At 40.2% G+C, this 56,822-nt stretch carries 60 protein-coding genes and 5 tRNA genes (1 of these 65 cut by a window edge); 34 read left to right on the top strand and 31 right to left on the bottom strand.

Annotated features, from left to right (window positions below; genetic code table 11):
* The first annotated feature begins 27 nt into the window (after positions 1-27).
* From glpE to kdsB, 4 genes are all read left to right on the top strand, one after another.
* Complete coding sequence (gene glpE, locus ICJ55_RS10495; protein ID WP_188156753.1) at positions 28-354, top strand: thiosulfate sulfurtransferase GlpE; 327 nt, start codon at positions 28-30, stop codon at positions 352-354.
* A gap of 44 nt (positions 355-398) precedes the next feature.
* Positions 399-1,244, top strand: a complete 846-nt coding sequence (locus ICJ55_RS10490; RefSeq protein ID WP_188156752.1) for a co-chaperone YbbN — start codon at positions 399-401, stop codon at positions 1,242-1,244.
* Between the two features lie 65 nt (positions 1,245-1,309).
* Entirely contained in the window at positions 1,310-2,263 is a 954-nt protein-coding gene (trxB, locus tag ICJ55_RS10485) for a thioredoxin-disulfide reductase (protein ID WP_188157731.1), read from the top strand.
* 9 nt (positions 2,264-2,272) lie between these two features.
* Positions 2,273-3,028 (top strand): 3-deoxy-manno-octulosonate cytidylyltransferase, encoded by a 756-nt coding sequence (kdsB, locus tag ICJ55_RS10480; RefSeq protein WP_188156751.1) that lies wholly within the window; start codon positions 2,273-2,275, stop codon positions 3,026-3,028.
* Positions 3,029-3,105: 77 nt separating this feature from the next.
* Here the strand turns inward: kdsB and ICJ55_RS10475 are convergent, their stop codons facing one another.
* From ICJ55_RS10475 to clpP, 4 genes are read right to left on the bottom strand one after another with little or no spacing between them, the layout of a single operon-like run.
* Complete coding sequence (locus ICJ55_RS10475) at positions 3,106-3,267, bottom strand: Trm112 family protein (protein WP_188156750.1); 162 nt, start codon at positions 3,265-3,267, stop codon at positions 3,106-3,108.
* Between the two features lies 1 nt (position 3,268).
* Positions 3,269-4,246 (bottom strand): tetraacyldisaccharide 4'-kinase, encoded by a 978-nt coding sequence (gene lpxK / locus ICJ55_RS10470; RefSeq protein WP_188156749.1) that lies wholly within the window; start codon positions 4,244-4,246, stop codon positions 3,269-3,271.
* 57 nt (positions 4,247-4,303) lie between these two features.
* Positions 4,304-5,551: an ATP-dependent protease ATP-binding subunit ClpX gene (gene clpX / locus ICJ55_RS10465; protein ID WP_188156748.1), complete on the bottom strand. Its 1,248-nt coding sequence runs from the start codon at positions 5,549-5,551 to the stop codon at positions 4,304-4,306.
* Positions 5,551-6,144: an ATP-dependent Clp endopeptidase proteolytic subunit ClpP gene (clpP, locus tag ICJ55_RS10460; protein WP_188156747.1), complete on the bottom strand. Its 594-nt coding sequence runs from the start codon at positions 6,142-6,144 to the stop codon at positions 5,551-5,553. Before clpP ends, clpX begins: the two co-directional genes overlap by 1 nt.
* Before the next feature lie 114 nt (positions 6,145-6,258).
* On the opposite strand from clpP, the gene ICJ55_RS10455 reads away from it, so the two are divergent.
* Positions 6,259-6,636, top strand: coding sequence for a SufE family protein (locus tag ICJ55_RS10455; RefSeq protein WP_188156746.1), 378 nt, complete (start codon positions 6,259-6,261; stop codon positions 6,634-6,636).
* A 43-nt stretch (positions 6,637-6,679) separates the two neighbouring features.
* Here ICJ55_RS10455 and ICJ55_RS10450 read toward each other — a convergent pair.
* The 7 genes from ICJ55_RS10450 to trpE all read right to left on the bottom strand — a co-directional run bounded on the left by ICJ55_RS10450 (position 6,680) and on the right by trpE (position 11,878).
* A tRNA-Asp gene (locus ICJ55_RS10450) sits at positions 6,680-6,756 on the bottom strand.
* A gap of 107 nt (positions 6,757-6,863) precedes the next feature.
* A complete protein-coding gene (locus ICJ55_RS10445) occupies positions 6,864-7,619 on the bottom strand; it encodes a class I SAM-dependent DNA methyltransferase (protein ID WP_188156745.1) in 756 nt (251 codons plus the stop codon).
* The gene (locus ICJ55_RS10440) at positions 7,616-8,227 is read right to left on the bottom strand and encodes a glutathione S-transferase (protein ID WP_188156744.1); all 612 of its coding nucleotides are present in this window, start codon (positions 8,225-8,227) and stop codon (positions 7,616-7,618) included. The genes ICJ55_RS10445 and ICJ55_RS10440 overlap by 4 nt, the downstream gene beginning before the upstream one ends.
* 68 nt (positions 8,228-8,295) lie before the next feature.
* A complete protein-coding gene (gene trpD / locus ICJ55_RS10435; RefSeq protein ID WP_188156743.1) occupies positions 8,296-9,297 on the bottom strand; it encodes an anthranilate phosphoribosyltransferase in 1,002 nt (333 codons plus the stop codon).
* A gap of 37 nt (positions 9,298-9,334) precedes the next feature.
* Positions 9,335-9,721, bottom strand: a complete 387-nt coding sequence (locus tag ICJ55_RS10430) for a tautomerase family protein (RefSeq protein WP_188156742.1) — start codon at positions 9,719-9,721, stop codon at positions 9,335-9,337.
* Positions 9,718-10,305, bottom strand: coding sequence for an aminodeoxychorismate/anthranilate synthase component II (locus ICJ55_RS10425; RefSeq protein WP_188156741.1), 588 nt, complete (start codon positions 10,303-10,305; stop codon positions 9,718-9,720). Before ICJ55_RS10425 ends, ICJ55_RS10430 begins: the two co-directional genes overlap by 4 nt.
* A gap of 10 nt (positions 10,306-10,315) precedes the next feature.
* A complete protein-coding gene (gene trpE, locus ICJ55_RS10420; RefSeq protein ID WP_188156740.1) occupies positions 10,316-11,878 on the bottom strand; it encodes an anthranilate synthase component I in 1,563 nt (520 codons plus the stop codon).
* 144 nt (positions 11,879-12,022) lie between these two features.
* Here trpE and ICJ55_RS10415 point away from each other — a divergent pair, with 144 nt between their 5' ends.
* The 3 genes from ICJ55_RS10415 (at position 12,023) to ICJ55_RS10405 (ending at position 15,700) form a co-directional block, all read left to right on the top strand.
* Positions 12,023-12,640, top strand: coding sequence for an L-threonylcarbamoyladenylate synthase (locus tag ICJ55_RS10415; protein ID WP_188156739.1), 618 nt, complete (start codon positions 12,023-12,025; stop codon positions 12,638-12,640).
* A gap of 71 nt (positions 12,641-12,711) precedes the next feature.
* Positions 12,712-13,791, top strand: a complete 1,080-nt coding sequence (gene rluB, locus ICJ55_RS10410) for a 23S rRNA pseudouridine(2605) synthase RluB (RefSeq protein ID WP_188156738.1) — start codon at positions 12,712-12,714, stop codon at positions 13,789-13,791.
* A gap of 139 nt (positions 13,792-13,930) precedes the next feature.
* Positions 13,931-15,700, top strand: a complete 1,770-nt coding sequence (locus tag ICJ55_RS10405) for an SLC13 family permease (RefSeq protein WP_188156737.1) — start codon at positions 13,931-13,933, stop codon at positions 15,698-15,700.
* Positions 15,701-15,747: 47 nt separating this feature from the next.
* Here ICJ55_RS10405 and lolE read toward each other — a convergent pair whose 3' ends face one another.
* From lolE to ICJ55_RS10350, 11 genes are all read right to left on the bottom strand, one after another.
* The gene (lolE, locus tag ICJ55_RS10400; RefSeq protein ID WP_188156736.1) at positions 15,748-17,013 is read right to left on the bottom strand and encodes a lipoprotein-releasing ABC transporter permease subunit LolE; all 1,266 of its coding nucleotides are present in this window, start codon (positions 17,011-17,013) and stop codon (positions 15,748-15,750) included.
* The gene (gene lolD / locus ICJ55_RS10395) at positions 17,010-17,693 is read right to left on the bottom strand and encodes a lipoprotein-releasing ABC transporter ATP-binding protein LolD (protein ID WP_188156735.1); all 684 of its coding nucleotides are present in this window, start codon (positions 17,691-17,693) and stop codon (positions 17,010-17,012) included. The genes lolE and lolD overlap by 4 nt, the downstream gene beginning before the upstream one ends.
* Positions 17,694-17,707: 14 nt before the next feature.
* Positions 17,708-18,880 carry a lipoprotein-releasing ABC transporter permease subunit gene (locus ICJ55_RS10390; RefSeq protein WP_188156734.1) on the bottom strand — a complete coding sequence of 391 codons (1,173 nt, stop codon included), beginning with the start codon at positions 18,878-18,880 and terminating at the stop codon, positions 17,708-17,710.
* Between the two features lie 38 nt (positions 18,881-18,918).
* Positions 18,919-19,875, bottom strand: a complete 957-nt coding sequence (locus ICJ55_RS10385; protein ID WP_188156733.1) for a 2-hydroxyacid dehydrogenase — start codon at positions 19,873-19,875, stop codon at positions 18,919-18,921.
* A 60-nt stretch (positions 19,876-19,935) separates the two neighbouring features.
* Positions 19,936-20,790 carry a 3-deoxy-8-phosphooctulonate synthase gene (gene kdsA / locus ICJ55_RS10380; protein ID WP_188156732.1) on the bottom strand — a complete coding sequence of 285 codons (855 nt, stop codon included), beginning with the start codon at positions 20,788-20,790 and terminating at the stop codon, positions 19,936-19,938.
* 30 nt (positions 20,791-20,820) lie between these two features.
* A complete protein-coding gene (locus tag ICJ55_RS10375) occupies positions 20,821-21,687 on the bottom strand; it encodes a SirB1 family protein (protein ID WP_188156731.1) in 867 nt (288 codons plus the stop codon).
* 9 nt (positions 21,688-21,696) lie between these two features.
* The gene (gene prmC, locus ICJ55_RS10370; protein ID WP_188156730.1) at positions 21,697-22,944 is read right to left on the bottom strand and encodes a peptide chain release factor N(5)-glutamine methyltransferase; all 1,248 of its coding nucleotides are present in this window, start codon (positions 22,942-22,944) and stop codon (positions 21,697-21,699) included.
* A 48-nt stretch (positions 22,945-22,992) separates the two neighbouring features.
* Complete coding sequence (locus ICJ55_RS10365; RefSeq protein ID WP_188156729.1) at positions 22,993-23,526, bottom strand: hypothetical protein; 534 nt, start codon at positions 23,524-23,526, stop codon at positions 22,993-22,995.
* Between the two features lie 72 nt (positions 23,527-23,598).
* Positions 23,599-24,681 (bottom strand): peptide chain release factor 1, encoded by a 1,083-nt coding sequence (gene prfA, locus ICJ55_RS10360; protein WP_188156728.1) that lies wholly within the window; start codon positions 24,679-24,681, stop codon positions 23,599-23,601.
* 63 nt (positions 24,682-24,744) lie between these two features.
* Positions 24,745-25,329: an anthranilate synthase component II gene (locus tag ICJ55_RS10355; RefSeq protein ID WP_188156727.1), complete on the bottom strand. Its 585-nt coding sequence runs from the start codon at positions 25,327-25,329 to the stop codon at positions 24,745-24,747.
* A gap of 13 nt (positions 25,330-25,342) precedes the next feature.
* The gene (locus ICJ55_RS10350; RefSeq protein WP_188156726.1) at positions 25,343-26,962 is read right to left on the bottom strand and encodes a DNA recombination protein RmuC; all 1,620 of its coding nucleotides are present in this window, start codon (positions 26,960-26,962) and stop codon (positions 25,343-25,345) included.
* Positions 26,963-27,060: 98 nt separating this feature from the next.
* Between ICJ55_RS10350 and ICJ55_RS10345 the strand changes: the two genes are divergently transcribed.
* From ICJ55_RS10345 to ICJ55_RS10265, 17 genes are all read left to right on the top strand, one after another.
* Positions 27,061-28,035, top strand: a complete 975-nt coding sequence (locus ICJ55_RS10345; RefSeq protein WP_188156725.1) for an aminodeoxychorismate synthase component I — start codon at positions 27,061-27,063, stop codon at positions 28,033-28,035.
* Positions 28,013-28,633 (top strand): aminotransferase class IV family protein, encoded by a 621-nt coding sequence (locus ICJ55_RS10340; RefSeq protein WP_188156724.1) that lies wholly within the window; start codon positions 28,013-28,015, stop codon positions 28,631-28,633. Before ICJ55_RS10345 ends, ICJ55_RS10340 begins: the two co-directional genes overlap by 23 nt.
* Before the next feature lie 90 nt (positions 28,634-28,723).
* Positions 28,724-29,830, top strand: a complete 1,107-nt coding sequence (gene recA, locus ICJ55_RS10335) for a recombinase RecA (protein WP_188156723.1) — start codon at positions 28,724-28,726, stop codon at positions 29,828-29,830.
* 56 nt (positions 29,831-29,886) lie between these two features.
* Complete coding sequence (gene recX, locus ICJ55_RS10330; protein WP_188156722.1) at positions 29,887-30,366, top strand: recombination regulator RecX; 480 nt, start codon at positions 29,887-29,889, stop codon at positions 30,364-30,366.
* Complete coding sequence (gene yqfB, locus ICJ55_RS10325) at positions 30,359-30,670, top strand: N(4)-acetylcytidine aminohydrolase (protein ID WP_188156721.1); 312 nt, start codon at positions 30,359-30,361, stop codon at positions 30,668-30,670. Before recX ends, yqfB begins: the two co-directional genes overlap by 8 nt.
* 9 nt (positions 30,671-30,679) lie before the next feature.
* Positions 30,680-31,213: a DNA topoisomerase family protein gene (locus ICJ55_RS10320; protein ID WP_188156720.1), complete on the top strand. Its 534-nt coding sequence runs from the start codon at positions 30,680-30,682 to the stop codon at positions 31,211-31,213.
* Positions 31,206-31,760 carry an L-threonylcarbamoyladenylate synthase type 1 TsaC gene (gene tsaC / locus ICJ55_RS10315; protein WP_188156719.1) on the top strand — a complete coding sequence of 185 codons (555 nt, stop codon included), beginning with the start codon at positions 31,206-31,208 and terminating at the stop codon, positions 31,758-31,760. The genes ICJ55_RS10320 and tsaC overlap by 8 nt, the downstream gene beginning before the upstream one ends.
* A gap of 3 nt (positions 31,761-31,763) precedes the next feature.
* Positions 31,764-32,588: a shikimate dehydrogenase gene (aroE, locus tag ICJ55_RS10310; RefSeq protein ID WP_188156718.1), complete on the top strand. Its 825-nt coding sequence runs from the start codon at positions 31,764-31,766 to the stop codon at positions 32,586-32,588.
* A gap of 166 nt (positions 32,589-32,754) precedes the next feature.
* Positions 32,755-32,831 (top strand) — tRNA-Met (locus tag ICJ55_RS10305).
* A gap of 2 nt (positions 32,832-32,833) precedes the next feature.
* Positions 32,834-32,918 (top strand) — tRNA-Leu (locus tag ICJ55_RS10300).
* A 25-nt stretch (positions 32,919-32,943) separates the two neighbouring features.
* Positions 32,944-33,018: transfer RNA gene (locus ICJ55_RS10295), tRNA-Gln, on the top strand.
* A gap of 54 nt (positions 33,019-33,072) precedes the next feature.
* A tRNA-Gln gene (locus ICJ55_RS10290) sits at positions 33,073-33,147 on the top strand.
* A gap of 112 nt (positions 33,148-33,259) precedes the next feature.
* A complete protein-coding gene (gene rep, locus ICJ55_RS10285; protein WP_188156717.1) occupies positions 33,260-35,278 on the top strand; it encodes a DNA helicase Rep in 2,019 nt (672 codons plus the stop codon).
* A 182-nt stretch (positions 35,279-35,460) separates the two neighbouring features.
* Positions 35,461-36,099, top strand: coding sequence for a nitroreductase family protein (locus ICJ55_RS10280; RefSeq protein WP_188156716.1), 639 nt, complete (start codon positions 35,461-35,463; stop codon positions 36,097-36,099).
* 104 nt (positions 36,100-36,203) lie between these two features.
* Entirely contained in the window at positions 36,204-36,728 is a 525-nt protein-coding gene (locus ICJ55_RS10275; RefSeq protein WP_025235561.1) for a TIGR00645 family protein, read from the top strand.
* An 81-nt stretch (positions 36,729-36,809) separates the two neighbouring features.
* Positions 36,810-38,180: a glutathione-disulfide reductase gene (gene gorA / locus ICJ55_RS10270; protein ID WP_188156715.1), complete on the top strand. Its 1,371-nt coding sequence runs from the start codon at positions 36,810-36,812 to the stop codon at positions 38,178-38,180.
* Between the two features lie 58 nt (positions 38,181-38,238).
* A complete protein-coding gene (locus ICJ55_RS10265; RefSeq protein ID WP_188156714.1) occupies positions 38,239-38,568 on the top strand; it encodes a hypothetical protein in 330 nt (109 codons plus the stop codon).
* Between the two features lie 27 nt (positions 38,569-38,595).
* On the opposite strand, the gene fdhE is transcribed toward ICJ55_RS10265, so the two are convergent.
* From fdhE to fdnG, 4 genes are read right to left on the bottom strand one after another with little or no spacing between them, the layout of a single operon-like run.
* On the bottom strand, positions 38,596-39,513 hold the full coding sequence (fdhE, locus tag ICJ55_RS10260; protein ID WP_188156713.1) for a formate dehydrogenase accessory protein FdhE: 918 nt from the start codon (positions 39,511-39,513) through the stop codon (positions 38,596-38,598).
* A 52-nt stretch (positions 39,514-39,565) separates the two neighbouring features.
* Positions 39,566-40,246, bottom strand: coding sequence for a formate dehydrogenase subunit gamma (locus ICJ55_RS10255; protein WP_188156712.1), 681 nt, complete (start codon positions 40,244-40,246; stop codon positions 39,566-39,568).
* The gene (gene fdxH, locus ICJ55_RS10250) at positions 40,239-41,150 is read right to left on the bottom strand and encodes a formate dehydrogenase subunit beta (protein ID WP_188156711.1); all 912 of its coding nucleotides are present in this window, start codon (positions 41,148-41,150) and stop codon (positions 40,239-40,241) included. The genes ICJ55_RS10255 and fdxH overlap by 8 nt, the downstream gene beginning before the upstream one ends.
* A 3-nt stretch (positions 41,151-41,153) precedes the next feature.
* A complete protein-coding gene (gene fdnG, locus ICJ55_RS10245) occupies positions 41,154-44,222 on the bottom strand; it encodes a formate dehydrogenase-N subunit alpha (RefSeq protein WP_188156710.1) in 3,069 nt (1,022 codons plus the stop codon).
* 238 nt (positions 44,223-44,460) lie between these two features.
* Between fdnG and fdhD the strand changes: the two genes are divergently transcribed.
* Positions 44,461-45,273 carry a formate dehydrogenase accessory sulfurtransferase FdhD gene (gene fdhD, locus ICJ55_RS10240; protein WP_188156709.1) on the top strand — a complete coding sequence of 271 codons (813 nt, stop codon included), beginning with the start codon at positions 44,461-44,463 and terminating at the stop codon, positions 45,271-45,273.
* Between the two features lie 2 nt (positions 45,274-45,275).
* A complete protein-coding gene (locus tag ICJ55_RS10235) occupies positions 45,276-46,205 on the top strand; it encodes an AEC family transporter (RefSeq protein ID WP_188156708.1) in 930 nt (309 codons plus the stop codon).
* Between the two features lie 83 nt (positions 46,206-46,288).
* On the opposite strand, the gene ICJ55_RS10230 is transcribed toward ICJ55_RS10235, so the two are convergent.
* On the bottom strand, positions 46,289-46,798 hold the full coding sequence (locus ICJ55_RS10230; protein ID WP_188156707.1) for a peptidylprolyl isomerase: 510 nt from the start codon (positions 46,796-46,798) through the stop codon (positions 46,289-46,291).
* 113 nt (positions 46,799-46,911) lie between these two features.
* On the opposite strand from ICJ55_RS10230, the gene ICJ55_RS10225 reads away from it, so the two are divergent.
* The gene (locus tag ICJ55_RS10225; RefSeq protein ID WP_208455129.1) at positions 46,912-48,054 is read left to right on the top strand and encodes an HNH endonuclease; all 1,143 of its coding nucleotides are present in this window, start codon (positions 46,912-46,914) and stop codon (positions 48,052-48,054) included.
* Positions 48,055-48,138: 84 nt separating this feature from the next.
* On the top strand, positions 48,139-49,518 hold the full coding sequence (gene cysS / locus ICJ55_RS10220; RefSeq protein ID WP_188156706.1) for a cysteine--tRNA ligase: 1,380 nt from the start codon (positions 48,139-48,141) through the stop codon (positions 49,516-49,518).
* Positions 49,519-49,594: 76 nt separating this feature from the next.
* On the opposite strand, the gene ICJ55_RS10215 is transcribed toward cysS, so the two are convergent.
* Positions 49,595-50,284 carry a glutathione S-transferase family protein gene (locus tag ICJ55_RS10215; RefSeq protein ID WP_188156705.1) on the bottom strand — a complete coding sequence of 230 codons (690 nt, stop codon included), beginning with the start codon at positions 50,282-50,284 and terminating at the stop codon, positions 49,595-49,597.
* 281 nt (positions 50,285-50,565) lie between these two features.
* Between ICJ55_RS10215 and metN the strand changes: the two genes are divergently transcribed.
* The 5 genes from metN (at position 50,566) to metQ (ending at position 54,913) form a co-directional block, all read left to right on the top strand.
* On the top strand, positions 50,566-51,600 hold the full coding sequence (gene metN, locus ICJ55_RS10210) for a methionine ABC transporter ATP-binding protein MetN (RefSeq protein ID WP_188156704.1): 1,035 nt from the start codon (positions 50,566-50,568) through the stop codon (positions 51,598-51,600).
* Positions 51,590-52,267 carry a methionine ABC transporter permease gene (locus ICJ55_RS10205; RefSeq protein WP_188156703.1) on the top strand — a complete coding sequence of 226 codons (678 nt, stop codon included), beginning with the start codon at positions 51,590-51,592 and terminating at the stop codon, positions 52,265-52,267. Before metN ends, ICJ55_RS10205 begins: the two co-directional genes overlap by 11 nt.
* A gap of 22 nt (positions 52,268-52,289) precedes the next feature.
* Positions 52,290-53,117, top strand: a complete 828-nt coding sequence (locus ICJ55_RS10200) for a MetQ/NlpA family lipoprotein (RefSeq protein WP_188156702.1) — start codon at positions 52,290-52,292, stop codon at positions 53,115-53,117.
* A 95-nt stretch (positions 53,118-53,212) separates the two neighbouring features.
* Positions 53,213-54,043: a MetQ/NlpA family ABC transporter substrate-binding protein gene (locus tag ICJ55_RS10195; RefSeq protein WP_188156701.1), complete on the top strand. Its 831-nt coding sequence runs from the start codon at positions 53,213-53,215 to the stop codon at positions 54,041-54,043.
* Between the two features lie 78 nt (positions 54,044-54,121).
* On the top strand, positions 54,122-54,913 hold the full coding sequence (gene metQ, locus ICJ55_RS10190; RefSeq protein WP_188156700.1) for a methionine ABC transporter substrate-binding lipoprotein MetQ: 792 nt from the start codon (positions 54,122-54,124) through the stop codon (positions 54,911-54,913).
* A gap of 51 nt (positions 54,914-54,964) precedes the next feature.
* Here the strand turns inward: metQ and ICJ55_RS10185 are convergent, their stop codons facing one another.
* From ICJ55_RS10185 to ICJ55_RS10175, 3 genes are all read right to left on the bottom strand, one after another.
* On the bottom strand, positions 54,965-55,603 hold the full coding sequence (locus tag ICJ55_RS10185) for a lipoprotein Hlp (protein ID WP_188156699.1): 639 nt from the start codon (positions 55,601-55,603) through the stop codon (positions 54,965-54,967).
* Positions 55,604-55,666: 63 nt separating this feature from the next.
* Positions 55,667-56,248 carry a lipoprotein HlpB gene (locus ICJ55_RS10180; RefSeq protein WP_188156698.1) on the bottom strand — a complete coding sequence of 194 codons (582 nt, stop codon included), beginning with the start codon at positions 56,246-56,248 and terminating at the stop codon, positions 55,667-55,669.
* A 138-nt stretch (positions 56,249-56,386) separates the two neighbouring features.
* On the bottom strand, positions 56,387-56,822 hold the 3' portion of the coding sequence (locus ICJ55_RS10175; protein WP_188156697.1) for an FAD-dependent monooxygenase. Its footprint extends 749 nt past the window's final position; 436 of the gene's 1,185 nt are visible here — the last part of the coding sequence; its start codon lies off the right edge, out of view; its stop codon occupies positions 56,387-56,389.

Here is a 56,822-nt window from a genome sequence, read left to right as displayed (position 1 = left end):
CCTATTTATTTGAGGAATAAATCAATTATGGAAGTCACTTTTAAAGAAATTACCCCCCAGCAAGCGTGGGAATTAATGGAAAACGAAGGAGCAGTGCTTGCCGATATTCGTGATGCTCGCCGTTATGTTTATAGCCACCCACAAGATGCGTTTCATTTAACTAACCAAAGTTACGGTAAGTTTTTAGATGAAGTAGATTATGATGAGCCTGTTGTCATCATTTGTTATCACGGGGTGAGTAGCCAAAGTACGGCTCAATTTTTGATTGAACAAGGATTTGAAAACGTTTACAGCGTAAAAGGTGGTTTTGAAGCGTGGGAAAGAAATGGGCTACCTATTGAAACTTCTTATTAATGCTACAATATAAAAGGTAATTTTTTAGCTCAAGAAGGTTTTTTATGGACTATTTGGTAAATGTAAACGAACAAAATTTTAGTGAAGTGTGGAGTGCTGCAGGGCAAATGCCAACAGTGTTCCATTTTATTTCTCCTCGTGAGGTTGCCTCGCTAGAAATGGATGCTTTACTCCGCCGTATTGCAGATGAAAATCCACAACAATTTTTGTTGGCAACCATTAACTGCGATGAACAGCAGGCATTAGCGGCACAGTTTCGCATTCAACAAATTCCAACTCTTTACCTCTTCTCAAACGGTCAGCCGATTGATGCTATTCAAGGTGCGGTAAGTGAGCAAGAATTGCGAATTCGGCTTGCTAACATATTACCGAAAGAGGAAGAACTTAAATTTAACCAAGCCTTAGAATTTCTACAAGATCAACGCTACGATGAAGCATTGCCTCTACTAAAAGCAGCTTGGGAAATGACGGACAAGAAAAACAGCGACTTTGCTTTGCTCTATGCTGAAACGTATATTGCAATGAAAAATGTTGAGCCGGCTCGTGAAATCTTAAGAGCTATTCCAATTCAAGACAGAGACAGCCGCTGGCACGGTTTGCAGGCTCAAATTGAATTGTTAGAGCAGGCGAGTGAATCTCCTGAATTGCAACAGTTGCAAGCTGATTACGCTCAAAACAAAATTCCTGAAATTGCGATTAAACTTGCCAACCAATTACACCAAGCTCACAAGAATGACGAAGCATTAAGCCTATTGTTTGATTGGTTAAAATCAGACTTAAATATCGCAAATGGCGAGGTAAAAACACAATTTTTAGCGATATTGTCGGCACTTGGAACAGATCCTATTGTGCCAAAATTCAGAAGACAGCTTTATTCACTTTTATATTAATTTGCAAAATTTTTGTAAAAAATGACCGCTTACAATGATAAAAGCGGTAAAAATAAGGATTTATGATGACAACAAAACACGTAAAACTATTAATTTTAGGTTCAGGTCCTGCAGGCTATACCGCAGCGGTTTATGCCGCTCGTGCTAACTTAAACCCTGTATTAGTTACCGGTATGCAACAAGGCGGACAATTAACCACCACCGATGAAATTGAAAACTGGCCTGGCGAATTTGAGCAAATTACCGGTACAGAATTGATGAACAAAATGCTCAAACACGCCGAAAAATTTGAAACCGAAATTGTGTTTGACCATATTCATAGTGTCGATCTCTCTAAACGCCCTTTCACGCTAAAAGGTGATTTAAACACCTTTACTTGTGATGCATTAATTATTGCCACAGGGGCTTCAGCCAAATATTTAGGCTTACCGTCTGAAGAACAATTTAAAGGCAGAGGCGTATCTGCTTGTGCAACTTGCGACGGCTTTTTCTATCGTAATAAACCTGTCGCCGTTGTGGGTGGCGGTAATACTGCGGTTGAAGAGGCGTTATATTTAGCGAACTTAGCGAGCGAAGTGCATTTGGTTCACCGCCGTGACAGTTTCCGTGCTGAGAAAATTTTACTGGGTCGTTTACAAAAACGTATCGAAGAAGGCAAAATTATTTTACATACCGATCGCACTGTAGAAGAAGTGTTAGGCGATAATATGGGCGTAACCGGTTTACGTTTAAAATCGACCAAAGAAGAACTGACTGAAGAAATCAAAGTAGACGGTTTCTTTGTGGCGATTGGGCACGCACCGAATACTGCGATGTTTGATGGACAATTAGAACTGGAAAATGGTTACATTAAAGTAAAATCGGGCTTAGAAGGCAATGCCACTGCTACTTCGGTAGAAGGGGTATTTGCGGCAGGTGATGTAATGGATCACAACTATCGCCAAGCGATTACCTCTGCAGGCACAGGTTGTATGGCAGCCCTTGATGCGGAACGTTTTTTAGATGCTCAAGAAGCATAAGGACATTTTATGAACTTCACCGTTATTATCCCTGCTCGCTATGCTTCAAGCCGTTTGCCTCGTAAACCGTTATTGGATATTGCAGGTAAACCGATGATTCAACACGTTTGGGAAAAAGCCCAACAAGCGGGTGCAACACGTGTGATTATTGCCACCGATCACCCAGAAATTGAAGCGACCGCAAAAACCTTTGGGGCGGAAGTATGTATGACTTCGGACAAACACAATTCAGGCACAGAACGCTTGGCGGAAGTAATCGAAAAAATGCAAATTGCGGATAGCGAAATCATCGTTAATATTCAAGGCGATGAGCCGTTAATTCCGCCAGTGATTGTGGAACAGGTCGCTCGCAATTTAGATACTTATCAAATCAATATGGCAACACTTGGCGTGAAGTTAGAAACTCGAGAAGAATTATTTAACCCAAATGCAGTGAAAGCGGTGGCAGATAAAAACGGTATGGCATTATATTTCTCTCGTGCCTCAATTCCGTTTGCCAGAGACAGTTTCCCGGATTGCGATGATAATTTTGTTGCCTCACAAGGTTACTTACGCCATATCGGCATTTATGCTTACCGTGCCGGCTTTGTGAAACAGTATGTGGCTTGGCAGCCAACGGCATTGGAGCAGCTGGAGTCGCTTGAGCAACTCCGAGCCTTATGGTATGGTGAAAAAATTCATATCGACCTGGCAAAAGAAGCCCCGCAAGTTGGAGTAGATACGCCGGAAGATTTGGAGAGAGTGCGAGCAATTTTAGCTCGTTAAGATAACAAGCGGTTAAATTTTATGCTTGTTTTGTAAAATGTTGAAAAATAGGGCTGGATTTATATCAGCCCTATTTTTTATAAAGATTTCCCGGATTCAGGCAGCAATTCAGGAATGCCGTTTTTAATTGGATAAGCAATATTGAGCTTGCGATTGATTAATTGATTGTTCTCTTTATCCCACTCTAATTTTTCATTAGAGACAGGGCAGACAAGGTTATTAAGTACTTTTTCGTTCATTTTATTTTCCTAGCTTTTGTAAAATTGGAGTTAATAAACAAGCGGTTGATTTTTCTGAAAATTTTGCAGAAACCGGCACATACCACCAATTTTCTTGGGCGAATGCTTGGCATTTTACTGCGTCTTTTTCCGTCATCAATAATGGTGTTTGGTTATTGGCTAATTCAGTAAGTTGGGTTTTATCAAAGGCTTGATGATCGGCAAATCCCTGTGTTTTGGCAAGTGTAATGCCTAAGTTTTCCAGCATTGTGAAAAAGCGTGGCGGATGCCCTATCCCTGCAATTGCCACACAAGGTTGCGTAAATTCACTTAACGGCTTATGTTCATTGGTGAGAAGATTAATCGCCTCAGAAGGTTCAAGCATCATTAAATGTTCATTCGGCTCGGCATTTCCACCGTTGCAAATAATAGCATCTACCGAATTTAAACGGCTCGGCAGCTCACGTAATCCTCCTGCAGGTAATACAAAACCGTTACCAAAACGCCTAACGCCATCAATCACTACCCATTCCATATCACGCTGTAAGGCATAATGCTGTAAACCATCATCAGTAATAATGATGTCTAACTCAAACTGACTTAGCAATAATTCAATGCTTTGTTGGCGATTAGGAGAAATTGCCAAAGGCACATTCGTTCGTTGTACAATCAATACAGGCTCATCGCCCACCATTTCAGCAGAGCTTTCGAGTGTAACTAATTGCGGAAAGGTTTTAACCTTACCACCATACCCACGAGAAATTACCCCCACTTTTACACCACGTTGCTGAAGTTGTTCCACCAACCAAACTACCACAGGGGTTTTACCGTTACCGCCCACAGAAATATTTCCCACCACCAACACTGGCACAGGTGAGCGGTACGATTGCAAAATATTCAGAGAATATAACCGCTTGCGAATTTGGCTAATCAACCAAAACAGTAGCGAAAGTGGCGAAAGTAGCCAAGTAATAACGGATTTTGTTTGCCAGATTTTCATAATTCAAATAAGTGATTAAAAATAAAGCACATCATCAAAATGTGCTTTATTGAATTTTTATTCCACCTTCGGTTTGTCGCCGTTTTCCACACAACCTTTGCCGATAGTTACCTTTTTCGCATTTAAGGTTGGGAGATCGTACATTGTATCAAGCAATAAGTTCTCTACAATTGAACGTAAGCCACGAGCCCCTGTTTTGCGGGCAATAGCCTTGCTTGCAATGGCGATTAAGGCTTCTTTGGTGAAGTGCAATTCTACGCCTTCCATTTCGAATAAGGCTTGGTATTGCTTGATAATCGCATTTTTCGGCTCAGTTAAGATCTGAATCAAGGCTTCTTCATCCAACTCCTGTAATGGCGTAACGACCGGTAAACGACCGATTAATTCAGGGATTAAGCCGAATTTGACTAAATCTTCCGGCTCAACTTGTTTGAATAATTCTGTTAAATCTTGGCGATCTTTATCTTTTCTCAATGCCGCACCAAAGCCAATACCGCCCTGCGTATTTGTGCGAGATTCTACAATTTTATCTAAACCTGCAAACGCCCCACCACAAATAAATAGGATTTTGGAAGTATCCACCGGAATAGTTTCGCCTTTCGGGTGTTTACGACCACCTTGCGGATTGATATTAGCCACCGTACCTTCAAGCAGTTTTAATAAGGCTTGTTGCACGCCTTCACCCGAAACATCACGGGTAATAGAGGCACTTTCTGATTTACGGGTGATTTTGTCGATTTCATCAATAAAGACGATGCCACGTTCCGCTTGTTCTGCTTCAAAATCACATTTCATCAATAGTTTTTGAATGACGTTTTCAACGTCCTCACCTACGTATCCCGCTTGGGTAAGCGTTGTGGCATCGGCAACCGCAAACGGCACATTTAAACGGCGTGCAAGTGTTTCTGCCAGTAAAGTTTTACCGCTCCCTGTTGGTCCGATTAATAAGATATTACTTTTACCTAATTCCACGCCGTTTGTGGCATCAAAATTTGATAACGCACTTCTTAAACGTTTGTAGTGATTGTAAACTGCCACAGAAAGTACTTTTTTGGCGTGTTCTTGCCCGATGACATAATCATCTAAATGTTGATGTAACTCGTGCGGCGTTGGGACATTTGTGAAGAAACTCGCTTCATCTTCTTGGTTTTCATCAATTAGCGGCTCTTCTTCGCCGTGTAGCAGAGCGTAAGATTCTTCAATACATTCGTTACAAATATAGCCTTCAGTACCTTCTACTAATTGATCGACTTCGGTGCGTTTTTTACCGCAAAAACTGCAATGTGGTTCTTTTTCAAACGCCATTATGCCACCTCACTGCGAGAGGTTAAAACTTTGTCGATTAAGCCATATTCAGCCGCTTCTTTGGCAGACATAAAATTATCACGCTCGGTGTCCGCTGCTACTTTCTCAAAAGGCTGATCACTATGCTCAGCCATTCTGCGAGTAAGCATCTCTTTCAAACGTAAAATTTCTTCCGCTTGAATTTGAATATCGGTTGCTTGACCTCTCGCTCCACCCAAAGGTTGGTGGATCATAATGCGAGCGTGCGGCAGAGCAAAGCGTTTGCCTTTCGCTCCGGCAGATAATAAAAATGCTCCCATCGAAGCGGCTTGCCCGGTGCAAAGTGTTGCTACATCAGGCTTAATAAAATTCATTGTATCGTAAATTGCAAGCCCTGCCGTTACTACGCCGCCCGGTGAGTTAATGTATAAGTAAATGTCTTTTTCAGGATCTTCCGCTTCTAAAAAGAGCAATTGTGCCACAATCAAATTTGCCATTTGGTCTTCAACTTGACCATTTAAAAAAATAATACGCTCTTTTAATAAGCGTGAATAAATGTCGTAAGAACGTTCGCCTTTCGAGGTTTGTTCTACCACCATTGGGACTAATGCCATTATTATTTCCTCTATCGTAATACGAAAATCGGTCTATTCTAGCAAATTTTCAGAAAATCATTAACAACAAGCGGTCAGATTGTTAAAATCTTTTGCAAATTTATTGAGGATACTATGACATTAGCAGAGATTTACCAAAAATTTGAAGATTGCAAATCGTGGGAAGAAAGATACCGCTTGTTAATTCAATTTAGTCGCCAGCTACCGAAACAAACAGCAGACGAGCTTGCCGACTTACCTGAAATTGAAGGCTGCGAAAGTCGATTATGGTTTCAGTTCCAACTTGAACCAAGAAAAATACAGACCTACAGTGATGCCCGTTTAATGCAGGGGATTTTATTTATTGTGGTAACGGCACTTACTGAAAAATCAGCAGAAGAGCTTGAGCATTTTAATTTACGAGAAATGTTTGATGAGCTAAAAATTTCCCCAAATTTAACCAGCACAAGGTTGAATGGCATAAGTCAGTTACAGAAGTTGATTACCGTTTGATAGAAACAAAAAAGCCTCTGATTTCTCAGAGGCTTAAATTTAGTGGCGGAACGGACGGGACTCGAACCCGCGACCCCCTGCGTGACAGGCAGGTATTCTAACCAGCTGAACTACCGCTCCGTACTGGTAGTGCAAATAATAGTGCGTTCACGAAAATTGAGCAATCAAATTTTAAAAAATAATGTTTAATTGATTGTAAAATAACCACATAGAAAACCTACCTTTTGCTATTTTCGCTTTTGTACCTTTATAAATAGCAGTGGCGGACGATGTTGTAAATCTTTAAATTCATTATGCCATTCGGGCTGTTCGGCAAGCATTGGCTCTTCCACTTGCATAATTTCAAAATCTGCTTGGATTAAGCTATTTAGAATGGTTGCCGTCGTTCGGTGGTAGGTTTTAAACGGTTGTTGAAACCAGCTTCGATCTCGTTCACCCTCATCTCGATAATAATTTAGTCGATAAGCCACTTGCTGTTTTGCTTCGTTCTTTTCCCAGCGGTAGCCCTCTTTATAGCAAGTCACAATCGGGTGTTCTTGTGAAAAAATCAGCGTGCCGCAAGCGGTCATTTTTGCTGAAATGTTTGCAAGTAGCTCAGAAAAATCCTCAATATAGTGAAAAGCAAAAGAGCTGGTCACAATATCAAAATCTGTTTCCTTAATTTCATTTAGCCTTTCCATCGGTAAGCAGTAGAGCGAGAAATCTTTGCCTGTTTGATATTGTGCGGAAAGTTCCGTTTCAGCTTGCTGTAGCATTAATTCGGATAAATCCAACCCGACCACTTTTTCTGCCCCTAAGCTCAAATAATGGGCGAGATGAACCCCTGTACCGCAGCCTAAATCCAGCACTTTTTTGCTTTTGAGAGAGGGCAGAAGTGAAAACATTGTTGGCTTTTCAACCACCTCATTCATACTAATCGGATTTTGGCGGAGCTGTTGGTAGCGTTCAAAGAAAATTGGGGTGTCGTAAATGCTTTTTTTCATTTGTGTTTTAACCATTCATTTAATTCCGGCAAGGAGAGTAAACGGCGTTGGTAAGCAAGAGCTTGTTCACTGAAATAACGATGTAAGCCATAAGTTTCAATGCGTAATGCGATTGGTGCGAAAAACGCATCAACAGCGGTAAATTCATTACCGGCTAAAAAATTGCCAGAGAAACGGTTTAATCCTTCTTGCCACAGTTCATCAATGCGGGTTAATTCTGCCACTAATTCGGGTGGAGTTTGAGCTAATTCGAGCCGTTCAAGCGGTCGAAAATCACAAATTTCTCGCAAAACGGTAAAACCTGAGTGCATTTCAGCACAAGCACTGCGGCTCCACGCTCGAGCGATTTTATCTGAAGCCCACACTTGGGGGTAACTTTCGGCAACATACTCCACAATAGCCAAGCTGTCCCAAACAGTATGATTGTGATCAACCAGTACAGGAATTTTGGCGGTGGGGGAAAATTGTTGGAATTGTTGGCGTTGTTGATTTATATCTGCCAAATAGCGAACAATTTTTGTGTTAAATGGAATATCGAGCATTTTAAGCAAAAGCCATACTCTGAGTGACCAAGAGGATTTTGGAGGATTAATATAAAGTTCAAACATCGGTTTCCCCATTGTTGTAATGAAAAGAGCTGCAAGGAAAAGATAAAGCCCACATTGTGGGCTTAGATTTAATCGTTATATTGCGATAATTTGGATAATGTTTCAAATACTTTTCCGCTGGCAAGAGTGTTTTTAACCTCTGCGACATTTGCTTTAAGATCAGCTTTTCCAAACAGTTTCATTAACAATGCCACATTCACTGCCACCGCATCAATATGAGCAGGTTCACCTTTGCCTTGTAAGATAGCGGTAACTTTTTCGGCATTTTCTGCAGGCTCTCCGCCTTTGAGATCTTCAAGAGAATGGCGTGAAATGCCGAAATCTTCGGGGCTTAGTGTGTAATATTTAATCTGTCCGTTTTGGATTTCAGCCACTAAGGTTTCGCCGTGAATAGCGACTTCGTCTAAACCTGAACCGTGAACAACGATGGTGTGTTCACAACCGAGCGTTTTTACCGTTTCTGCATAAACTTTTACCAGTTCCGGTGAATAAACCCCAAGTAACTGGCGTTTGGCGTGTGCCGGATTGATAAGTGGTCCTAAAATATTAAAGAGGGTACGGGTTTTTAATGCTTGGCGAACCGGGGCTGCGTATTTAAAACCGCTGTGGTAAGTTGGTGCAAATAAAAAGCAGATGTTGGTTTCATCTAAAGCAAGACGAGCAGTTTCAGGTGCAACGCCCACATTAATGCCTAAATGGCTTAATACATCGCTTGAGCCTGTTTTGCTGGAGACGCTGCGGTTGCCGTGTTTAGCAATTTTGTAGCCCATTGTTGCCGCCACCAATGCGGAGGTGGTGGAGATATTGATGGTGTGATGTCCATCACCCCCTGTACCGACAATATCGGCAAACGGATAATCAGGTGTTGGGAACGGATTGGCATTTTTAAGAGCAGCAGTAGCCGCCCCGGCAATTTCTTCTACCGTTTCGCCTCGTAGTTTTAAAGCAATCAATGCAGCTGCTAATTGCTCGTTTGACAGATTGCCTTTTACCACTTCGCTAAAAAAGGCGTGCGATTCTGCTTGGGTTAAGGCTTGGTTGGCGAATAATTTATCGAGTAAGTTTTGCATAATATTTTCCTTATTTGACCGCTTGAAGTATCACGGATTAGCGGTGCACCTGATATTCCAAATCGGTGGCTTCATTGCCGGTCATTCCACGGAATCCCCAGCAATGTTCAGGCTGCTCTTTAATGGTGATTTCCACATCTATCGGCATAATTCCAACTTTAGACTGTAGAGTACTGAACAAACCTTTAATCAGTCGTTTTTTAATCTGCTCGCTACGTCCTGACATCAGGTTAATTTCAATCACAATAAAATTGGCACTGCGGTTAATCGGTGGGTAAAAATCTTCCGCCTCTAACAGTTCAAATCGTAAAGCGTGGCGTTGTTTTGGCACACCAAGGCTCATTTCCATACAGTCAAAAATTGCTTCGGCAATTTTCGCTCGGCGGTCAGCCAAGGTCTGTTTTAAACCATATACGCTAATCATTTTCTGTCCTCTAATAACCATTGTACCGATTGTTTGAGTAACTTCGTGCCTTCCACTGTTAAAATCGATTCGGGGTGGAATTGGAAGCCGCAAATCGGCAGAGTTTTGTGGCGAATTGCCATTACAATATGCTCATATTTGGCATTGACGATAAATTCTTCAGGCAAATCATCCCCCATTAGGGAATGGTAACGAGCTACCGGCATTGGGTTATTAATGCCGGCAAACATCGCTTGGTTGTTGTGCTCAATACGAGACACTTTGCCGTGTAACACGGTGCCGGTATGCACCACTTTGCCACCAAAGGCTTCAATTAAGGCTTGGTGACCTAAACAAATCCCAATCATCGGTACTTTGTCTTTTAAATGGCGGATAATCTCTAATAAATTGCCTGCCTCAGCAGGGTTGCCCGGACCGGGGGAGAGTGCCACTAAGCAATCAGGTGTGCTTAACGCTTTAGCTAAAAAATCCTCAAGCGGGTAATCATTACGGAAAATAGTCACTTTATGCCCTAACTCGCGGAATTGATCCACCAAGTTGTAGGTAAAAGAGTCGAAGTTATCAATAAAAAGAATGTTTGCCATAATGTTTCCCTTAACCATTTGCCTGTGCATTAACTTGTGCAATCGCTTTTAACACCGCTCGTGCTTTGTGGCGGGTTTCATCGGCTTCTGTTTGCGGATCGGAATCTAAAACTTCGCCACAGCCTGCTTGCACATAAGCAATACCGTTTTGTACGAATGCCGAGCGGATCACAATACAGGTGTCTAAATTGCCGTCTGAAGTTAAATAACCTACCGCCCCACCGTAGCTGTGGCGTTTTTGCTGTTCAACTTGGTAAATTAACTGCATCGCTTTAATTTTGGGTGCACCGGTGAGTGTGCCCATATTCATACAGGCTTGATAAGCGTGCAGGGCATCTAAATCAAATCGAAGTGTGCCAATCACACGTGAAACAAGGTGCATAATTTGCGAATAGCGGTCAATTTGCATTAAATCGACCACTCGGCGAGTACCTGATTCACTCACACGAGCTACATCATTTCGAGCAAGATCGACCAACATTAAATGCTCGGCAAGCTCTTTTTGATCCAAGCGAAGTTCTAATTCTAAGCGAGAATCCAATTCCGGGTCGATATTGCCTTTTGCATCAAAACCACGAGGGCGTGAGCCGGCAATCGGATAAATCTCTAATTGGCGGTTATGCTCTGAATATTTCAATGCACTTTCAGGCGAAGCCCCAAACAGAGTGAAATTTTCTGCCTGCATAAAGAACATATACGGGCTAGGGTTGTTAATTTTCAGTTGACGATAACTTGCCAATGTATTCGGACAAGGCAAGCTGAAACGACGAGATGGCACAATTTGGAACACATCACCGATATTAATATGGTGCTTCAGCTTGCGGATAATCGCTTTAAATTCTTCATCTTCGATATTGGCAGTTGCTTCGTCTGTTGCTGCTTTAATTTCTAGTGAAAGCTCGATTTCAGAGAGATTTGCAAGTTTTTGGGAAAATTCGACCGCTTGTTGTTGAAGGTTAGCTTGCTCGCTTGGCTCAAAACAAAACGTATTTAGCACGGCTTTTTCTGTTTGATGATCGATAGTAACGAGCTGTTCTGCCAAATAGAAACTGTAATCAGGGCAACTTAAACCATCATCTTGCAGACTGATATTTTCCATTGGAATAAAATTCGCCACCAAATCGTAGCTAAATAAACCACCTAAATAGACAGGCGATGTTGAACTCGAAAATAATTGGCTTACGCTACGTAAACCATCAAACACGGTAGTGGTTTTGAGTTTACTGTCTTCATCTAAATGGTTACTGATGGTTGGAAATGTTGCTTGCAAGCGGTCATTTTCTGCCAACATTTTGCAAATTGGGGCTGGTGAAAGTTGGTTTAACGCTTTTTCAATCAATGGCAATACTGCCTTGCCGTTTTGGGTTAAGGCGTGAAATGTAACTTGTTGTTCTTCACAAAAAATATGCACAGCAGATTTTGCAAATAACAAACTCTTTAAACTGTTTTTGCTCTGAATTTCGGCTGAATCTAATAATAAAGTATGTAGGCGTTCGCCACATAACGCATAGTAAATATGGGTTGTATCTGAAAAGTAAGGAAGCTCTGTTTGAGTAATGGTTAAGTAAGACATTGCACATTCCTATAGAAATTTATTTTGCACTATTAAACTAGTACAAAAGGTATAAGTCAAGCAATTATTGTAGATATTTATAGAGCTTCGGGCATATTGGTGTATAATTAGCTCAATTTTTATAAAGCTAAAGGCTTGAAAGCGATGACCCAATTTTTCTATATCCACCCCGATAATCCACAGCAACGGTTAATTAATCAAGCGGTAGAAATTATTAAAAATGGTGGCGTGATTGTTTATCCAACCGATTCAGGTTACGCCTTAGGTTGTGCGATGGGCGATAAGCACGCAATGGATAGAATTGTCGCAATTCGTAAATTGCCGGAAAATCATAATTTCACCTTAGTTTGTAGTGATCTATCTGAACTTTCTATCTATGCGTTAGTGAATAATCAAGCCTATCGCTTAATTAAAAACAATACACCAAACCCTTATACTTTTATTCTGCCGGCAACCAAAGAGTTGCCTCGCAGATTGATGACAAAGCGTAAAACGGTAGGAATTCGTGTGCCGAATAATACAATTGCGTTGGCATTAATTGCGGCACTCGGAGAGCCAATTCTTTCTTGCTCGTTGATGTTGCCTGATACGGAAATGACGGAATCTGACCCTGATGAAATTCGTATGCAATTAGAGCATAGGGTCGATCTAATCATTCACGGTGGTTATTTAGGGCAACAACCGACAACCGTGATTGATTTAACCGAAGATGCTCCGGTCGTTATCCGAGAAGGTTCGGGTGATCTAACGCCGTTTAATTAAAATTACCCTATCTCCCATAAAGGGAGATCTACTAAAATTCAGACGCTTGTGAAAGCGACAAAAGGAACTTTATGACAACTTTTCAAAAGAAACCAAGCCACACTTTTCGCTCAGAGAGAACTGCGGATAATCGTCCATCTTTCAAAAAAGGCGAGCCGAAATTAAATGAGAAATCTGAACGCAAATTCGGTAAAACCTCAGAAAAACCACAACGTCCAACTTCTAAGCCATTCACGGCGAGAGTTGCAAAAAAAGTGGAAAAAACGACCGCTAGTGAGGCGTTATCTCAAGAGAAAAAAGCTAAAATCGTTGGCGAAAAGCTACAAAAAATCTTAGCTCGAGCAGGGCAGGGGTCTCGCCGAGAGTTGGAAGAGATTATTGCTAGCGGGCGTGTGAGTGTAGACGGCAAAATTGCTACCTTAGGCGATCGTGTGCAAGTGAGTTCTTCTACCAAAATCCGTATTGACGGACATTTGATCAACTTAATTTCTACGCAGAAAGAGATCTGCCGTGTACTAATGTATTATAAACCGGAAGGCGAATTATGTACCCGTTCTGACCCTGAAGGGAGAGCAACCGTATTTGATCGTTTACCACGTTTAAACGGAGCACGTTGGATTGCGGTAGGGCGTTTGGATATCAACACGTCAGGTTTATTACTCTTTACTACAGATGGCGAGCTTGCTAACCGTTTAATGCACCCAAGCCGTGAAGTGGAGCGTGAATATTCAGTGCGTGTGTTCGGCAATATTGACGATGCAATGTTACAACGTTTACGCAAAGGCGTGCAGTTAGAAGATGGTCCGGCTAACTTCAAGCAAATCAAAGTAGTTGGCGGAACGGGCTTAAACCAATGGTTTGATGTAACTTTAACCGAAGGGCGTAACCGTGAAGTTCGCCGCCTGTGGGAATCGCAAGGGGTGGAAGTGAGCCGTTTAATCCGTATTCGTTACGGTAACATTAAATTAGATAAAGGCTTACCGCGTGGCGGCTGGGAAGAGATGGGGCTTGAGCAGGTCAATTACTTGCGTGAACTGGTTGGCTTGCCGGCAGAAACAGAAACCAAAGTGGACGTAACTGCAAATCGTCGTCGAACCAATATTCGTCAAATTCGTAAGGCAGTTAAGCAACACCAGAAATATCGTGGTTAATTAATGAGAGATAGAGAGCTGATTATATTCTTATAATCAGCTCTTTTTGTTATTTTTAAGTTAATAAAATTTAGAGACAAACACAATAGCTTGATTTATTATTGCAACGCCTATTTATAGTTAAAATTGGAGTAAAAGGATGTCTTGGGATATTGTGGCAACACTGGCAGTAACTTTTATTGCGGTGTTTTTATTTGCAACCGAAAAAATTCGTATGGATGCGGTTGCTGTTTTAGTTTTATCATCATTAGTGTTATTAGGGCAAATTGATACTAAATCGGCATTAAGTGGATTTTCAAATTCTGCAACGGTTACTGTTACCGCAATGTTTGTGTTAGCGGCGGGTTTACAGAATAGCGGAGCGTTAGATAGTATCGGTGGCTTGCTGGCAAAGGTTAAAACGCCTTGGTTATTTATTTTAGTATTATGTGGCGTGAATGCAGCAATTTCGCCTTTTGTGAATAATACAGCAGTCGTTGCGGTATTAATTCCAATTGTAATTGCGGCATCACAAAATATTAATCTCGCCCCCTCTAAATCCTTAATTCCTTTATCCTTTGCTTCCCAAATGGCAGGGGTTTGTACTCTGATTGGTACATCAACTAACTTATTAGTAAACTCCATCGCACAAAATCAAGGACATTCAGGCTTCGGAATGTTTGAATTTGCTCCTTTAGGGATTATTTTCTTTTTAGTCGGTACGGTTTATCTATTATTGACCAGTCGTTTCTTATTACCTGAATCACGCTTGCAACTTGAAGAAGGCGTGGGATTTGGTAAATATGTCTCTGAATTAAAAGTAAATAAAAATTCTGTTTTAATTGGTAAGAGTTTAGCCGAATCCGGTTTAATTGAAGAATTTAGTTTGTTTGCTGTAGGTTTATTGCGTAATGGAGAGCGTTTATCGACCCCAAGCCATCAAGTATTACAGAAACACGACATTATATTACTACGTGGCGAATCGGCAGATTTGTCAGGTGCACGTGAAAAATATGGCTTACATCACGTTGTTTATGGTCGCCGTGATCTTGATGAAGACGATTTTGATGATTTAATGGTAGCAGAAGTGATGATCGCTCCAACTTCACGTTGGGTGGGTGGCACTATTCCGATTTTGCAACAACGTTGGAATAAAGATGCTACGGTATTAGGATTGCAACGTCGTAGTCGAGTTATTAGGGAGCGTTTGCGTGGAATCAGCTTTAAAATGGGTGATATTCTATTATTAACGCTACCAAAAGAAGATATGGACGATTTACGCAAAGATAAAGATTTTATCGTCTTATCTTCTGATTTAGTAAAAACAGAAGAGTCTTGGCGTGCTAAATTTGCTTTATGGGTAATGGTTGGTGTGGTTGGTACAGCAGCAATCGGCATTGTACCTATTGCGATAAGTTCTCTAGTTGGTGCAGTTGCAATGTGTTTGGCAGGTTGCTTAACCGCAGATGAGGCTTACCAATCAATTGACTGGAAAATTATTTTAGTGATTGCCGGTTTACTTCCGCTTGGTGAAGCAATGGCAAACAGTGGGGCAGCTCAGTTTATTGTAGATAATACGCTCGGCAAAGTTGGGCATTTTGGTCCGTTAGTCGTGCTTGCAGTACTTTACCTACTTACTTCTACATTGACAGAATTTATGAGTAATGCAGGGACAGCCGTATTACTCACCCCAATTGCAATTTCAACAGCTCAGGCATTAGGGGTTGATGCCTCGCCGTTTATTATTGCAGTAATGTTTGCAGCCGCAACCAGCTTTATGACACCGGTCGGCTATCAAACTAATACGATGGTTTATGGTGCAGGTGGTTATAAATTTGGCGATTTCATCAAGATTGGCTTACCGCTCAATATCATATTCTGGATTTTAGGCGTTATTTTTATCCCTGTATTTTTCCCGTTTAATCCATAGGAAACGAAAAAAGTGGCTAATTATTTAGCCACTTTTTTGTTTTCTTTTTAATGCCCACTTAATACTTTCGCAGGCTCTAGTTTTGTTGCTCGATTAGCAGGGTAAAGACTTGCAAATAAACTTAATATAATAGTTGCAATAAGTACATAGCCCACATCTTGCCAATGTAATTCACTTGGTAAGAAATCAACAAAATAAACACCGTCTGAAAGCAATTTTATGTCGAAGAAACCTTCAATTGCTTTAATGATAGCGGTCAAATTTAGCGATAAAATGACGCCTAAGATAATCCCAAACAATGCTCCTTTCATACCTGAAAGTAAGCCATACCATAAGAAAATTCGGCGGATAAAGCCATTATTTGCCCCTAGTGTTCGCATAATAGCAATATCACCTTGCTTATCTTTTACCGCCATAATCAGCGTAGAGATAATGTTAAAACAGGCAACCCCAATGACGAGTACCATTGCGATATACATCACGGTACGAACTAGTTGAATATCGTTATACATATAGCCGAATTTCTCGATCCAGGTATTCAAATAAAGTGGCTGCGGATAACCATTAAGCTGCGGCATAGCAAGGCTTTGAACCGCAAATGGATTGCTTAAACTCATTTCAACACCTGAAACTTGATTAGGCGGATATTCCATTAGCTCTTGGGCTTTGTTTAAAGGAATTAACGCATAACTGTGATCTAACTGCCCATCTAAACGTAACACCCCCGTAACAGGCATATTAAAACGCAGAGGTTGGGTTAACTTGCCGTCTTCTGTTGGTTGAGGGAGCAGTAACGTTACCTCATCGCCTGCCTCAACTTCGAGGGCTTTCGCAATGCCCGCACCTAAAATTAAGCCGTCTTCATCGGCTTTAAACTGAGCAGTAAAAGCCTGCCACTGTTCCGCCGGAATGAATTGACTGAGTTTGCTTACCTGATCTTGCTTGTGCGGATCAACCCCTCGCACCTGTGCAATTTTAAGCTGTGAACCGTTTTCAATTAAGGCGGTAAAGCTGACAAAAGGGGAACTAGCGGTGATATTTTCCGATTTTTTTACCAATGCTTCTAGTTTTTGGCTATCAACAATGGGTTGGGCTTGATTACCTTGAAACGACACAAGTTCTGCGTGCGGCACAACTGAAAGTACACGGCTATTTAGTTCTCGTTCAAATCCGTTCATTGCACTTAACCCGATAATCAACACTGCAACGCCAAGTGCAATCCCAATACTGGAAAAGAGCGAAATCAGTGAAACCAGTCGGTTTTTCTGCTTGCCCCGTTGGTAACGCCAGCTAATGAAAAAGGGCGTACTCATAAGCTCCCCTCGCCTAACATACCATCTCGCATTACAAGGCGACGTGAAAGTTTATTTGCTAGGTTCAAATCGTGTGTAACTAATAAAAACGCAATATTTTGCTCTTGGTTAAGCTGTTGAATGAGTTCAAAAATGCTTTCGGTGGTTTTTTGATCTAAATTCCCGGTTGGCTCATCGGCAAGCACTAAAGCAGGGTTGTTTACTAACGCACGAGCAATTGCCACACGTTGGCGTTCGCCACCTGATAACGCAGATGGACGATGTGTAATTCGATGAGCTAATCCGACCGCTTGTAACATTTTTTCGGCACGGTTGGCTGCCTCAGTTTTGTTTTGTTTACCGATTAGCATTGGCATCATCACGTTTTCAAGAGCGGAAAAATCCGCCATTAAGTGATGAAATTGATAAACAAAGCCTAAGTTTTGGTTACGCAATAAGGCTAATTTATCAGAACTTAAATGTTGTAATGACTGTCCACGCACCCACACTTCGCCTGAACTGGGTTGATCTAGCCCACCAAGCGTATGCAATAAGGTACTTTTACCTGAACCGGAGCTACCGACAATCGCCACTAACTCACCTTCATTCATCGAAAACGAAACATCTTTTAGCACTTGAACTTTTTGTTCACCTTCATCATAAAATTTGCTGATATTTTCACAGCGAAGTAATTCTGTCATTTTATTTCCATCAGTTATTCGTATCGTAATGCCTGAGCCGGCTCAATTTTTGAGGCTCTATATGCAGGGTAAATGGTACAAAGTAGTGAAAGTAAAATGGAAACCCCAACAATCACCGCAATTTGTGTACCTGAGATCAAGGTTGGTAAATGAATTGCCGGGTTGAGTAAGAGAATAATTTGATCCAAATTAGATACTATTAACATTCCAAGCAAACCACCGATGATTGAACCAATCACGCCCACAATCGCTCCTTGAAATACAAAAATCTGCATTACTTGTTTTTTAGTTAAACCTTGTGTTTGCAAAATTGCAATCTCGCCCTGTTTATCTACCACCATTAGGCTCAATGAGGTAACAATGTTTGAAATAGCAACCACAATAATCAAGCTAATCAACAAGCCCATCATATTTTTTTCCATTTTGACTGCTTGGAAAAATTCGCCTTTTTGCTCACGCCAATCGCTGATTTTGTAACGTTCTGCATCGAAATAGTTGCTAAGTTCAGTAACTTGGAAAGGATCTTGCAGATACAAACGTACGCCTTGTACTTGATCTTCGGTAATTCTCAGTAATCTGCCGACATCAGCTAAATTAGCAAATAGGGTAAATTCACTCGCCTCACGGTTAGAGTGATAAATGCCTGAAATTTCAAATAATCGCTGCACAGGCACTCGCCCCATTGGGGTATATTGGCTGTTTTCGGTAATCATCAACCGCAATTTATCACCCACGTTTAAATTAAGTTTATTAGCCAAACGAGAGCCAACCAGCACCTTAAATTCACCTGTTGGCAATAATTGAGGCACATTTTGATCAACTAATAGAGGATCGTCTGTAGCATTTTCAACACCAATCAGCTGCCCGGCATTAATGCCTTCCGAGCTTTGAATGACCACGTTCGCACGGTTAATCATCACACTTTGCGTGGCAAATGCAGGTAAAGCGAGTTTTTCTTGTTTGGAAAAATGTCCTTCCTGTGGCGTAATAATGGCGTGTGGTAAGGTAGAAAGCAGATTATTTTTCTGCATATTTTCCAACCCGTTCATAATCGATAGCACAATGACCAACGTCATCACACCTAGCACAATACCAAGACTGGCAAGGTTGGTTACAAGCCGCCCAAAACGGTCTGCACTTTTCGATCTAAAATAACGAAAAGCAATAAAAAAAGGGGTTAAATTCATCTGTTTCTTCTAAAAATAATAGATACAAGCGGTTGTTTTTACTTACCTGTTGCCACAAATTCTTCCATATTTTGTGTAACTTTGTTTACTAGCGTTGTAACCGCAGAATTACTCGCCCACGCAACGTGTGGCGTAATCAGTAAATTCGGTAAACGTCTTGCTGCAAGTATTAGCGGATTATCTTTCTCTGGCGGCTCTTTTACCAATACATCAAGTGCTGCACCTGCAATTTTACCTTGCTCAAGAGCGTTCAAAAGTGCCTGTTCATCAATTAACGGACCTCGTCCTGTGTTGATAATATAAGCCGTTGGCTTCATTAACCCTAAGGTTTCAGCGTTAATCAGGTTTTTCGTTTTATCGGTTAAAGGGCAATGTAAGGAAATAATATCCGCTTGTTTAAATACTTCTTCAAAAGCAGTATAACCTTCACGAATTTCCGTTGCTCCTTGATGTTCTGCAAAAATAACCTTCATTCCGACCGCTTGTGCCAGACGAGCCACTTCCGCACCGATATTCCCTTTGCCGAAAATCCCTAAGGTTGAGCCTTGAATATCCTGAATTGGATAATCAACATAGCAGAACTGCCCACAAGTTGCCCAGCGGTCTGAAGTAATCAAATCACGGTAATAATCGGTTAAGCGATGTTTAAGCGAATAGATCATACCAATCACGTGTTCAGGAACAGTAACGCTTGAATAACCGGTTACATTTTTAACTGCAATGCCAAACTCTTTTGCAGCTTCTAAGTCCACATTGTTCGTGCCTGTCGCTGTGATCGCAATTAATTTCAGCTTTGGCAATTTAGCCAGCAGATCACGCTGTAGCAACACTTTGCTGGTAACAATAATATCGGCATCTTTCACACGCTCAAAGGTTTGCTCGGCTGTGGTGGAATCATATTCTGTCCAAGTGTGAGCAAAGCTAGGACGAGGGATTTCGTGAGTGGCAGGAATACCTGTACGGTCAAGAAAAACGATATTAAGAGGTGTAGTCATATTAGCTCCTATAGGGGCAATATTCTGCCCCTGTATAAAGAACGTTATTCGTGAAAGGGATTAATTTGATGTATCAATTTCCGCAAATGATTTCACTAAATCATCAATCGCTTTCATTTGCGACACAAAGGCTTCTAATTTCGAAAGCGGTAACGCAGATGGACCATCACATTTTGCGGAGTTTGGATCGGGATGAGCCTCTAAGAATAATCCCGCTAAACCAACTGCCATACCCGAACGAGCAAGCTCGGTTACCTGTGAGCGGCGACCACCTGAAGCTGCACCGAACGGATCACGGCATTGTAGTGAGTGAGTTACATCAAAAATTACAGGGCAACCTTTTGATACTTTTTTCATAATACCGAAACCAAGCATATCCACAACTAGATTGTCATAGCCAAAGTTCGTACCACGATCGCAAAGAATGACGTTTTCATTACCACATTCAGCAATTTTTTCTACAATATTCCCCATTTGTCCCGGGCTTAGAAATTGCGGTTTTTTCACGTTAATTACCGCACCGGTACGAGCCATTGCTTCCACTAAATCGGTTTGACGAGCCAAAAACGCAGGGAGCTGGATCACATCTACTACTTCCGCCACTGGCTTGCACTGATAAATTTCGTGAACATCGGTGATGATATTTACCCCAAAAGTCTGTTTCAGTTCTTGGAAAATTTTTAATCCCTCTTCCATACCCGGTCCACGGTAAGAGTGGATCGAAGAACGGTTCGCTTTATCAAACGAGGCTTTGAATACATAGGGTACGTTGAGTTTTTTTGTTACCTCAACATATTGCTCACACACTCTCATTGCCATATCACGGCTTTCCAGCACGTTCATACCACCAAATAGGGTAAATGGCTTATTGTTCGATACTTCAATGTTACCAACTTTTACGATTTTATCTGTCATAAGAAATCCTTATTTATAAGTTCTAAATAATTAATGCACCAAACTTTCTTGGCTTTTTTGCTCTAAGCCTTTGACTTCCATTTTTAAAATTTCAGCGGAAGGATCTTCAGGGCATTGGTCGATGAAATAATTAATATCTTCCAACGCTGCTTGATAGCAATCCATACTTGCCAAAACCATTCCACGATCCCGAATTTCATACGGATCTTCAGGGCTCATTGTTAAGCGGTATTCAATCAAACGCAAGGTTTCCTCATATTTCCCTTCACGGGTAAGAGCCATTTTAAACACTGTTTCAATCCGCTCAAGGAGTTCTTGTGGTTCGGCTCGTCTTAGTAGATCAGGTGTAACCTCCACACCAAAGCCCATTTCGCCTTCAAGCCACTTGTTGAGCATTTCAATGCTGATAAATTCGCCATTCCAGGGGTTAATAAAGCGGACTTTGGTTGCTCCGTTTGGCTGTTTCATTTCTGCTCTTAACACCAACTGCGTTGGAAAGTTTACAGGGTAAAGTGGTAAATCCAGTACAGAGGCTAAATAAAGCACTATCGCTCCTAATGAAACCGGCATTCCACGGCGTTTTTTGATAACTTGATTGAGCAATAAATTTTCCGTGTGGAAATAATCCTCATAATAGCAATGAAAGCCCCACTCTTGATAAACTAAATTGAGCAGTTGATTAATTCGTTCTTCATCGCCTTCGCCATTAACGTTATAACGAGCTTTTTTGGTTAATGCAGACATTTGCCCAAATACTTGTTGCTCATTTACAGTATCGTCAATTAGCGTAGTGAGCCGTAAAATTTCACGATACAGAAATTTTTTCAACTCCGCATCACTTATCTTAATTTTCGGCTCTGCCAACTCTTTCAATAATTCTTCAATAATATCGTCCATTTCCTGCCTTTATTTTAGGATTGCTTGGGTCACTCTATCATTACCACCGTAATCTTGAGCGGTTGTGATGTTTTCCCACAAATTCAAATCAAATAAATTTCTGACCTGCTCACCCTGCTGCCAGCCGTGTTCAAGCATTAATGCCCCTTGTGGTTTTAAGTAAAGCGGTGCATTTTCAATAATTTTTTGCAAATCGCTCAACCCATTGTTATCGGCAACTAATGCGGTTAAAGGTTCAAAACGTACATCGCCAACTGTTAAATTTTCATCGTTTTCGTCAATATAGGGCGGGTTAGAGACAATCAAGTCAAAATGTTGATTTTCAAGCGAGCCGAACCAATCGCTCTGTAGAAATTTCACGTTGCTAAACCCAAGGTTTTGGCGATTTTCTTCTGCGAGTTGCACCGCATTATGTTGAAAATCCACCCCGATAATTTGAGCTTTATCGCCTAATTCACTGGCAAGAGCTAACGCAATCGCCCCTGTGCCTGTGCCTAAATCCAAAATTTGCAAATTTTTCTGATTTTCTAACCTCTTGTAGGCATATTCCAATGCGAGCTCAACCAAACGCTCGGTATCTGGGCGAGGGATAAGCGTTGCGGTCGAAACCTTCAACGGCAACGACCAAAACTCTCGTTCTCCCAAAATATATGCCATTGGCTCGCCGTTTGCACGTCTTGCTAATTTTTCGGCAAGTTGTTTTAGCTCATTCTGAGTTAAGAGAGTTTCACTAAAAGCAAAAATTGCCGGTTTTGTCCGCTTAGTAACTGCTTGTAGGAGCAAATTCGCATCGAATTTGGCATCTAAAAAAGGGTTGTTTTCAGCATTTTCGAGCAATGTTTGTTCAGCAAAAGTGAGCCATTCCGCATAAGTTTTGGGGAAAATATTTACCGCATAAAACCGTTCGCAAACCACTTCAAAGTGTTCATCAATCTCCCTACCAAGTTCCCCTTTAAAAAAAGTGCGGTGGGCAATTTTCCAAGATTGATAGTCGCCTTCTCCTTCAGCAAGAGCAAACTCTTCTGTGACTTCATTAAAGCGTTCTATGAAGACTTCCTCCAGCTGAATACACACGACAGCTTGATTTTGGCTATCTAATACGATATGTTTTTCGCCTTTTTGTGGAAGCGGTTGATTTTCTAACGCATAAAAGCAGTAACCAGAGCAAGTTGCTGTCTTTCTACCGGCAACCACGAGATTGGCTAAGGTGTTGGGCTTTATGCCAAATTGCCACTGATAAGAGAAATTGGGATCCATATTGATATATTCTAAAAAAACGATCTATTCTTAATTTAGAATAGTAAATTATAAAACCCTTACACAATTCCCTGAACGTACCGCTTCAGCAACTTTCTGCTCAATGCTAAATGCTTTGGTGGTAAAGTTACTCACAGTAAGGTTTACGTTTGTTTTGCCTGCTTTTTTGGTTTGTTGGTTTAGAGCATCAAAATATTGTTGTTCTAAATTTTGTAGCTCTTGGTTTGCTTGCAGATTGGCTTGAATTTCATCAGTGTGAGCTCGAGAAACTTTACTTTGCGTAAAGCTATAAGTTAATGCGTTATCTGAAAATTTCCAGCTACCTGAACGCTCAAGGGCATAGTTAAAGATTGGATTTTCAGCAGGAAGTGTTATATTTCCAAGATAATTCGCTTTGCCATCTTTGCTTAATTTTACTTTATTAGTGGTTGCAGCAACACCGTTCATTGCACATTCCCACTCACCGATGAAATGCTCGCTAGTTGGCTTAATCACTTCATTTTTTACTGTTGAGCCTGAATTGATAAAGCTGTTACAAGCAGTGAGTAAAGCAGTTACTGTGATTAATAATATTTTTTTCATATTGAAATTCCTCTTTATGCCTACAAGCGGTCAAATTTTACAAAAAGTATGTAAAATCTGACCGCTTGTAACTTAATTTTGATCCGATAACGCAGCCAACTGATCCGCTTGGTATTCAGTAATAATCGGCTGGATTAATTCATCAATTTTGCCGTTCATTACTTCATCTAAACGGTAAACGGTTAGGTTGATACGGTGGTCGGTTACACGCCCTTGTGGGTAGTTGTAAGTACGGATTTTATCCGAACGGTCACCCGAGCCGAGTAAGTTACGGCGTGTATCTGCCTGTTCTGCCGCTTGGCGTTCTTGTTCTACTTGCACGATGCGAGAGGCAAGCACTGCCATTGCTTTAGCTTTGTTTTTATGCTGTGAACGCTCATCTTGGCACTCAACTACAATGCCGGTTGGAATGTGGGTAATTCGCACCGCAGAATCCGTGGTATTAACGTGCTGACCACCTGCACCTGATGAACGGTAGGTGTCGATACGTAAATCTGACGGATTAATTTCCGGCATTTCACTTTCCGGCAATTCCGGCATTACTGCAACGGTACAAGCTGAGGTGTGAATACGCCCTTGTGATTCGGTTTTCGGTACACGTTGTACACGGTGACCGCCTGATTCAAATTTCAGTTGTCCGTAAACGCCCTCGCCGCTGATTTTAACGATGATTTCTTTATATCCGCCCTGTTCGCTTTCGTTTGCCGACATCTCTTCAATTCGCCAGCGTTTACTTTCGCAATAACGGCTGTACATACGGTATAAATCACCAGCGAAAATCCCAGCTTCATCGCCGCCTGTACCGGCACGAATTTCAAGGAAGGCGTTGTATTCATCGTTCGGATCTTTCGGCAGTAATAAAATTTGTAAATGTTGCTCAAGATTTTCGATTTCAGCTTTATTTTCAGCAATTTCTTCCGCTGCCATATCTTTCATATCAGGGTCGTCAAGCAGTAATTGAGCCTCTTCGATATCGTTATTGAGCTTTTTCCAGCGGTTGAAAGTGCCAACCACTTCTTCTAATTGCGAATATTCTTTGGAATAAGCACGGAATTTATCTTGATCTGCAATCACTGAGGCATCGCCTAAGAGCGCTTGTAACTCTTCGTGGCGTTCGCTTAAACTTTCTAATTTATTGATAATCGAATCTTTCATTTTTTAGGGTTTTCTCTTCGTTTTAAATAATGCAAATAACCGTAGATTATAGCGGATTTTCCGCTAAAAATCTTGTTCAATTGCAAGCCAATTTTCCAACATTTGCTTACCATATTCGGTAATAAAGGATTCGGGGTGAAATTGCACGCCGTAAATCGGTAAATTTTGGTGTTTAAATGCCATCAGCACGTTTTGGTCGCACACTGCGGTGGCAACAAGCGGTGTATTTTCCAAAGAATTTTGCAAAATGCCCCAAGAGTGGTACAAGCCCACTTGAAAGGTATTCGGCAAGCCGTTAAAAATCGGGTTCGGCTGAATTTGGCTTAACGTGCGTTGCTGCCCGTGTCGCACATTTTGCAGATTATACAAAGTACCGCCAAAAAATTCGCAAATCGTTTGATGCCCCAAGCACACGCCCAAAATCGATTTACTTTGGTGATAGCGTTCTAACATTTTAAATGTTTGTGGGTAAGCCCTCGGTACATCAGGACCGGGCGAAATCAGAATATGGCTAAATTGCTCCACTTCGTCTAGGTTGAGTTCTTCCACTAATACTACTTTGGTTGGAATATGGATTTTGCGTAATAAATCCACCAAGTTGAAAGTAAAAGAGTCGTGATTGTCGATGATTAATAGGTTTTTGTTCATTTTATTGTTGTGACTATTCTTCCAATAATTCCCTAGACACCATTTCCAATTTTATTGTGTCTGCCTCGTTTTCCAACAATTCCACTTGCGGCATAATTTGGCTTGCTTTGCTGGAAAGATGTTGAAAACGTTCCACTTTGCCGATTAAGCCTTGTCGCCCAACGAGCGAGGTAACTGTTTGATTATATTGATTATTTGCGGTATTCAGCGTATTACCTAATTTGGCTAAACGGTCAGCCACGACACACACTTGGTTATAAATTTCACCTGCTTTTTCGCTGATTTCTCGAGCCTCGGTGTTGCCTCGTTCAATTCGCCATAAGTTCGCTACTGTGCGTAAAATGGGCATTAGCGTGGTGTAAGAAACCAAAATTACGTTGCGTTCATAGCCAAAATTAAACAGTTGCGGATCGTGCTTCATCGCCTCGATATAAGCTGGCTCAATTGGCACAAACATCAATACAAAATCAGGGCTTTTCACCCCTAATAAGGCACTGTAATTTTTCTTGGAAAGCCCCTCAATATGGCTTCTAAGCGAGCGGCAATGTTCATCTAAGGCTTGAGCAATTGCAAAATTTTCTTCAGATCTGACCGCTTGATCGTAGGCGACTAACGACACTTTACTATCAATAATCAGATGTTTTTGGTCAGGTAGATGCACCACAAAATCGGGAGCAAAACGCCGTCCTTCTTCATCTCGAAAACTCTCTTGGGCTTGGTAATGCTCGCCTGCTAACAAACCTGCCGATTGTAATGCACTTTCTAGTTGTACTTCGCCCCAGTTGCCGGCAATTTTATTATTGCCTTTTAAGGCGGTGGCAAGGTTTTGTGCCTCTTCCGACATCGAAACACCAATTTGTAGCACACGCTTAATTTCTGCCTCTAAATTCGCCGAGCCTTTGAGTGATTCACTATGCACTTCATTCACTCGCTTTTGAAAGCCTTCGATCTGTTCCTTGAACGGCTTGAGCAGTGCCTCAAGCGAGCTTTGGTTGGTTTCGCTAAATCGCTTACTTTTCTCTTCCAAAATCTGTTGTGCCAAATGTTGGAATTCCATATTAAGCTGTTGTTTTACTTCAACAAAATTGCGTTGTTGCTGCTCAAAATTAGCCTGTTTTTCGTTTAGTGTGGTGCGTAATTCGGTCAGTTCGTTTTGCACCTCGTTTAATCGGCTAAATAAAGATTGGTTTTCACTCTCTTTGTGAGAAAGCGAACTTTGGCTGAACTGTAACTGTTCTTCCAAACTTTCGGCTTTTGCTTGAGCGGAGCCAATGCGTTCTTTCAGCTCGTTAATATAACGTTCCAGCTGATTTTCCTGCTGCTCGGCAAGCTCAATTTTTTGTTGAAAACGCTGAAGTTGGCTATCTCGCTCGGTTAGGCGTTCACACACCGATTCATATTTGGTTTGCTGCTGCACCGCCCATTGTTCAAGCTGATTTTTCTCTTGGCTTAAATGTTCATATTTTTGGCTGATTTGGTTAAAATCTTCGGTGATTTTGTTGAGATCTTGGCTTAACTCAAAGGCATCTCGCTGGTAACGTGATTGCAAAAAAAACAGATAAATGCCAATCAGCACGCAAACAGCAAGGGCAACATAGAGCCAAATTTCATCAATATTGAAAGATGCGTTCATCGGTAAAACCTTTTTCAAAAAATACTTTTAAAAATTCTTGCTTTGCATTATAACAGAGCTTTTAAAGATTCAGCCAATTTCAGCATTTAGCGTAAGTTATGCAACATTTTATTCAAACAGCCAATGATTATGGCAAGCAAAAGCGACCGTTTTTCTTTTTAATTGATTTTGAACAGCAAAAACCGCGTATTTTTCCGTTAGAAAACGCAGCAACAAGCGGTCTTTTTTTTGACTTTTTTTGCAAATCGAATGTAGAAAAACCGTTTAAAAAAAATGATAAACCTTTTGAGTTTTCAGCCATACCAATGGATTTTGCCGATTACCAAGCCGGCTTTGAATTAGTGAAAAAAGAGATTCAGGCGGGCAACAGTTATTTGCTGAATTTAACCTACCCAACTTCCATTCAAACTAACTACAGTTTGGCGGACATTTTTGCGGCAAGCCAAGCTAAATATAAGTGCTATTTTGACAGGCAGTTCGTCTGCTTTTCGCCGGAGTGCTTTGTGCGGATTGAAAATAACAAAATTTTTTCTTATCCGATGAAAGGCACTATTAATGCGAATGAAGAAAATGCTGAACAGAGATTGATGACTTCAGAAAAAGAGTCTACCGAACATAATACTATTGTGGATTTGATCCGAAATGATCTTGCTTTAGTTGCAAAAAATATTGAAGTTACAAAATATCGCTATATTGAGAAAGTGCAAACTCATCGTGGGACAATTTTGCAGACAAGTTCCGAGATTTGCGGTGAACTGGCAGAAAATTGGCAGGAAAATATCGGATCTATTTTAGCCGCTTTATTACCTGCGGGTTCTATTAGTGGAGCTCCAAAAGAGAAAACCGTTTCCATCATTCAACAGGCAGAACGAGGCAAACGTGGTTATTACACAGGCATTTTTGGCTATTTTGATGGCGAAAGTTTAGAGAGTGCAGTGACCATTCGTTACATCGAGCAAGCCGCAGACGGATTATTGTTCCGCAGCGGCGGTGGTATTACCTCGCAAAGTGTGTTGGAACAGGAATATAACGAAATTTTAGAGAAAGTCTATGTGCCAATTTCCTCTGTTTGAAACCCTTTCGATTATTGATGGAAACATTCAAAATTTACCCTATCATCAGCAACGTTTTGAACAAGCAGTGTGGGAATATTTTAGCTGTGAGCCAACTTTTACACTGGCACAGATTTTAGTTGTGCCAGAGGCTTATCAACAAGGCAAAGTACGCTGCCGAATTGATTATAATGCGTCAGCATTTGAGATAACATTTTTCCCTTACTCGCCAAAACAAGTTGAGCGTTTTCGTTGTGTAGAAGTAGAAAATTGGGATTATCATTTAAAATTTAGTGATCGCAAGCGGTTTGATTTACTCAATATTTTACAAAATGAAGAAGTGGTGATTATCAATAATGGCAATGTGAGTGATTGCTCCATTGGTAATTTGCTGTTTTTAAAAGATGGCGTTTGGTACAGCCCACAAGATTATTTGCTCAAAGGTACACAATTAACCCGATTGCTGGAAGAGGGGAAAGTGTATTTAACTAAAATCACTCAAGCTGATTTAGGACAATATGAAAAAATTATGCTGATTAATGCTCTCAATCCATTTAATGAATGTCGGGCGTTACCTTGCTCACAAACTTATTTTTGTGATCTGGATCGAAAAGTTTAAAAAAACACTTGCAACTGGATAAGTATATACTATAATAATATACAGTTATTTTACGCAATAAGCGTTTATCAAAATTGACAGGATTAAAATATGGCAGAGAAGAAAAGTCAAAAGAATAGCCCGGTAAAACAAGTCGATCCGGAACAAAAAGAGAAAGCACTTGCTGCGGCATTGGCTCAAATTGAGAAACAGTTCGGTAAAGGCTCAATTATGAAGTTAGGCGATACACAAGCATTAGATATTGAAGCTGTTTCAACGGGATCTTTAGGGCTAGATTCTGCATTAGGTATTGGTGGTTTACCAATGGGGCGTATTGTTGAAATTTATGGTCCGGAATCTTCAGGTAAAACAACTTTGACCTTATCTGTTGTAGCTCAGGCACAAAAAACAGGCAAAACCTGTGCTTTTATTGATGCAGAACACGCACTTGACCCTGTTTATGCCCGTAAATTAGGGGTAGATACAGACGAATTATTAATTTCACAACCGGATAATGGCGAGCAAGCATTAGAAATTTGTGATGCATTGGTACGTTCCGGTGCGGTGGATGTAATTATTGTAGACTCTGTAGCCGCACTTACACCAAAAGCTGAAATTGAAGGTGATATGGGCGATTCCCATATGGGTTTACAAGCACGTTTAATGTCGCAAGCATTACGTAAATTAACCGCTAACATCAAAGCAACCAACTGCTTGGTTATTTTCATTAACCAAATCCGTATGAAGATTGGTGTAATGTTTGGTAACCCGGAAACTACAACAGGTGGTAATGCGTTAAAATTCTACGCCTCTGTGCGTTTAGATATCCGCCGTTCAGGGGTAGTAAAAGATGGCGATGAAGTTATCGGTAGCGAAACGAAAGTAAAAGTGGTAAAAAACAAAGTTGCTCCGCCATTCCGTGAAGTTCAATTCGATATTATGTATGGCGAAGGAATTGCTCGTATGAATGAATTGCTAATTCTTGCAGAGTCTCACGGTTTCATTAATAAGGCAGGAGCTTGGTTCTCTTACGAAGGGGAGAAAATCGGTCAGGGTAAAAACAATGCAATTAAATGGTTAAAAGAACACCCTGAAGTAGCAGATAAAATTGAGCAAGATATTAGAAACTTACTTATTGCAAATCCAAGTTTTGCTTCTACGCCTGATTCTGAAAATTCAGATGACGGTAGTGAAGAATTTAACGAAGAAGAGCTATAATTCACTCAATTTATGCGATTTTCGCTCAATGTGAAAATCGCATTTTTATTGCAATTATGACAACCATTTCTACAACCCAAACAAATAAATACACAGCAGTTAATTATCTGCTATATTTACTCTCAAAGCGTGATTACAGTGAGCAAGAGCTTCGTCAAAAACTAAAGCAAAAAGAATATGATTTTGGTGAAATTGATGAAGCAATAGAAAAAGCACAAGCCAATAATTGGCAAAGTGATGAACATTTTTGTATAACTTTTATTCGCTACCGTTCAATGCAAGGCATAGGTCCTCGTCGACTAAAGCAAGAATTAAAACTCAAAGGAATTAAAGATTGGCTAATTAACCAAGAACTCGAAAATGCAGAGGTAGATTGGTTTGAATTAGCAGAGCAAATTTTTGAGAAAAAACGACCGCTTGTATGGGATCTAAAAGCTAAGCAAAAAATGTGGCGGTTTATGGTTAGTCGTGGTTTTTACAATGATCATTTTAGTCATTTGATGGATATAGATTATAACAGTGATGAATATGAATAGAGAAAAAATAACCTTTTTTAGCCGATTTGAAGCGGATATTGTAAGTGGTAAAAAAACCATTACCATTCGGGATAAATCAGAATCTTACTTTCTCCCTAACCAAGAATTAGCTGTTTTTACCAACGAAACAGATCGATTTTTTGCTAACATTAAGGTACTTTCGGTCACACCTATTCAATATGATGAGCTCAATGAACAACACGCTCAACAAGAGAATATGAGCTTAGCAGAATTGAAAAAAGTTATTCGAGAGATCTATCCAAATGATGATTCCTTTTTTGTGATTCATTTTAAACTGATTTAATTTAGCACTATGGCACTTTTTAAATCCACTAAACAAGTTGAATTATGCCCCAAATGTCATTCTCCCTTACAACTTAAACAAGGGAAGAAAGGCTTGTTTTTGGGATGTTCGGCTTATCCAGTATGTGATTACATTAAGCCATCACACCAAGAAAATCATATTATTAAAGCGTTGGAAGAATGTTGCCCTGAGTGCGGACATCATCTCCAATTAAAGCAAGGTAGCTATGGTATTTTTATTGGTTGTAGTAACTATCCTGAATGTCATTTTATTGTTCACGAAGAGGCTGAGGTAGAAGAATTTGATTGCCCTGAATGCAAGCAACATAAACTGGTTGCTAGGAAAGGACGGTCGGGAAAAACATTTTATGGCTGTACAGGCTTCCCTGATTGTAAATTTACCTTAGCAACTCGACCGATTAAGCAACAGTGTGAAAGATGTGGTTGCGAACTTGCTACCATCAAAAAAGTGAAGGGTAGACAATACAGTATCTGTGCTAACAAAAGCTGCCAGCACCAAACTAAAGTACAAGCGAATGAATAATTTTTTAGAAATAGTTAATCAATTAAAGCAAGAAGAAGTTGTGGCTTATCCAACCGAAGCGGTTTTTGGCTTAGGTTGCAATCCGCAAAGTGAAAAAGCAGTGAGGAAATTACTCGCATTAAAGCAACGCCCTGAAGAAAAAGGCTTAATTTTACTGGCTTCCGATTTAAAATATCTTCTTCCTTATATTGATGACAACAGAATGACAGAGCAGGCTTGGCACCAGCTAAACCAAATTGGTGAGCAAGCTATTACTTGGATCGTACCTGTAAAAAATAGTGTGTCGAGTTACCTCACAGGCAAATTTGATTCTATTGCCGTGCGTTTATGTAAAGTACCTGCGGTAATAGCACTCTGTGAGGCAACGGGCTTTGCTCTAACTTCAACCAGTGCTAATTTAACAGGTGAGCCACCTTGCCGAAATGCACTAGAAGTGTGGTCTCAATTTGGGGACGATTTTCCTGTATTAAATGCAGAGACGTTAGGCAGAGAAAACCCTTCTGAAATTCGAGATATTTTCAGCCAACAGATTTTTAGACAAGGATAGATAATGAACCAATACGCTGTTTGGGGTAACCCTATTGTTCAAAGTAAATCACCTCGCATTCATCAACTTTTCAGTTTGCAAACCCAACGAGAAATTGAATATGTTGCGAAATTAGGTGATGAGACTGCCTTTGAGCAACAATTAGCAGAGTTTTTCAATTCAGGGGCGAAAGGGTGTAATATCACTGCTCCATTTAAAGAGCGAGCATTTGCTGTCGCTGATGAATATAGCGAAAGTTGTTTATTAGCAGAGGCTTGTAATACTTTAAAACGATTAGATGATGGGCGTTTATATGCTGATAATACAGATGGTAAGGGTTTAGTAGCTGATTTAGAGCGTCTTGGTTGGCTAAAAGCAGGGCAAAAGACCTTAATTCTAGGGGCAGGAGGTGCAACCAAAGGTGTATTGCTACCGTTACTTCAGTCTGGGCTAGAGATCACCATTTATAACCGTACTATAGATAAAGCGGTCATTTTAGCAGAAAAATTTGCAAAATTTGGCAAAATCCAGACCGCTTGTTTAGAGGAGCTTGCCGGACGACAGTTTGATTTAATCATTAATGCAACTTCTCTGGGCTTGCAGGGAAAATATGTTGAACTACCAATATCATTAATGGCTTCAGCCAAAATTTACGATATGCAATATGCCGTTAATATGCAAACGCCATTTCTCAATTATGCGAGAGATTGTGGTTCTATAGAATATCAAGATGGTTTAGGAATGTTGGTTGGGCAAGCTGCTTTTGCTTTTGCGTTGTGGGAAGATAAATTTCCTGATATTGAAGCTGTACTAAAACAATTAAAGCAAGAGATGCAATCTACTCAATAGCAAAAGATAAGCTATTATTTTATAAACAAAAAACGGTAGATTTCCGCCAAAACGACGAATATCTATACAAGCAAACTAAAAAATCAAAAATTTCAAAAAAAGTATTTGACGGAGAGCCTTAAAATCAGCATAATGCACTCCGTTAACCGATATGGTGAACGCAAATGGCTACATAGCTCAGCTGGTTAGAGCACAACACTCATAATGTTGGGGTCGCAAGTTCGAATCTCGCTGTAGCCACCATTGCGGGACTGGCGAAATTGGTAGACGCACCAGATTTAGGTTCTGGCGCCGCGAGGTGTGTGGGTTCAAGTCCCTCGTCCCGCACCATTTATCGATTAACAAAAATTAGTGTTGGGGTATCGCCAAGCGGTAAGGCACCGGGTTTTGATCTCGGCATCCCTAGGTTCGAATCCTAGTACCCCAGCCATCTAATTTCAAATTATCAAATCTCATAAGCTAACGTAAGTTAGTTTTTTTCTTTTGGGGTATCGCCAAGCGGTAAGGCACCGGGTTTTGATCTCGGCATCCCTAGGTTCGAATCCTAGTACCCCAGCCATCTAATTTCTGTCTTTTATAGCGTTTCTTCAATTTATAAAATTTTTGAAAAATTAGACCGCTTATTTTCTTTCCGTTAAAATAGTCGTCAAAATCACTTTCCAACAGATCTAATGAAACTCAACTCTCAACAACAACAAGCGGTGGAATACACTCAAGGGGCTTGCCTTGTACTGGCAGGTGCCGGTTCGGGCAAAACTCGGGTGATTATTAATAAAATCGCTCACTTAATTGCAAATTGCGGCTATTCCCCGAAACAGATTGCGGCAGTAACCTTTACCAATAAAGCCGCCCGTGAAATGCGGGAGAGAGTGGCTCACTCTATCGGTAAAGAAAATAGCAAAGGGCTGACGATTTCAACTTTCCACACTCTTGGTTTTGAGATTTTAAAGCGAGAGTACAAATTGCTTGGCTTTAAGTCGGGAATGACGTTATTTGACGAACACGACCAAATTGCCTTGCTTAAACATCTGTTGCCGGAAAATGTGACAGAAGATAAAGATCTGCTTAAAACCCTCATTTCCACTATTTCAAATTGGAAGAACGATCTACTGTCCCCTGAAATGGTAATTGCTCGTGTGCGAGATGAGCGTGAGCGGGTCTTTTCTCACTTCTATCAGCTCTATCAAAATCAACTGAAGGCTTATAACGCTTTGGATTTTGATGATCTCATTATGCTCCCCGTACTACTTTTCCTCCAATTTCCTGAAGCAAAAGCTCGTTGGCAGCATAAAATTCGCTATCTGTTAGTAGATGAATACCAAGACACCAACACCAGCCAATATGAGTTGATTAAGCTGATTGTCGGCGATGAGCCAAACTTTACGGTAGTGGGTGATGATGACCAATCCATCTACTCGTGGCGTGGGGCGAAGCCTGAAAATATGCAACGCTTGCGTGAAGATTTTGATCTGAAAGTGATCAAACTAGAACAAAATTACCGTTCTAGCCAGCGGATTTTGCATTGTGCCAATATTTTGATCGATAACAACGATCATCTGTTCACCAAACGCCTCTTTTCTGAGCTGGGTGAAGGCGAAAAACTGAATGTGATCGAGGCAAAAAATGAAGAAAACGAAGCCGAGCGAATTGTCGGCGAGCTTATCGCTCATCGCTTTTCTAAAAAGACTAAATATAAGGATTATGCCATTTTGTATCGGGGTAATCACCAATCTCGCTTGCTCGAAAAATTACTGATGCAAAACCGCATTCCGTACAAAATTTCAGGTGGTACATCGTTTTTTGCTCGGGCAGAAATCAAAGATATGATGGCATATCTGCGTTTGGTGGTAAATCAAGATGATGATGCGGCATTTTTACGTATTGTGAACACACCAAAGCGAGAAATTGGTGCGGCAACGCTAGAAAAATTGGGAATATTGGCGAATGAAAAACAAGTCAGTCTGTTTGAGGCGATTTTCGATTTTGAGCTGATACAACGCTTAACGCCGAAACCTTACCAAGCCCTGCAAGATTTCGCCCGCTGGATTGTGGAAATTGCTGATCAGGCGGAGCGTTCAGATCCGATTGAAGCGGTGAAAGATTTATTGGCGAAAATTCAGTACGAAGCGTACTTATATGAGACCGCTACCAACCCGAAAATGGCAGAAATGCAAAGCCGGAATGTGCAAACCCTGTTTGAATGGGTTCAAGGTATGCTGGAAGGGGATGAAATTGAAGAACCAATGAATTTGGTGCAAGTAGTCAATCGCCTGACTTTACGCGATATGCTCGAACGGGGCGAAGACGATGATGAAGCCGACCAAGTACAGCTTATGACCTTACACGCCTCAAAAGGCTTAGAGTTTCCCCACGTTTTTCTGATCGGAATGGAAGAGGGCATTTTGCCACACCAAACCAGCCTTGACGAAGAGAATGTAGACGAAGAACGCCGTTTGGCTTACGTTGGCATTACCCGAGCCCAGCAAACGCTAACCTTCTCGCTATGCAAAGAACGTCGGCAATATGGTGAAATTATCAAACCTGAACCAAGCCGTTTTTTGCTGGAATTGCCACAAGATGATTTGGTGTGGGAAAGAGATAAGCCACCGCTCACTGAGCAACAAAAAGAGGCTAAATCATCTGCTAATATTGCTAATTTAATGGCGATGCTAAAAGCGAATAAGAAATAGCAACAAGCGGTTGAACATTGGAAAATTTTTGTAAGTGATTTGCAAATTTTTAGTAAAATTTGACCGCTTGTTGATTTGATAATTTTGACTTATCTCAAGAAACGAGCGGAATACCTATTTTCAATTATTACATTGAAGTTTTCGACGTTATAGACTAAAAATGTTTATATAGGAGAAATAAGATGGAATTAAAAACGGTTATAGAGCAACGCAAAACCATTAAAGCCTTTAATCCTACAGTGAAAATCAGTCGTGAAGAGCTGCAGGAGATGTTGGCATTAGCACAACTTGCTCCTTCAAAAGCGAATTTACAACCTTGGCGATTTGTAGTGGTTGATGATAACGCAATCAAAAAAGAGCTATCGGGTAATGTTGCCTTTAATGGTCCACCTTGTGAAACGGCTTCTGCTGTGATTGTGGTTTTGGCGGATTTGCAATATGAAAAATTGTTAGGCGATATTGTTGATCAGTCGGTTGAAACGGGATGTTTGCACCCAGAGTTCCGTGATCGTAAATTTGATTTTTTACTTGGTCTTCATCAGCAATTAACGGAAGCAGATATTCGAGATCAAGTGTTAATTGATAGCAGTTTAATCGCTATGCAGCTGATGTTGATTGCCAAAGATAGGGGGTACGATACCCACGCAATCGGTGTATTTAACCGTAATGCGGTAGTTGATTTACTGGAAATTGACAGTTCTCGCTATTTGCCTGTAATGTTATTAGCTATTGGACGGGCGGCAAATCCGGCATTACCAAGCTGCCGTTTAGGCTTAGAATATACGGTGTCTTGGAATGATGGGAAAGGATTTAAAAAGTAATAAATAATCTTAAAAACAAGCGGTCGAATCTCTTAATTTTTTTGCAAAAAATTGCTAGAATTCGACCGCTTTTATTATGGTTTTTATAGTTATGTGGGATTGATATGAATACAGAGTTAGAAACAAGAGCGAATATTTTAAGTAAAATTATTTTTGCCAGCCGCTGGTTACAATTGCCTATTTATTTAGGTTTAATTGTTGTACAGGGTATTTATGCTTATAAGTTTATGAAGTCGCTATATCATTTAGTGGTTGATCTAAACCAGATGGATTCTAATATGGTAATGTTAGCTGTATTAAATCTTATTGATGTAGTGATGATCGCCAATCTTTTAGTGATGGTTATTGTAGGTGGTTATGAAACCTTTGTTTCCAGATTGCGAGTTGATGGGCATCCGGATCAGCCTGAATGGCTTGATCACGTCAATGCAACAGTGCTGAAAGTAAAACTTTCGATGGCAATTATCAGCATTTCATCTATTCACTTACTGCAAACATTTATCAATGCTTCCAACCTTGATGAAAAGCAAATGATGTGGCAAGTAATTATCCACGTTACCTTTGTGATTTCTGCATTAGTGTTAGCATATATTGATAAAATATTGAATGCCCAACACGTTAAACATTAATATTGATGACAACATACATTTTTGATAAAAGCGATTATAATAAAATCGCTTTTATTATTTTAGACTGATAGGGAGTAGATTATGGCAAAACATTATGATTATGTTGCGATTGGTGGTGGTAGTGGCGGTATTGCGTCTATTAATAGAGCAGCAAGTTATGGGAAGAAATGTGCCATTATTGAAGCAAAACATCTAGGTGGGACTTGCGTTAATGTGGGTTGTGTGCCGAAAAAGGTAATGTTTTATGGTGCTCAAATTGCAGAAGCGATCCATCGCTATGCTCCTGATTATGGTTTTGATGTCTCTGTTAATCATTTTGACTATGCAAAATTGGTTGAAAGCCGACAAGCGTATATTGAGCGTATCCATACTTCTTACAATAATGTACTAAGCAAAAATAATGTTGATGTGTTAAATGGTTTTGCTCGCTTTAAAGATGAAAAAACGATTGAAGTAAGTTATGAAGATGGTTCGAAAGAAGAAGTTACCGCTGATCATATTTTAATTGCAACAGGCGGTCGCCCAACTATTCCGGATTTAGAAGGGGCAGAGTATGGCATTACTTCAGATGGTGTATTTGCGTTAGATGCGTTGCCAAAATCGGTGGCAATTGTGGGAGCTGGTTATATTGCGGTTGAGTTAGCCGGCGTATTTAATAGCTTAGGGGTAAAAACGCATTTGTTTGTTCGCCAGCACGCACCGTTGCGTCAGCAAGATCCGCTGATTGTGGAAACCTTGCTCGAAGTATTAGCTCAAGATGGTATTGAACTACATACCCAAGCTATTCCACAAAAAGTAACAAAAAACCAAGATGGAACACTGACTTTAATTTTAGAAGACGGGCGTGAAACTACTATTGAAACCTTAGTTTGGGCAATTGGTCGTGAGCCAGCAACCGATGTGATTAATTTGGACGTAACAGGCGTTCAAACAAACGAACGTGGTTTTATCAAGGTAGATAAATTCCAAAATACCAATGTGCCGAATATTTATGCGGTGGGTGATATTATTGAAGGTGGCATTGAATTAACGCCTGTAGCGGTTGCGGCGGGGCGTCGATTATCAGAACGCTTATTCAACAATAAACCCAACGAACATTTAGACTATAACTTAATACCAACAGTCGTATTTAGCCACCCACCAATTGGGGCTATTGGTTTAACTGAGCCACAAGCCATTGAGCAATATGGTAAAGATAATGTAAAAGTTTATAAGTCGTCTTTTACTGCAATGTACACGGCGGTTACTCAACACCGCCAGCCTTGCCGAATGAAATTGGTATGTGTGGGTAAAGAAGAGAAAATTGTTGGTTTACACGGTATTGGCTTTGGTGTTGATGAGATGATTCAAGGTTTTGCGGTTGCGATCAAAATGGGGGCAACAAAGGCGGATTTTGACAATACCGTTGCTATTCACCCAACAGGTTCAGAAGAATTTGTAACGATGCGATAAATATACTAGAATATGACGATGTATAGAAAATATTTTCTAATAAATTTTTAGGAAACCTATGAAGGCATCTCTTAGTTTAGTTACTTTATGTTTGTTTATGATTGGAAGTGCTTATGCTCAAACTAATCATAAAAGCAATGTAAGTGATGCTAAACAGCAAGAAAATAAACCTGCATTTAAGATTTCAGAACGTAGAGTACTAAAAGTGCCTCCAAAAGAGGAGGAAGTGAGTAGCTTTTCTATGGAGGAGTTACGTGTCGGTGCTCAGCGAATTCTGGATAGAGCTGAAGTACAATACTATAAATCTCAATGCCGATATGCGTTTATGTCTGATAGAGATGTGATTGAAAACCGCTGCGAAAGCAAGAAAATTTCCCGACCAAGATAAAAACGGAGCTTATGCTCCGTTTTTTAGTTATTCGCCTTGAAATAAGAATGGATTTACACCACTTCTGGATAAGCCTTTTTGTTCCATTTCAGAATCTAAAAACAGGCTGGCTAAATCGTCCGCTACAGGCTCAACATTAAAATCTTTATCTTGATAAAGCACTTTTAAGTAAGAGTGGCAATCTCCGCAACTTTCTGCTTTAACTGCTGCCTCCATAGAGTCTAAACTCCAGTAATCCAGCTTGCCTGTTTCATCACAGTTAGTGCATTTTGCCCTCACTACGTGCCATTCACTTTCGCATAAAGAGCAGTGTAAATAGCGTAAACCTTGTGCTTCGCCAAAATGAATCACGCTGGTAACAGGTGCAGAGTTACAAACAGGGCAAAAATGTTTATGCCCCACTTCAGCACGCGTATTACGGGGCAATTGTTGTGCTAATTGCACCCAATACAGTGAAAGAGCAGCCCAAATAAATACTGCCTTATCTGCTGCTACAAGTTCATGATGCTCATTTAAAAGATTATCTGCTAAGGTTTCTAACTCAGAAGCAGAGGTTTTTTCCAACCATTCTAGTGTTGGGAGAATGGTGTCATTAGCGTAAGGCTTGAATTTTTCAATAATAGCAAATAATAGTTCTCTCCACTCATCACTACGTTGGAAATTTTTGCTGTTTAGTGGTTTATCGCCTTGTGTTAGTTCAACACAAGCGGTTACTTTTTCCGAATAATTTGCAATTGGTCTATTGGTTAATAATTCAAGCTGAATGTCCACTAAATTAGCGGAAAATTCCATATAATCGCCAAACGGATTTTCTTTGGCTAACTCGCGTAAACGCTTTGCACGGCGAGAGTAGAGGTTTTTAGGGTTAGCAAAAAGTAATTCTGGTTGTTGGAATGAACTGGCAACTTGTTGAATTTCATCTTGCTGTACAATTTTGATACTCATAACTTTCCTAAGTCATAAAATAAAAGTGCGGAATTCTCCGCACTTTGTGTGATTATTGGATAGTGTTATCTTTCTTAACGTGTTTTTCGATTTCAGGTAACACTTCTTCACGATACCATCTTGGGTGGTGTTTTTTCGCCCAGCGAACGGTTACCCAGCCTTCAACCATACCTCTGATTGAGCCTTTTACCCAGAATGCCATATAGATATGTACTAGAATACCGGTAAATAGCATAAATGCCATTGTAGAGTGAAGTAAAATCGCAATTCTAATCACAGGGATTGAGAAGTATTCTGAGAAGAATTGTCTCCACATAATAATTCCCGTAATTAAAAGGGTAAACATTGCAATAATCAATGTCCAGAAGAGTAATTTCTGACCTAGATTATATTTGCCGTTATCGGCAACCGCGTGTTCATTACCTTTTAACACCTCAACAATACCCTTTGCCCAGCGAATATCGTTTTTCTCAGGAATATTATGATGCCAGTACATTAATGCAACAATGCTAAATGCAATGAACATAACGATCCCGGTGAAAGGGTGTACCGCACGAGCAATTTGTGGTGTACCTAAGATCTCTGTTAGCCACGCAAAATCAGGGAAGAAGAATGCTACACCGGTAAACATCGTCATAAAGAATGAAATAACGAGAAACCAGTGACTAACACGAGCTAACGGCTTATGACGAACGATTTTAGTATCATTCGTAACGATATATGGCTTACTCATGTCTATCTCCTTCTCTAATATCGTGGTGATGATCTTCAACATCTTCCTCAACGTTTGGACCAACCGTTACATAGTGTGCAACTTCAGCTAATGCTAAACCACCTAATGCAACAGCGGCAACTGGTTTTAAGATGTCTTTCCATATTGTAACTGTGGTGTCAATCTTCGGATCTTTCGGTAAACCTGAATAAAGTTCCGGTTTGTCTGCGTGATGTAATACATACATAACGTGTGTACCACCCACACCCTCCGGATCATAAAGACCAGCATTTTCATAACCACGAGCTTTAAGGTCTGCAATACGTTGTTCTGCATAGAACTTCATTTGTTCTTTGCTACCAAAGCGAATTGCACCTGTTGGGCAAGTTTTCACACAAGCCGGCTCTTGACCTACCGTTACACGATCCACACATAATGTGCATTTGTAAACACGGTTATCTTCCGGGTTCATACGTGGAATGTTGAACGGACAACCTGCGATACAGTAACCACAACCGATACATTTATCAGATTGGAAATCTACAATACCGTTAGCGTATTGAATAATTGCACCCGGAGCAGGGCAGGCTTTCAAGCAGCCCGGTTCAGTACAGTGCATACAGCCGTCTTTACGAATTAACCACTCTAAACGGTCATTTTCTTCAACTTCGTTGAATTTCATTACCGTCCACGCTTTTGCATTCAGATCAGCTGGGTTATCGTAAACACCAACACAAGCAGCATTGATATCAGAGCGGATATCATTCCACTCTGAACAGCCTACCTGACAAGCCTTACAGCCGATACAGGTAGTTACATCAATTAATTTTGCCACTTCCACTTGGTGGGAACGAGCCTGTGGAGCAGGTGTTAAACCAGAGGTTGCGGAGATCTTAATAATGTTTTGAGATTGAACTACACCCATTTTTTAGCCTCCAATTCTCTCAATGTTTAACAACATACATTTAGACTCTGGCGTATTAGAGCTAGGATCGCCCGAACGTACGGTTAAGTTATTCGCAAAGTAACCTTTTTTCGCACCGGTAGTTGCTGCAAAGCCCCAGTGAATCGGAATACCGATAGTATGGATTGGCTTGCCATCTGATACTAATGAACGAATACGTTTCGTTACTACTGCAACTGCTTTAATTTCGCCGCGTTTAGACCAAACACGTACTTTATCGCCGTTTTTAATGCCTCTTTCTTCAGCTAATTTCTCGCCGATTTCAACAAATTGCTCCGGTTGAGCGATTACGTTGATCAACGCATTCTTCGTCCAGTAGTGGAAGTGTTCCGTTAAGCGGTAAGTTGTGCCTACATAAGGGAACTCATCACTTGTACCTAAATCCGCTTTATCCGTTGGTAAAATGCGAGCAACCGGACTGTAAATTACATTAGGGTGTAACGGGTTAGTACCGATCGGGGTTTCTAACGGCTCATAGTGTTCTGGGAACGCACCATCAATCATGCGTTCACGTACGAACAAGCCTGATACACCTTCTGGTTGCATAATAAATGGCATTGTTGGTGCATTTGGTGGTGCTGTACCGAAGTCAGCCACATCAATGTAGTTCCAGTTTTTACCGTTCCATTTCACTAATTGGCGTTTCGGATTCCAAGGCTTACCACTTAAATCCGCTGATGCACGGTTATAAAGAATACGGCGGTTCGCCGGCCACGCAAATGCCCAACCTAAAGTGTTACCCAAGCCTGATGGGTCTGAGTTATCACGGTTAGCCATTTGGTTACCTTTTTGTGTCCATTGACCAGTGTAGATCCAGCACGCACCTGAGGTTGTACCGTCATCACGCATTTGACCGAAACTTGATAGTAATTCGCCTTGTTTTACTAGGATATTACCATCAGCATCTTTTACATCGGCTAAAGCATAACCATTGTTTTCCTTCGCGATTTCTTCTGCTTTTGGCTCTAGTGGATTTGCATAATTCCAAGTCATTGCTTCTAATGGCTCTAGCGGAGCTTTACCACCTTCTTTATGGTAAAGATGGATTAACTCAGCACGAATTTCAGATAAGATATCAATATCCGGTTTTGCTTCGTGTGGAGCATCAGCCGCTTTCCAGTGCCATTGTAACCAACGACCTGAGTTTGCAATTGAACCATCTTCTTCTGCGAAACAAGTTGTTGGTAAACGGAATACTTCCGTTTGGATTTCTGCAGAATTTACATTATTGAACTCACCGTGATTTTTCCAGAACTCTGAAGTATCAGTTACAAGCGGGTCAAAAATGACTAAATATTTCAAATTGCTTAATGCTTTAATAATTTTTTGCGAGTTCGGGTAAGAAGCAATCGGGTTCATACCTTGACAGAAGTAACCGTTGATTTTACCTTCATACATCTGTTCAATGAAACGGAAGTGGTCGATACCACCTTTTTGTAGTTTCGGCAGATAGTGGAAACCAAACTCGTTTTCCGCAGTTGCTTTATCGCCATAGAACGATTTCATCATACTGATGAAGAACTTCGGTGTATTTGCCCAATAGTTGGTTTGACCTGCACCCATTGTTTTTGGCGTAATACGCGTTAAGAATGCTTCTAATGAAACATCTGTTTCGCTTGGTAATGGTAAGTACGCTGGAAGACGTGCAGGGAATAAACCTAAGTCGGTAATACCTTGTACATTTGAGTGTCCACGTAACGCATTTACACCACCGCCTGCAACACCGATGTTACCGCACAGTAACTGGATAATTGCCATTGAGCGAATGTTTTGTGCACCAACGGTGTGTTGAGTCCAACCTAACGCATAAAGGAAAGTTGCAGCTTTATCCGGTGCAGAGGTTTTTGCAATCTCTTCACAGAAAATCAAGAAGTCTTTTTGTGGCGTACCTGTAATACGTTCAACCATTTCAGGCGTATAGCGAGAAACGTGTTCACGTAACATATTTAGTACACAGCGAGGATCTTGAAGAGTCATATCCCGTTTCGGATTGCCTTCTTCATCCATTTGATATGCCCAAGTCGATCTATCTTTATAAGTACGGGTTGCCTCATCATAGCCGGTGAATAAACCGTCTTCAAATTTAAAGCCTTCGTGTACTAAGAAAGTCGCATTGGTATAGTGTTTAACATATTCGTGCTGAATTTTATCGTTTTTCAGCAAATAGTTTACTGCACCTAATAAGAAGGCAATATCCGTACCCGGACGGATTGGCATATAGATGTCAGAAACTGCAGCACTACGGTTAAAGCGTGGATCTACCACCATTAACTTAGCACCGTTTTGTTTTTTCGCTTCAATTGCCCAGCGGAAACCGACAGGGTGAGCTTCAGCGGCATTACCGCCCATTACGATAACGAGATCAGCGTTCTTAATATCAACCCAGTGGTTGGTCATCGCACCGCGACCAAATGATGGAGCAAGACTTGCTACCGTTGGTCCGTGTCAGATACTCGCTTGGTTGTCGGTAAATACCATACCGAGAGAACGAATCCATTTTTGCGTGATGATACCTGTTTCGTTACTACACGCAGAACCTGCCAAGAAACCGGCGGTTAGCCAGTGATTAACTGGTGTACCTTCTGCATTTTTTTCGATGAAGTTTGCATCACGGTCATCTTTAATATGGCGGGAAATTCGTTCAACAGCTTCGTGCCAAGAAATACGTTTCCATTCACTTGAACCCGGTTCACGCACCTCAGGGTAATGCACACGGCGATCACTATTTACATAGTCTAATGCACCAGCACCTTTCGGACATAGTGCCCCACGGCTTACAGGATGGTCAGAGTCGCCTTCAATATGAATAAGCTTCCCTTTGCTATTCATTGCTTCGCCGCCTAAGCTGTACATAATCATTCCACAGCCTACAGCACAGTAAGTACAGGTTTGGCGAGTTTCTTTTGCTCTTAAGAGCTTATACTCGCGAGGGGCTGCTAATGCCGCTGTTGGAGCAAAGCCCAACATTGCAGCAGAAGTACCCGCCATACCACCTGCACAGACCTTAAAGAACTTACGTCTTGAGATCTGCATAATCACTCCAAAATCACATAATGTAGTAAATAAAAGTAAAGTTGATCAAAAAATTAAGTTAATAAATTGATCGAAGAGGTGTATCATTTTCCTCCTAATAAAAGGAAATGAATATACTCTTTTGTCGGTAAATAGGTTAAATATCAAATGAATTTGATTTAAACCAAATTTAAGTGCCGATATGATACAACTTTTTAACAAAATAAACTACTTTTTAAACATAGAAGAGATGAATATTGTGAATAAGATCACAAAAATAGATGCCAAAAAATTATTATTCTCAACAACTGAGCTAAAACAACAAGCTAGCGAGGATAATTTGATTTCAGAAGTGCCTGTTGCACTGGTTTATAACGGCATTTCTCATACGGTGATGATGACAACGCCTTCCGATTTAGACGATTTCGCACTCGGTTTTTCCTTAGCAGAAGGGATTTTAAACTCGCCTCAAGAGTTATACGGGTTAGATATTATTGAGCAAGAAAATGGTGTAGAGATTCAGCTCGAAATTTCTACCCGACAATTTGTACAACTGAAAGATAAACGCCGCTCAATGGCTGGCAGAACAGGCTGTGGAATTTGCGGTGTAGAACAATTGGAGCAAATTAATCAAAGTTGCAAAATTGTTAAAAAAAATAACCGCTTGCAAGCTGTTAATCCGCTTATTTTAGAAAGTTGTTTAGCACAGTTGGAAAATGCACAAACATTATCGCAAGAAACAGGTGCAAGCCACGCCGCCGCTTTTTTTAGTGTTGATGGCGAATTGTTGGCTATTCGGGAAGATGTCGGGAGGCACGTTGCACTAGATAAACTGATTGGCTGGTATGCTAAAGCAGGCTTTCCAAACGGTTTTGTGTTTGTTACCAGTCGAGCAAGTTTTGAAATGGTGCAAAAATGTTTGGCGGTAGGCATTGAAATGCTGTGTGCGATTTCTGCTACCACCGAAATGGCGGTGAAGATGGCACGAGAAAACCAATTCACCTTATTAGCTTTTGCTCGTAAGGGCAAAGCTACAATTTATGCGGGGGCGGAGAGACTATCTCTTGATTAAAAATGGACATTGCCATACTTCTTGCCGATAAAATAGTGCAGCTCACTTTAATGGTGTTTTTGGGCTATTTCAGTGTGAAAAGCAAATTATTGAAATCGGAGCAGAGCCTACCTTTCTCAATTATCGGGCTATATATTATCAGCCCGGCGGTGCTGATTATGGCATTTCAGGTGGATTATTCCGAAAAAACGCTCAGTGGCTTGTCTCTGGCGTTTGTGTTAGCCTTTCTTTTTAACGGTTTACTCGTCTTTTTAGGCTGGATTTTTAAAAAACTGTTTAAGTTAGATAATATTGAACAAGCTACTTCCATTTATTCCAACTCAGGCAATTTAATTATTCCGATTGTTGCCTCACTTTTTGGGGCAGAGTGGGTGATTTATTCGACTGCCTTTATTGTGGTGCAAAGCATACTGTTTTGGTCGCACCTCAGAATGCTGATTTGTGGAAAGGGTAGTGTACCGATTAGAAAGATCCTGCTTAATATTAATATTCTTGCGATTGTTGTGGGAATGGCGATGTTTTTCTTCCACATCAAATTACCTTCAACGCTCGCCGGCACATTGTCTTCGTTAGGGCAGATGATAGGACCGCTTTCTATGCTAGTCGCTGGAATGCTGATTGCCTCCATTCCGTTTAAAAAAATCATTACCGACAAGCGGGTGTATTTAGTGTCTTTTTTACGCCTGATTTTAATTCCGCTGATTTTGCTTATCACCATTAAATTGATAGGATTTGAGCAATGGGTAGAAAACGGCAAAATCATTGTGATGATCTGTTTTTTGGCTACCATCAGCCCCTCTGCCGCTACAGCAACCCAAATGGCAGTGGCTTATGGGCAAGATGCTAAGAAGGCGAGTGCGATTTATGGTGTAACCACGCTATTGTGTGTGTTTACAATGCCAATTATTATTTGGCTCTATCAAATTACTTAAGTACCAATAAGCAACAAGCGGTTGAATTTTTTCTATAATTTGCAATTTTTCGAAAAAATTTGACCGCTTGTATAGCGACTAAATTAAGCTACAGTTACAGATTCAATCACCACATCTTCTTTTGGCACATCTTGGTGGAAGCCTTTATTGCCGGTTTTCACGCCTTTGATTTTATCTACCACGTCCATACCTTCAACCACTTCGCCGAATACTGCATAGCCCCAATCTTGGACTACGGTTTTGCCAAACATCTCTTTTGAACGATAATCTAAGAAAGTATTATCTACCACGTTGATGAAAAATTGTGAGCTTGCTGAATGTGGATCAGAAGTACGTGCCATTGCAAGCGTGCCACGTTTGTTGCTTAAACCGTTGCTTGCTTCGTTTTGGATTGGAGCTTTGGTGGCTTTTTCCGTCATTCCAACCGTCATACCGCCGCCTTGAATCATAAAGCCGTCAATCACACGGTGGAAAATTGTACCGTTGTAAAAGCCTTCTTTGCAGTAATCTTCAAAGTTTTTGGCAGTAATTGGAGCTTTTTCAAAATTTAACTCGATTTTGATGTCGCCAAAGTTAGTGTGTAATGTAATCATTTTGTTTTCCTTAATAAGGTAATAATAAAATACATGGAAGGGGAAAGTGATTTCACCTACACTACTATTATGAAAAAATTTAAAGAAAATTGCAAAGTGAGTTGGGGGGGAAAGTGGAAAAATGTATTTATTGTAGAGAAAATAAAAAAGAATCAGAGTTTTCTTTGGAACATGTTATTCCTCAGTTTTTAGGAGGAGTATTAGTTTCAGATATGCTAAAAACTAGAAAGGTGTGTAAACAATGTAATAATAATCTTGGTTTATTTGTTGATGCATCTTTTGAGAAAGATTGGATTTTTCATAATTATTTGAACCAAGAATTTAGAGATTTTTATGAACCTAATAATTCTAATGGTTTGCCTCTAAGCTACATGGGGATTGACACTTTGATTCCTCCTCACATCGATGTGGGAGATGTTTGTGAAGTTTGGCTTGGTTCGTTAGGTGAAATAGTATATTTAATAAGATCAAATGATGATAGATTGTATTGGTATGCTGGTGGGAATCCGCGTACAGCTAAAACTTTAAGTTCTGTTGCTTACTTCTTTTTTTCTGAAAGAAGCCTTAAAAATCCTAAATTGTCACTAAATACATTTTTATCGGCTTTCAAAGGCAAAAAAGTCAGAAGAATTGTAGGGAGTAAGATTTCAGGAATTGATTTGGTCAGACTAGGATTTAATGAACCTAATGATATAGATAAAGATAGGATTGATTTCTTTTTGGAAAACTTATCCTGTAAAAGACAGTTAAAGTATTCTAAATATATTCATTCAGATAAACGCTTTATAGCTAAGTTAGGAATTGGTTTATTAAATTGTTTATTCCCATATTCTCATTTTCAAAATGATTATTTAGAAGAAATGTACAAAATGTTATGGTACCGTAATGGAGAATGCTTACCTAGATTGAGGGGATGTATAGACGCAGATAAAAATCTTAAAATATTACTTGGTGTTCCTTCAGGAATTACTATTGCAGTTATGCAATCAGGTACTTCAATAGTCATGAGCTTAAATATTGCTCAAAAGTTACATTGGATAATAAAGTGTGCAGGTGTAGAAGAGTTAGATTATAGAGATAGAGCTATTCTAAATAATGGTGGTAGAGTATTTATCATTTATAGAGCACTAGGAGAATACATTGAAATGTCAATGGATGAATTAATACTTCATAAAACAAATTCTTGTTTACATAAAAACTTACAAGAAGTTGAGCTTATTTTAGAACAAAGGAAAGATTATTTTAGAAAATTATAAAAAAATCTCAAAATCAGACCGCTTATTCGCTATACTTAGCCGTATTTTTGAAAAATTGAATCGAATTTTAGCTATGGGGACTTTATGCTCAAAATTTATAACACCCTGAAACGGGAAAAAGAAGAATTTAAACCGATTAACCCTGAACAGGTGGGAATGTATGTTTGTGGAGTGACGGTTTACGATCTTTGCCATTTCGGGCACGGTCGTACTTTCGTTTCTTTTGATGTGATTGCCCGCTATTTACGCTATTTGGGCTATAACTTGCGTTATGTTCGCAACATTACCGATGTGGACGATAAAATCATCAAACGTGCATTAGAAAATAACGAAACTTGCGATGAATTAGTTGAGCGAATGATCGCTGAAATGCACCAAGATTTTGACGATCTCAATATTCTCCGTCCTGATGTAGAACCTCGTGCCACCAAGCATATTCCTGAAATTATTGCGATGGTGGAAAAGCTGATTAAAAACGGTAACGCTTATGTGGCGGCAGATGGCGATGTGATGTTTGATGTAGAATCCTTTAAAAAATACGGTGCGTTATCTCGTCAAAATTTAGAGCAACTGCAAGCCGGCGCAAGGGTTGAAATTAAATCAGTGAAGAAAAGCCCGATGGACTTCGTATTATGGAAAATGTCGAAATCGGGCGAGCCAAGCTGGGAAAGCCCGTGGGGCAACGGTCGCCCGGGTTGGCATATTGAATGTTCGGCAATGAACAGTAAAGAGCTGGGCGAACATTTTGATATTCACGGCGGCGGTTCAGATTTAATGTTTCCGCATCACGAAAACGAAATTGCCCAATCTTGCTGTGCTCACGGCGGCGATTATGTCAATTATTGGCTACACACCGGAATGCTGACGATTGATAAAGAGAAAATGTCAAAATCGCTCGGTAATTTCTTCAGTATTCGCCATATGTTGGGCTTATATGATGCGGAATCGCTACGTTATTTCTTCTTAACTGCCCATTACCGCTCGTTATTAGATTACAGCGTAGAGAACTTGGATTTAGCCCGCTCGGCATTAGAACGCCTATATACCGCTTTGCGTGGTTGTGATGTGTCTGGCGTGGCAACCGCAGGTGAGCAATATGTGGAAGCCTTTAAAACCGCAATGGACGATGATTTCAACACACCGGGAGCATTAGCGGTGTTATTTGAAATTGCCCGTGAAGTGAACAAGCTCAAAACCGAAGATATGGCAAAAGCCAATGCACTTGCGGTGAGATTAAAAGAACTTGCCGGCGTGTTAGGCTTGCTTGAACAAGATCCTGATGCTTTCCTTAAAGGCGATGCGAATGCGGATGAAACCGCAGAAATTGAGGCACTTATCAAGCAACGTAATGAGGCGAAAGCCACTAAAAATTGGGCGGTTGCTGATGAAGTACGGGATAAGCTCAAAGCGATGAATATCGTGCTGGAAGACACTCCAAACGGCACAATTTGGCGTAAGGCGTAATTCGAGTGTTTACAAGCGGTTGGATTTTGCAAAAAATTTGCAAATTCTGACCGCTTGTTTTTTTAGGGAAATACGGTTAAAGCGGTTTTCCGCCTAGCTCAACCGCTTTTGCAAAGGCAGTGCGTTGCTCACAATTGTTTAGCCAACGGGCGGTATTTGGGAAATCGGCTAACGAAAGCTGGCCGATTTTAATTGCTCCTGCAGCGGCGAAATAGAGCTGAATATCTGCCCCTGTTAATTTTTCATCTACCAGCCAATCTTTACCTTGTAGCTGTTTCTCTAACAGTTGCAATCCTTTTTGCACATTACCATCTAGCAACAATTTTTCCGCCCCGGCTTTTACTTGGCGAACGATCGGCTTTGCAAAAAAGGGCGATTTTTCGACCGCTTTCAACAAAATCAATTTCATCACCACCGGTGGCATTAAGCTGCCTTCAGCAAAATGGAGCCAAAATTGGTAATCCCTCCACGCATTAAATGCGGAGCTTGGGCTAAATTGTTGGCGGTTATCATAGAATTTCAAAAGATATTCAATAATCAATGCCGATTCTGCCAAAACCTGTTCACCTTGCGGCAAACTGTCATCCACCAAAATAGGGGCTTTACCCATCGAGTGGATTTGGAGTAATTCACTCGGGGCGAGATTTTGTGCATTGCGGTTATAGGAAATCAGTTGATATTCCAAACCATAAGTTTCTTTTAACTCTTCTAAAAGCCATAAAACCCGAAAAGAGCGGGATTTTTCTAAATGGTGTAATGTAATCATAATTTTCTAAAGCCCTTGTGAATATGGGGTACACTGTCTGTTGCAATATTATACACAGCATTGATACATTCGAGAAAATTTTATGGTTACCTTATATAGCCGTAGGGAAAATCCTATTTTTATGAAAATTAATCATATAAAACCCTAATTTATTTCAGATGCAATCTATAATTTTATGCTTTATGCTTATTTGGAATAAAAAAATCAAGATAGTTGATTGACATAGCAATCTAGACGTCTAAAATAGCGAAGAAATAATTTTAATTAATGTGGATAGAAAAATGATTCAGCTGAAAAATATCAGCAAGCAGTTTGAGGTAAAGGGTAAAAAAATTACCGCTCTTGATAATGTGAATCTGGACGTTCCGAAAGGCACAATTTATGGTGTGATTGGGGCTTCAGGTGCAGGTAAGAGTACCTTAATTCGTTGCGTAAATTTATTAGAACGCCCGACAATGGGGCAAGTAATTGTTGATGGGCAAGATTTAACTGCAATGTCGGATAAAGAGCTGATTTCAGCTCGCCGTAATATTGCGATGATTTTCCAACATTTTAATTTGCTTTCTTCTCAAACCGTGTTCGAGAATGTGGCGTTATCGTTGCGTTTGAGCAATACGCCGAAAGCTGAAGTTGAGAAAAAAGTGAATGAATTATTAGAGTTGGTGGGCTTAACTGATCGTAAAGATGTTTACCCGGCAAATCTTTCCGGCGGTCAAAAACAGCGTGTGGCGATTGCCCGTGCGTTGGCAAGTGATCCGCACGTTCTGCTTTGTGATGAGGCAACCAGTGCGTTAGACCCAGCAACCACTCAATCTATTCTGCAATTATTAAAAGATATCAACAAACGTTTAGGCTTAACTATTTTGTTGATTACTCACGAAATGGAAGTAGTGAAACGTATTTGCGACCGTGTGGCAGTAATTGATAGAGGGCAGTTGATTGAGTCTGGCTCGGTAAGCGAAATTTTCTCAAATCCAAAAACAGAATTGGCTCAGAAATTTATTCAATCAACTTTCCACTTTGAGCTACCGCAAGAATATACCGAGCAACTTTTAAGTTCACCAACCGAAAATAGTCAGCCTATTATTAAATTTGAATTTACCGGTCGTTCTGTTGATGCTCCGTTGCTTTCCACAGCATCGAAAAAATTTGGCATTGATTTCAGTATTTTGATGTCACAAATTGACTATGCAGGCGGTGTGAAATTTGGTTTTGTGATTGCAGAAGTAAGCGGCAATTCAGATGCAATTGCAGAAGCAAAATTTTATTTGATGGATAATAATGTAAAAGTAGAGGTGTTAGGCTATGTGGGCTGATTTTTTAAAAGAGATGACACCACAGATGTGGAGCTTAGTATGGAGTTCTACTTTTGAAACCATCTATATGGGCTTTGTGGCAACCGCATTAGCGGTGGTAATTGGTTTACCCATCGGTTTTTTAGCGTTTTTAACAGGTAAAGGTGAAATTTTAGAAAACCCAAGATTACATCAAATTTTAGATGTGATTATTAATATCGGGCGTTCAATTCCGTTTATTATTTTGTTGATTATTTTACTGCCGTTTACCCGTTTAATTGTGGGGACGACTTTAGGGACAACAGCTGCGATAGTGCCGCTAAGTGTGTCGGCAATTCCGTTTTTTGCTCGCTTAACCTCTAATGCGTTATTGGAAATTCCATCAGGCTTAACTGAAGCAGCAAAATCAATGGGGGCAACCAATTGGCAAGTTGTGAGTAAATTCTATTTGCCGGAATCGTTACCGATTTTAATCAACGGCATTACCTTAACTTTAGTGGCGTTAATCGGTTATTCTGCAATGGCTGGCGCTGTTGGCGGTGGCGGTTTAGGAAACTTGGCAATCAGTTACGGGGAACACCGTAATATGGTTTATGTGAAATGGATTGCAACAATTATTATTGTGGCGATTGTGATGGTAAGCCAGAAATTGGGTGATACTTTAGCAAAACGTTACGATCATCGTTAATTTTATTAAAACAGAGGTTTTTATGAATTTCAAAAAAGTATTAGGCGTAGCATTAGTATCAGCACTCGCATTAACGGCTTGTAAAGAAGAGAAAAAAGCAGAGCCAGCAGCTCAAACTGTGCAGGCAGCGAAAATTAAAGTAGGTGTAATGTCTGGTCCTGAGCATACTGTTGCGGAACGTGCTGCTCAAATTGCAAAAGAAAAATACGGTTTAGAAGTTGAATTTGTATTATTTAACGACTATGCATTACCAAATACGGCAGTAAGCAAAGGCGATTTAGATGCTAACGCATTCCAACACAAGCCGTATTTAGATAAAGACAGCCAATCAAAAGGCTTAAACAACTTGGTAATTGTGGGGAACACTTTCGTTTATCCATTAGCCGGCTATTCTAAAAAAGTGAAAAATGTTGCTGAATTGGCAGATGGTGCTGTGATTGCCGTACCAAATGATCCGTCTAACTTAGCTCGTGCATTAATTTTGCTTGAAAAACAAGGCTTAATTAAGTTAAAAGATAATACTAATTTATTCTCAACGTCAGTAGATATTATTGAGAACCCGAAAAAATTAGAAATTAAAGAAGTGGATACTTCAATTGCTGCAAAAGCATTAGATGACGTAGATTTAGCGGTAGTGAATAACACTTACGCAGGTCAAGTTGGCTTAAATACGCAAGATCACGGTGTGTTTGTAGAATCTAAAGATTCGCCTTATGTAAATATTATCGTAGCACGTCAAGACAACAAAGATGCTGCAAATGTACAAAACTTTATCAAATCTTACCAAACTGAAGAAGTGTACCAAGAAGCACAAAAACACTTCAAAGATGGTGTAGTAAAAGGCTGGTAATTTTCTGTTTTTTTCATATTAGCGATTAATCGCTGAGCTTGATCTCTAAGGTTAATCGCTTTTTATTTTAAAACTCTTATATAGGAAGAACTCAAATGAACTTTAAAAAACTATTAGGCGTAGTGTTAGTATCTGCTTTAGCATTAACCGCCTGTAAAGAAGAAAAAACACAAGCAGCGGCAGAACCTGCAAAAGCGGAGAAACAAGCTCCGTTAAAAGTTGGCGTAATGACCGGTCCTGAAGCACAAATGACGGAAGTTGCAGTGAAAATTGCAAAAGAGAAATACGGTTTAGAAGTGGAATTAGTTCAATTTACTGAATATACACAGCCAAACGCAGCATTACACGCGAAAGATTTAGATGCAAACGCATTCCAAACAGTGCCTTATATGGAACAAGAGATGAAAGATCGTGGCTATAAATTAGCGATCATCGGTAACACTTTAGTATGGCCAATTGCAGCTTACTCGAAAAAAATCAAAAATATTTCTGAGTTAAAAGAGGGGGCTCAAGTTGCGATTCCAAATAACGCAAGTAATACCGCTCGTGCGTTATTATTACTTCAAGCACACGGCTTGTTGAAATTAAAAGATCCGAAAAATGTGTTTGCAACGGAAAATGATATTATTGAAAACCCGAAAAATATCAAAATCGTACAAGCTGACACCGCATTATTAACCCGTATGTTAGACGATGTGGAATTGGCGATCATCAATAACACTTACGCAGGTCAAGCAGGTTTAAGCCCGGATAAAGACGGAGTTATTGTTGAATCAAAAGATTCTCCGTATGTGAATTTAGTGGTGAGTCGTGAAGACAACAAAGATGATCCACGTTTACAAACCTTTGTGAAATCATTCCAAACCGAAGAAGTATTCCAAGAAGCGTTAAAATTATTTAACGGCGGTGTGGTAAAAGGTTGGTAATTTACCCCTATTAAAATGAGTAGTAGTGCGAGCTACTGCTCATTTTTTTAGATGATAAATATTAAAAAAGGAGACATTATGAAATTCAATAAAATTTTAGGTGTAGTTGCAATTTCTGCACTATTTTTGACCGCTTGTAATGATAAAGCGGGGAAGTTAAAAGTTGGCGTGATTTCAGGTCCTGAACACAAAGTAATGGAAGTAGCGGCAAAAATTGCGAAAGAAAAATATAACCGTGATGTGGAGCTGGTAGTATTTACCGATTATGCAACACCAAACGAAGCTTTAAATAAAGGTGATTTAGATTTAAATGCGTTCCAGCACAAACCGTATTTAGATAACCAAATCCAAGAAAAAGGTTATAAATTAGTACCGGTCGGTAATACATTTGTTTACCCGATTGCAGCATATTCTAAGAAAATTAAATCTGTAGAAGAGTTAAAAGATGGTGATACTATTGCGGTGCCAAATGACCCGACTAATTTAGCTCGAGCATTAATTTTATTGGAAAAACAAGGTTTAATTAAATTAAGAGCTGACGCAGGTTTAAAAGCAACTAGTGTTGATATTATTGAAAATCCTCGTAAGTTAGTTATTCAGGAGATTGAAGCACCGCTTTTACCTCGCACTTTAGATGATGTTGCATTTTCAATTATCAATACCACTTATGCCGGTCAAAATGGCTTAACGCCAACAAAAGACGGCTTATTTGTGGAAGATAAAGATTCTCCTTACGTGAATTTAATTGTTGCTCGTGAAGATAATCAAAATTCAGACGCTGTAAAAGATTTTGTGAAGGCTTACCAAACTGAGGAAGTCTATAATAAAGCAAATGAAGAGTTTAAAGGAGCAATGGTGAAAGGTTGGTAACCTTGTATTCCTTAAAAAATAAGGCATAGCGATAAAGCTATGCCTTATTTTTTATTTTGTTGTTGCTTCTGTTGGTGCTGTATTAACGGGAGCTGTTTCTTGAGGTTTTGTTTCTGCTGGTGTTACCTCAGGTTGAGTATCAGGGGCATATTTTGCCTTTAATTCATTCTCCAATTTCTGCCCTTCTTCCGCTAACTGATTAAGTTTAGTCTGAAGTTCACCAAAGGCTTTATGAGCTTCTGGTGTTGGATTTTTCTCCATATTCGCTCCCTCAATAATCATTTGAGTACCTAAAGTGAGCACTTCTAATGTTTTATCTTTAAGTGCTTTTACTTCACTATTCTGAATATTCAGTGCTTCAGCACTTGCTTTAATGCTATCAAGCTGTGTAAGTAAGGTTTTATTCACTGTTTCTTGCATAATCGCAGGATCAGCTTTTTGTTTATCTGTGAGAGCATCAGTTGCTGTTTGAATAGCATCATTCAAGGCTTTTTCTTGACTGTCTTGCCAATCACGGAAGGTTTTATAATCTTCTGCTCCAGTATCTACCGGCTTAACTTCTTCTTTTTTTACCTCAGAGGCTTGTACTTGCTCTGGTTTCTGTTCGGCTGATTGAGTATTAGGCTTTTCACAAGCGGTCAAAAAAATTGCAAATAATGCAGATAAACTAATTTTAGAAAGAGTGTTCATAATCGTCCTTAAGTCCCTAAAAAAAAGCTAGAGCAAAATCTCTAGCTTTCTATATTATACTAATTATTTAGCTGAAAATCTTTTTTCTACTTCAGCACTAATTTTTTGTAACTCAGTATTAACTTCGATTAATGCTTCAGCTTTTTTCTGTGCTGATTGTCTTAGTGCTTCATCCGTTGGATTAGATAGCACTTTTACTTGTTCGTTAAGCACTTCACTTGAAAGTGTTAGAGCAGATTTGCTTTTTTCTTTTAACTCTTTAAGTTGAGCATCAGATACATCAACAGCTTCTAAACTTTTTACGGTATCTTCAACTTTTTTGTTAAATGCAACCAATCCTTCTTGCATTTGAGCAGCATCTTGTGTTGCTAATTTTTGTTGCAATTCAACTTGTGCTGCTTGCATTGATTTCTCTTGTTCTGCATTCCAAGTAGCTAATTTTTGATAGTCTGCTTTTGCTGCTTCGCTTGGAGCGGCAACTGTTGTTTCAGCCGGTTTTGCAGCTTCTGCAGCCGGAGTAGCTGCCGGTGCTGCTTCAGTTGTTTTTGCCGGTTCTGTTGCAGGTGCTTTTTGTGCCGGTTTATCACAAGCGGCTAAAAATAAAGCGACTAAAGCGGTTGCACTGATTTTAGTAATTTTGTTCATTAAAATAATTCCTCAAAAAGATGAAAATAAACCCCAAAGGTGTAAAGGGGCGGTTATTGTACCAACTAATAGACTGACAGTCTTAATATTAGTTCATAAAAGATGAAATCTTTACGCTATTTCAATCTAATTTACATTCTATAGGTAAAGAGCTTGTTGAATTAATAGCTTTTTGGCGAAAGGGAGTTGGTTTGTCATACTTAAGCCAACACCTCTTACCAATTTCTTCAATGGGTGGTTGCCATTGAAAAGCTGTTTTAATCCTTCCATTGTGGCTAATAATTTTACCGCTTGTGCTTTACGTTCCCGCTCAAATTGGCGTAAATGGCGATATTCACCAATATCTTCATCATTAGCGAGATGTTTTTGAATTTCTTGAGCAAGTGTTAGAGCATCCGCAAATCCTAAGTTTACACCTAAGCCAGCTAGGGGGTGGATAGTGTGAGCCGCATCGCCAATTAATGCAATGCGAGGCTGTGCAAAATCACGGGCAAAGCGTGCGGTAAGCGGGTAAATTTCGCGTAAACTTTGCAATTCGCATAAGCCAAGTTGATTATCAAAGGCAATGCTTAGA

The organism is Mannheimia bovis (genome assembly GCF_014541205.1).
In the GTDB taxonomy this organism is placed as follows: domain Bacteria; phylum Pseudomonadota; class Gammaproteobacteria; order Enterobacterales; family Pasteurellaceae; genus Mannheimia; species Mannheimia bovis.
This window is presented reverse-complemented; position numbering and strand designations above follow the sequence as displayed.

Coding starts and splice junctions, on each gene's coding strand:
- aroE (WP_188156718.1), top strand. CDS start 31,764: ATGAACCAATACGCTGTTTGGGGTAACCCTATTGTTCAAAGTAAATCA.
- ICJ55_RS10350 (WP_188156726.1), bottom strand. CDS start 26,962: ATGAACGCATCTTTCAATATTGATGAAATTTGGCTCTATGTTGCCCTT.
- ICJ55_RS10475 (WP_188156750.1), bottom strand. CDS start 3,267: ATGAACGAAAAAGTACTTAATAACCTTGTCTGCCCTGTCTCTAATGAA.
- ICJ55_RS10205 (WP_188156703.1), top strand. CDS start 51,590: ATGTGGGCTGATTTTTTAAAAGAGATGACACCACAGATGTGGAGCTTA.
- ICJ55_RS10320 (WP_188156720.1), top strand. CDS start 30,680: ATGGCACTTTTTAAATCCACTAAACAAGTTGAATTATGCCCCAAATGT.
- tsaC (WP_188156719.1), top strand. CDS start 31,206: ATGAATAATTTTTTAGAAATAGTTAATCAATTAAAGCAAGAAGAAGTT.
- ICJ55_RS10200 (WP_188156702.1), top strand. CDS start 52,290: ATGAATTTCAAAAAAGTATTAGGCGTAGCATTAGTATCAGCACTCGCA.
- lolD (WP_188156735.1), bottom strand. CDS start 17,693: ATGACAGAATTACTTCGCTGTGAAAATATCAGCAAATTTTATGATGAA.
- ICJ55_RS10365 (WP_188156729.1), bottom strand. CDS start 23,526: ATGAAAAAAATATTATTAATCACAGTAACTGCTTTACTCACTGCTTGT.
- glpE (WP_188156753.1), top strand. CDS start 28: ATGGAAGTCACTTTTAAAGAAATTACCCCCCAGCAAGCGTGGGAATTA.
- ICJ55_RS10390 (WP_188156734.1), bottom strand. CDS start 18,880: ATGAATTTAACCCCTTTTTTTATTGCTTTTCGTTATTTTAGATCGAAA.
- lolE (WP_188156736.1), bottom strand. CDS start 17,013: ATGAGTACGCCCTTTTTCATTAGCTGGCGTTACCAACGGGGCAAGCAG.
- ICJ55_RS10375 (WP_188156731.1), bottom strand. CDS start 21,687: ATGGACGATATTATTGAAGAATTATTGAAAGAGTTGGCAGAGCCGAAA.
- ICJ55_RS10235 (WP_188156708.1), top strand. CDS start 45,276: ATGGACATTGCCATACTTCTTGCCGATAAAATAGTGCAGCTCACTTTA.
- metQ (WP_188156700.1), top strand. CDS start 54,122: ATGAAATTCAATAAAATTTTAGGTGTAGTTGCAATTTCTGCACTATTT.
- lpxK (WP_188156749.1), bottom strand. CDS start 4,246: ATGAAAATCTGGCAAACAAAATCCGTTATTACTTGGCTACTTTCGCCA.
- kdsB (WP_188156751.1), top strand. CDS start 2,273: ATGAACTTCACCGTTATTATCCCTGCTCGCTATGCTTCAAGCCGTTTG.
- ICJ55_RS10195 (WP_188156701.1), top strand. CDS start 53,213: ATGAACTTTAAAAAACTATTAGGCGTAGTGTTAGTATCTGCTTTAGCA.
- clpP (WP_188156747.1), bottom strand. CDS start 6,144: ATGGCATTAGTCCCAATGGTGGTAGAACAAACCTCGAAAGGCGAACGT.
- ICJ55_RS10275 (WP_025235561.1), top strand. CDS start 36,204: ATGAATACAGAGTTAGAAACAAGAGCGAATATTTTAAGTAAAATTATT.
- ICJ55_RS10355 (WP_188156727.1), bottom strand. CDS start 25,329: ATGAACAAAAACCTATTAATCATCGACAATCACGACTCTTTTACTTTC.
- ICJ55_RS10430 (WP_188156742.1), bottom strand. CDS start 9,721: ATGATTAGCGTATATGGTTTAAAACAGACCTTGGCTGACCGCCGAGCG.
- gorA (WP_188156715.1), top strand. CDS start 36,810: ATGGCAAAACATTATGATTATGTTGCGATTGGTGGTGGTAGTGGCGGT.
- ICJ55_RS10255 (WP_188156712.1), bottom strand. CDS start 40,246: ATGAGTAAGCCATATATCGTTACGAATGATACTAAAATCGTTCGTCAT.
- fdhE (WP_188156713.1), bottom strand. CDS start 39,513: ATGAGTATCAAAATTGTACAGCAAGATGAAATTCAACAAGTTGCCAGT.
- cysS (WP_188156706.1), top strand. CDS start 48,139: ATGCTCAAAATTTATAACACCCTGAAACGGGAAAAAGAAGAATTTAAA.
- ICJ55_RS10425 (WP_188156741.1), bottom strand. CDS start 10,305: ATGGCAAACATTCTTTTTATTGATAACTTCGACTCTTTTACCTACAAC.
- ICJ55_RS10340 (WP_188156724.1), top strand. CDS start 28,013: ATGTGCCAATTTCCTCTGTTTGAAACCCTTTCGATTATTGATGGAAAC.
- ICJ55_RS10490 (WP_188156752.1), top strand. CDS start 399: ATGGACTATTTGGTAAATGTAAACGAACAAAATTTTAGTGAAGTGTGG.
- ICJ55_RS10445 (WP_188156745.1), bottom strand. CDS start 7,619: ATGAAAAAAAGCATTTACGACACCCCAATTTTCTTTGAACGCTACCAA.
- fdxH (WP_188156711.1), bottom strand. CDS start 41,150: ATGGGTGTAGTTCAATCTCAAAACATTATTAAGATCTCCGCAACCTCT.
- ICJ55_RS10180 (WP_188156698.1), bottom strand. CDS start 56,248: ATGAACAAAATTACTAAAATCAGTGCAACCGCTTTAGTCGCTTTATTT.
- ICJ55_RS10405 (WP_188156737.1), top strand. CDS start 13,931: ATGTCTTGGGATATTGTGGCAACACTGGCAGTAACTTTTATTGCGGTG.
- clpX (WP_188156748.1), bottom strand. CDS start 5,551: ATGGCGTTTGAAAAAGAACCACATTGCAGTTTTTGCGGTAAAAAACGC.
- ICJ55_RS10185 (WP_188156699.1), bottom strand. CDS start 55,603: ATGAACACTCTTTCTAAAATTAGTTTATCTGCATTATTTGCAATTTTT.
- recX (WP_188156722.1), top strand. CDS start 29,887: ATGACAACCATTTCTACAACCCAAACAAATAAATACACAGCAGTTAAT.
- ICJ55_RS10385 (WP_188156733.1), bottom strand. CDS start 19,875: ATGACTACACCTCTTAATATCGTTTTTCTTGACCGTACAGGTATTCCT.
- ICJ55_RS10415 (WP_188156739.1), top strand. CDS start 12,023: ATGACCCAATTTTTCTATATCCACCCCGATAATCCACAGCAACGGTTA.
- yqfB (WP_188156721.1), top strand. CDS start 30,359: ATGAATAGAGAAAAAATAACCTTTTTTAGCCGATTTGAAGCGGATATT.
- prmC (WP_188156730.1), bottom strand. CDS start 22,944: ATGGATCCCAATTTCTCTTATCAGTGGCAATTTGGCATAAAGCCCAAC.
- ICJ55_RS10280 (WP_188156716.1), top strand. CDS start 35,461: ATGGAATTAAAAACGGTTATAGAGCAACGCAAAACCATTAAAGCCTTT.
- trpE (WP_188156740.1), bottom strand. CDS start 11,878: ATGTCTTACTTAACCATTACTCAAACAGAGCTTCCTTACTTTTCAGAT.
- ICJ55_RS10440 (WP_188156744.1), bottom strand. CDS start 8,227: ATGTTTGAACTTTATATTAATCCTCCAAAATCCTCTTGGTCACTCAGA.
- ICJ55_RS10215 (WP_188156705.1), bottom strand. CDS start 50,284: ATGATTACATTACACCATTTAGAAAAATCCCGCTCTTTTCGGGTTTTA.
- prfA (WP_188156728.1), bottom strand. CDS start 24,681: ATGAAAGATTCGATTATCAATAAATTAGAAAGTTTAAGCGAACGCCAC.
- trpD (WP_188156743.1), bottom strand. CDS start 9,297: ATGCAAAACTTACTCGATAAATTATTCGCCAACCAAGCCTTAACCCAA.
- ICJ55_RS10265 (WP_188156714.1), top strand. CDS start 38,239: ATGAAGGCATCTCTTAGTTTAGTTACTTTATGTTTGTTTATGATTGGA.
- rluB (WP_188156738.1), top strand. CDS start 12,712: ATGACAACTTTTCAAAAGAAACCAAGCCACACTTTTCGCTCAGAGAGA.
- metN (WP_188156704.1), top strand. CDS start 50,566: ATGATTCAGCTGAAAAATATCAGCAAGCAGTTTGAGGTAAAGGGTAAA.
- trxB (WP_188157731.1), top strand. CDS start 1,310: ATGACAACAAAACACGTAAAACTATTAATTTTAGGTTCAGGTCCTGCA.
- recA (WP_188156723.1), top strand. CDS start 28,724: ATGGCAGAGAAGAAAAGTCAAAAGAATAGCCCGGTAAAACAAGTCGAT.
- kdsA (WP_188156732.1), bottom strand. CDS start 20,790: ATGACAGATAAAATCGTAAAAGTTGGTAACATTGAAGTATCGAACAAT.
- ICJ55_RS10455 (WP_188156746.1), top strand. CDS start 6,259: ATGACATTAGCAGAGATTTACCAAAAATTTGAAGATTGCAAATCGTGG.
- ICJ55_RS10230 (WP_188156707.1), bottom strand. CDS start 46,798: ATGATTACATTACACACTAACTTTGGCGACATCAAAATCGAGTTAAAT.
- ICJ55_RS10345 (WP_188156725.1), top strand. CDS start 27,061: ATGCAACATTTTATTCAAACAGCCAATGATTATGGCAAGCAAAAGCGA.
- rep (WP_188156717.1), top strand. CDS start 33,260: ATGAAACTCAACTCTCAACAACAACAAGCGGTGGAATACACTCAAGGG.